The organism is Methylorubrum sp. B1-46 (genome assembly GCF_021117295.1).
Lineage (GTDB): Bacteria > Pseudomonadota > Alphaproteobacteria > Rhizobiales > Beijerinckiaceae > Methylobacterium.
This window is the reverse complement of sequence record NZ_CP088247.1, coordinates 1-55,497: the sequence shown is the minus strand read 5'-3', so window position 1 is coordinate 55,497 and position 55,497 is coordinate 1. Positions and strand designations below refer to the sequence as shown.

Below are 55,497 nucleotides of genomic sequence, written 5' to 3'. Positions count from 1 at the left end.
CCACCAACGGCGTGATGAAGATGCCGGCTTTTGAGGGCGTGCTGTCGCAGGAGGCCCTGTGGGCGATCCGCACCTACATCGAAGCCAAGCACGAAGAGTAGGGAGCCCGTCGCCGATGCGCCCCTCGCGCCGCCACGGCCCCGCCGCCCTCGCATGCCTGATCGCCGCCGGGGCGATCACTGGGATGGCCGCCGCCGCGCGTCCGCTCGACGAGGTGACGGCCTCCGGCGTGCTGCGCGTGGCGATCTACGACGACAACCGGCCCTTCTCGGAAGCGGGGAAGGCCTCGCCCCGCGGCATCGACGCCGACATCGCACAGGCCATCGCCGAGCGGCTCAAGCTGAAGCTCGACCTGCGGGTGGTGGATGCGGGCGAGAACGTCGACGGCGATTTCCGGCTGAACCTGTGGCGGGGTGACCTCGCCGGCACGCCGCTCGCCGACCTGATGCTGCACGTGCCCCATGACCGCATCCTGGCCACCCGCAACGAGCAGATCTTCCTGACCAATCCCTATTTCGAGCAGCGGCTGGCCTTCGCCTATCACCGCGGCCGGATCGAGGGGTTCGAGGGCGTGCGCGACCTGGAGGGCCACAGCGTCGCGGTCGAGGGCACGAGCGCCTCCGACAGCCTGCTGATGAACGCCGAGGGCGGCCGTTTCCGCGGCCAGATCCGGCATTTCCGCAGCTTCGATGAGGCGGCCAAGGCCTACCTCGCCGGCGAGACGCCGATTCTGGCCGGCACCCGCGCGGGAATCGAGGCGGCGCTCGAAGCGGCCAGCGTTGCGGGGGAGGACAATCCCGTGGTCGAGATGCCGATCCCCGGCCTCGTGCGGACGCGGTGGGATCTCGGCGGCGCGGTGCGCAGCGATTCCCGCGACCTCGCCTACGCGGTCGGCGATGCTCTCGCCGCCTTGGCGCAGGAGGGGCGCCTCAAGGCGATCTGCGCGACCTACGGCGTCACCTACACCGCGCCGCAAGGGTACTGATATCTCCTCCAGCATCGACAGCGCCAGCGGCCTCGCTCTGCAAGTCGCGAAGGCTGTTGGCGTCTCCGTTCGACTGCGTATTCGTCGTGCCTTGAAGGGCGTGGAAGGCGTTGCTCGCACATACTGCGAGCGGATCAGGACAAAGTTCGACCAAAGGCCAATAAGAGTTTGCTGAGAAGCGCTCTAGGCTTTGTCTCCAAGGGGCAGCTGGCCGAGTCGGTCAGAACAGAGAAGCCCCGTGGTCCCTGAAGAACAGGGGCGCTGACGATCTATGGAGGATACGCCAGATGAGAGTGCGGAACCAGTTCCTGACGGCGGTGGGGCTCGCCGCCCTCAGCGTCGGCCTTGCCCTTCCCGCGATCGCCGAGGTGACTGAGCAGGACATCCTCAACGACGCCAAGACGCCCGAGGACGTTGTCACCTACGGCCTCGGCCCACAGGCGCAGCGCTTCAGCTCAATCAAGACGCTCAACCGCGACAACATCAAGGGCCTCGTCCCGGCCTGGTCGTTCTCCTTCGGCGGCGAGAAGCAGCGCGGCCAGGAGAGCCAGGCGCTGGTCAAGGACGGCGTGCTCTACGTCACCGGCTCCTATTCGCGCCTCTACGCCGTCGATGCGCGCACCGGCGAGAAGAAGTGGGAGTACAACGCCCGCCTGCCCGAGGGCATCCTGCCCTGCTGCGACGTGGTGAACCGCGGCGCCGCTCTCTACAAGGACAAGGTCTATTTCGGCACGCTCGACGCCAAGCTCGTCGCGCTCGACCAGAAGACCGGCAAGGTCGTCTGGCGCAAGGACATCGACGACTTCAAGTCCGGCTACAGCTACACCGCTGCGCCGATGATCGTGAAGGGCAAGATCATCACCGGCGTGTCGGGCGGCGAATTCGGCGTGGTCGGCCGCGTCGAGGCGCGCGATGCCGAGACCGGCGAGATCGTGTGGAAGCGCCCCGTCATCGAGGGCCATATGGGCGAGCTGAACGGCAAGCCCTCGACCATGACCGGCAAGACCAACGAGACTTGGCCCGGCGACACGTGGAAGTTCGGCGGCGGCGCCACCTGGCTCGGCGGCACCTACGATCCCGAGCTGAATCTGATCTATTTCGGCACCGGCAACCCGGGCCCGTGGAACTCGGCGCTCCGCCCGGGCGACAACAAGTGGTCGGCCTCGCGGCTCGCCATCAACCCCGACAACGGCGAGATCGTCTGGGGCTTCCAGACCACGCCGCATGACGGCTGGGACTACGACGGCGTCAACGAGTTCGTGCCCTTCGACATGCAGAAGGATGGCAAGACCGTGAAGGCCGGCGCCACCGCCGACCGTAACGGCTTCTTCTACGTCCTCGACCGCACCAACGGGAAGTTCATGTCGGCCACGCCGTTCGTGTCTAACATCAACTGGGCCAAGGGCATCGACGAGAACGGGCGCCCGATCTACGACGACGCCAACCGCCCCGGCGACCCGGCCAAGTCCGAGGACGGCAAGAAGGGCAAGTCCGTCTACGCGACGCCGGGCTTCCTCGGCGGCAAGAACTGGAACCCGATCGCCTACAGCCCCGACACCAAGCTGTTCTACGTCCCGTCCAACGAGTGGGGCATGGACATCTGGAACGAGCCGGTGAATTACAAGAAGGGCGCCGCCTATCTCGGCGCGGGCTTCACCATCAAGCCGACCTTCGAGGATCATATCGGCTCGCTGAAGGCCATCGATCCGGCGACCAAGAAGGTCGTGTGGGAGTACAAGAACAAGGCTCCGCTCTGGGCCGGCGTGCTCACCACTGCGGGCAACCTCGTCTTCACCGGAACGCCCGAGGGTTTCCTGAAGGCGTTTGATGCCAAGACCGGTGAGGAAGTCTGGAAATTCCAGGTCGGCACCGGCGTCGTCGCCTCGCCGATCACCTGGGAGCAGGATGGCGAGCAGTGGATCGGCGTCGCGGCTGGCTGGGGCGGCGCGGTGCCGCTCTGGGGCGGCGAAGTCGCCAAGACGACGGCTGGCATCAACCAGGGCGGCAGCTTCTGGGCGTTCCGTCTGCCGAAGGCACTCGCTTCCCGATAAGCGGGTTTCTGAGGGGATCATCCCTTTGACGGGGAGCCGGGGCAGTGCCCCGGCTTTCTTCTATCCGGGGCTCTGCTCTGGACCCGCGAAAGGACTCGTCCTTTCGAAATCTGAGGCCTCGGTCGCGTTCAGATGCGCGGCCACGTCGCCAGCAGGGCGAGGAGTGCGAGCGCGAGCCCCAGCGAGACGAGCTTCCAGAACAGGAGCGGATTGCGCTCCAGCAGAGCCGCCCGGCGTACCCCGGCGAGCGAAGGGTTCGGGTGGCGCAGGTCGTAGGCGAAGGCCGAGAGCGCCTCGTAGCGCATCGCTGGGTTCGGATGAACGGCCTTGCGCAGGGCGCCGTCGACCCAGACCGGCAGGCCCGGCCGCACGGCCGAGAGCGGGATGTAGCGCAGGCGCCGCGCCCGTGCCTCGGTCAATGCCCGCGCGGCCGCCGCGCCGTAGGGTAGCTGCCCGGTCAGCATCTGGTAGGCGATGATCCCGAGGGAGAACACGTCCGCTGCGGGCGTTCCGGGATGGCCGGCGAGGTATTCGGGCGCGCTGTATTGCTGGGTGCCGAGCACCGGCTCCTCGGGGGCGAGCTCGGCCACGCCCGCCACGCGCGTCGCGCCGAAATCGATGATCCGCACGGTGCCGGCAGCATCGATCAGGACGTTCTGCGGCCGCAGGTCCTGATGCACCATCTCGCGCCGGTGAAAGGTCTGCAGGCCCCGCGCGATCTGCTCGACGAGGCCGCGCACGGTCTCGAGGTCCGGCACGGGATTGTCGCGCATCCACTGCGCCAGCGTGCGTCCCTCGACATACTCCATCGCCGTGTAGAGGTGGCTGCGCCGCCGCGCCTGCGGCTGGGCCTTCAACACGTGGGGGCTGTCGATGCGCCGGGCGATCCACTCCTCCATGACGAGCCGGCGCAGCTGCGCGGGGTCGTCGCGCGCTTCCGTCGAGGGCACCTTGAGGGCAACGGTCGCACCAGTCTCGGAATCGAGCGCGAGATAGACGTGGCTGCGATGGCTCGCGTGGAGCGTGCGCAGCACCCGGTAGCCGTCGAAATCGGCCGGTGGATCGAGCAGGGGCGCGGGCGCCAGATCCGCGACGCGACCCGCCAGATCGGCCGGCCCGTCCTCAGGTGCTGCCTCAATGCGCACGATCTGCGCGGTGAGGTTGTCGGTGCTGCCGGCTTCGTAGGCATGTCTGACGATTTCGCGGGCAGCCATGTCCAGATCGGCAGCATGGCGCGCGATCAGGCCGGCAATCGTCTCCGGATCGACGTGCTCGTGGACGCCGTCGGTGGTCAGGACGAAGACGTCGCCGGGCTCGGTCCGCACGCTGGCATGGTCGATCTCCACGCGTCCGCCCGCGCCGAGTGCCCGGCCGAGATAGGATTCTTCCGCCGACAGGACGAGGCGGTGATCCTCGGTCAGCTGCTCCAAGGAGCGGCCCGCAACCCGACAGATCCGCCCGTCGCCGACGTGGAAGAGGTGGGCGGTGCGGCCCTTGAGGACGAGGGCGCTGAAGGTGGTGACGTAGCCGCGGTCGGGCTCGTGCCGGCTGCGGCGCGTCTCGGCGTGGAGCCAGGAATTGGACGCCGCGATCACGCGCTGCGCCGCGCTCTTCACCGACCACGTGTCGGGGGTGTCATAGTAGTCGGAAAGGAAGCTCTTGACCGCAGTCTCGCTGGCGACGTGGCTGACCGCGCTGCTGCCGATCCCGTCCGCGATGGCGATGGCCGCGCCCTTGAGCTCAAGAGCCGGCTGCGGGGGGATGAGCGCCCCGTAAAAATCCTGGTTGTGGGGCTTGCGACCCGCCGCGCTGTGCTGGCCGAGCGTGAGCCTGAGGTCGTTCGGCATCGGGGAGGACTTGAGGGATGGGGACCCGTGCCCTTGCGGTGCGGGTCCCCGTCCGGTCAAGCACGGATCAGGCAGCGAGGCGGCGCGCCTCGCCCTGCACGGCCGTGCGCTTCGGCGCGGTGCGGACGTGGGTGGTGTAGAGGGTGAGCCCCGTGAAGGCGAGGCCGCCGACGAGGTTGCCCAGCACAGTCGGGATCTCGTTCCAGAAGAAGTAATCCCCGATCGAGAAGTTGCCGCCCATCATCAGGCCGAAGGGGAAGAGGAACATGTTCACCACCGAGTGCTCGAAGGTCATGTAGAAGAACACCATGATGGGCATCCACATGGCGATGACCTTGCCGCTCACCGTCGTCGAGATCATCGCGCCGACGACGCCGGTCGAGACCATCCAGTTGCACAGCATGCCGCGCATGAAGATCGTGAACCAGCCGCCGGCACCGTGAGCCGCATAGCCGAGGGTGCGGCGCTCGCCGACATGGGCGATGAACTCGCCGACCTTGTCGGCCGGTGCGGTGAAGCCGAAGGTGAAGACGAAGGCCATCATGAAGGCCACCGTGAGCGCCCCCAAGAAATTGCCGAGGAAGACGAGGCCCCAGTTGCGCAGCACCCCGCTCCAGGTCACGCCCGGGCGTCTATCGAGGAGCGCCAGCGGGGCCAGCACGAAGACGCCGGTCAGAAGGTCGAAGCCCAGCAGGTAGAGCATGCAGAAGCCGACCGGAAACAGGGCGGCGCCGAGGATCGGGATCCCGGTCTGCTGGGTGATGGTGACGGCGAAGACCGCAGCGAGCGCCAGGATCGCGCCCGCCATGTAGGCGCGGATCACGGTGTCGCGGGTCGCCATGAAGATCTTGGATTCTCCGGCATCGACCATCTTGGTCACGAATTCGGAGGGCGCGAGGTAAGCCATACCGGTTTCCTTGTGGCGGCCGGAAGATGCCGGGGTTCGACGAGTGATCCCGTCCGGATCTGCGGGTGCTTCCGGTCCGACGTGGTGTCTGACCCGCCCGTGCGAGCCTTGCTCGCACCGGTCGGTCGCGCCTCAGCAAGATCCGCGCCCGTTGGAGCAGCACGCCCGCACCGCGCCGCGCCCTGGCCGACAACACGGTCCGGGCGGCTCTCCGCCGATGGCCGCGTTTTCCACCGCTCGACACCGGGCGTCCTGCTCCTCGGCGCCGGTCCGCCGAGCCGAGTCTCACCCGTCCGCCATCGCTTCCCCATGTAGGAGCGGGCCCGCTCAATCGCCGAGCAATGTCCGGCCGGTCGGCGACGACGGCGCTCAGAACGCGAACAAACCCCAGCGCGCCCTAGATGCAACGGATGAGCAAACCTCTCGTCAAACGTCGCGTCGTCATCGCACTGCTGAGTGGCGTATGCTGTGGGCTCGTCGCCCTCGGCACTCTTTGGCTGCTGTGGCCGCAGCAGCTTGCGCGAATTCCTCCCGTTGCCGTCGCGCTAGCAGGCGTTCTCGGATCGGCGGGCGGCGCGTTCGGTGCGCTCTTCGCGCTGAGTCAGACCAGGTCGGAGCAAAGCCGGCAGGACTGAAGCGCACTGGTGAGGCACGTTACGGCGAGCCCCGCTCCACACACAGCGCCCGCATCACCTCCATTGGCGTCTCACGCGCGAACGTCGTGATCGGTTCGATGGTGATCTCCGACCGTGCGTGCGGCCGCTCCCCCGGCGCACTGACCACCGGGCTGATGCGCGTGCTCGGCCCAATGAACAGGTAGGCGCGGGCGGCCTTGGCCGGCTTCCCACTTTCGAGCGTGCCTGACTGAAGGCGTTGCGTATCCCTGTCTCAGCCCTCGGCCGCAGCGCTCACGACCGGATCCCGAAAGCGGACGCCAGCGCCGCCGCCGTTTGCCGGAATGAACTCCAAGCCGGCGCGCTCAAAGGCTTCAACGATTGCACGATGGTTCATCGTCGAGAGCTTCCCCGTTTGATGCGACGCGCCCATCTCGCCGTGCCTTACGGTCCGCCAGTATCAGAAACGTGATCTCGCGATACCAGGAGCCGACCGGAACCGTTTTGTGCGCAACTCGTTTGTGCACCGCTGCCGCCTTGGCAGTTACAAGTGCGACGGAGCGGCGGGCGCGTGACGGCGGAGATCGACAGGCATGAGCTCAGGCAGATCATCGCCGGCCTGAGCGAAGGCGTGATCCTGGTCGAGCCCGATCAGACCATCGCCTATGCCAACGACGCCGCCCTGGCGATGCATGGGGTCGCCCGCATCGACGAGCTCGGCGGCGATGTTGACGCCTACCGCGATCGCTTCGCCCTGCGCTACCGCAACAACCGGACACCGGAGCATTATCCGATCGAGCGCGTCGTGGCCGGCGAGCAGTTCCACGACGTCGTCGTCGAGGTCCGGCGTGCCGATCAGCCGGAACTCGACTTCGTCCACTCCCTGCGCAGTCTCGTCGCCACGGATCGCGAGGGTCGTCCAAGCTGCCTTGCCCTGATCCTGAAGGACGTCTCGGACCAGTTCGAGGCCGAGAAGCGCTTCGAGGCCACGTTCAACGCGAACCCGGCACCCGCGATCATCACCCGGCTGTCGGATCTGCGCCACGTCAAGGTCAATGCCGGCTTCCTCGAGATGACCGGCCACACCCGCGATGCCGTCATCGGCCGCAGCGTCTACGAGGTCGATGTCCTGGCCGGCGCGCGCAACCGCGAACTGGCGATCAACCGTCTGAACGAGGGCGCCACCATCCCGCAGATGGAGGCCTGCCTCACGCTGCCGGACGGCGACAGCCGCTTCGTCATCGTCGCCGGCCAGCCCATCGAAATGGGCGACGAGCCCTGCATGCTCTTCACTTTCGCCGATCTCGAGCTGCGCCGGAAGGCCGAGACGGCCCTGCGGCAGAGCGAGGAGCGCTTCGCCAAAGCCTTCCGTCTGACGCCCGTGCCGACCCTGCTGTCGCGCCTCGATACCTTCACGGTGACCGCCATCAACGAGGCGTTCACGCGGGTCTTCGGCCACGGCGAGGACGGCGTCGTCGGGCGCTCGTTCGGCGAAATTGGGCTGTGGGTGGCGGATGCGACCCGCGAGCGATTCGAGGACATGGTGAGGCGGACCGGCTTCGTCGCGGGGCAGGAGGTCTGCCTGCGCCATGAGGACGGAACGGAGCTCGACTGCCTTGCCTCCGGCGAGCGCATCGAGATCGGGGAGGCGACGTTCGCGCTCGTGGTCCTTCAGGACATCACCGAGCGCAAGCGCGGCGAGCGGGAATTGTTCGAGGCCATCGAGGCGGTCATGGCCGATACCTCTTGGTTCAGCCGCGGGCTGATCGAGAAGCTGGCCAATCTGCGCCAGCCCGGGCCGCAGGATGGCAATGGTGCAAGCCCGACACTGACGGTGCGCGAGCGCCAGATCCTGAACCTGATCTGCACGGGGCTTGCCGACGACGCCATCGCCAAACGCCTCAACCTCTCGCGCAACACCGTGCGCAACCACGGTGCCACCCTCTACCGCAAGCTCGGCGTCCACAAGCGCGCGGAAGCGGTGATCTGGGGACGCGAGAACGGCTTTCCGCTCCCATCACCCAGTACTTAAAAACCGTCTTACTGGTATTTTCGTACTATTGAATTGCGCAATCGACCGAACATCTGAAGTGGGCCTGAGACTTTCCGGACACTGAGAGATGCAGGTGAACGAGCGCGCGAAGACGACCTCCGCCGAGCACGCCAGGGGCTCGCTGAAGGAGGCCATCGGCAAACTCACCGGGGATGCCCGGCTCGAGGCCGAGGGCCGAACGGAGAAGCGCCGGACGCGACCGCCCCCACCGGTCTCGCCCCGCGACTGAACCGGAACTCACCGGCGCCGTCCCAGGGCGCCGCCACTCACCACGAACACCGAACAGGAGATCGTCATGGTCGATACGGACAGAATCACGGGTGCCGCCAAGGAGATCGGCGGCAAGGTGCAGGGCGCGGTCGGCGACCTGACCGGCTCGCGCAGCGACGCGGTCGAAGGCCGCTTCCGCGAAGCCCAGGGCAGCGCCGAGAATCTCTACGGCCAAGCCAAGGACGCCGTCCGACACGCCGCCGACGATGCCTACGAGGTTGCCGAGGACGCCTACGAGCAGGGGCGCCGCTACCTGCGCGGAAGCTCGCGCGAGGTCGGCGAATACGTGTCCGACGCACCCGTCGCCTCGCTCCTCGTGGCGGGCGCCATCGGCTTCGGCCTCGGCCTGCTCGTCAGCAAGCTCTGACCCTCTCGCATCCCGACTTCCACGACCATCGGAGTACACGCGTGACCACGATCACAAACCCTTCCGCCGTCGCAGCCGCCGACACGCGGGCCGTCCTTCTCAGCGAGGTGTCCTGGGGTGCCATCCTCGCCGGCGCCGTCATCGCCATCGTGACGCAGGTCGTCCTGAACCTCGTCGGCGTGGGGGTCGGTCTGGCCGCAATCGGCACCAATGCCGCCGACAACCCGGCCGCCTCGACCTTCTCGCTCGGCGCGGGTTTGTGGTTCGTGGCCTCGGGCGTCGTCGCCTCTCTGGCCGGCGGCCTCGTCGCGGGTCGCCTCTCCGGCAAGTCGCTGCCGGGCGCCGCGGCCCTGCACGGACTCGTCTCTTGGGCAGTCACCACGCTCGTGGTTCTGTATCTGCTGACCTCGGCGGCGAGCGGGCTCGTCGGCGGGACGCTGAGCACCGTCTCGGGCGCGCTCGGCGGCGCGGGCAACCTCGTCGGCGGAACGGTGCAGACGGCCGCCCAGGCGGCGGCGCCGTCCCTGTCCAAGATCTCCAACCCGCTCGACGGGATCGAGCAGAAGGTCCGCGAACAGTCTGCCGGTCAGGACCCGCAGGCGGCGCGTGATGCGGCGGTCGCCGCGGTCCGGGCTATGCTGACCGGCGATGCCGCGCAGAAGGAGCAGGCCAAGAGCCGCGCGGCCGATGCGCTCGCCAAGGCGCAGGGCATTTCCCCCGATCAGGCCAAGACGCAGATCGACGAGTACCAGAAGCAGTACGAGCAGGCCGTGGCGACGGCCAAGCAGAAGGCTGAGGCCGCTGCCGTCAGTGCCAAGTCCGCGGCCACGCAAGGCGCCTTCTACGCCGCCCTGGCGCTGGTCCTCGGTGCGCTCGCCGCCTTCTTCGGCGGCCGCCTCGGCGCCCCGGCCCCCGTCTCTGCTCTCAGTGCCTACGACGCGCGCCGCGCCTGACCGCTTCCCCCTTCGGCTCCCGTCGTCACGGCGGGGGCCGTCCCGACCGGCTTTGCCGGTAATGACCAACCCAGACAGGAGTCCATCCGATGAGCAGCACCACCGATAAGATCAAGGGCCTCGCCAACGAGGCGGTCGGCAACATCAAGCAGGGCGTCGGCAATGTGACCGGTAACGACAAGCTCGTTGCCGAGGGCAAGGCGCAGGAGCTCAAGGGCGAGGCGCAGAAGACGGTCGGCGACGTCAAGGACGGCGCCAAGAACCTCGCCGACAAGGTCACCGGCAAGCACTGACACCAACACTGCTCCCCGTACCGCGGGGCCGGCCTTCCCGGCCCCGTTCGCCCGACTCCCATTTCGACGAAAGGAGAGCACCATGAACCGCGATCAGTTCCGCGGCGCGTCCCGTCACATCAAGGGCCGCGCCCAGACCACCCTCGGCGGCGTCACGGGTGACCCCGTCCGCCAAGTGCGCGGGGCCGTCAATCAGATCGCCGGGGGCGCACAATACGCCTACGGCAGCGCCCGCGACCGCGCGGAGGATCTCGCCCGCGACGGACGTCACATCGCGCACGCTGCCCGCGAGCGGGCCGACCACTGGATCGAGGACGGCCGTCATGTCATCGGCGACGCCCGGCGCCACGGCCGAGAATACGGTCGCCGCGCCGCGCGCTACGCCGAGACCCACCGCACCTCCACCCTGCTCGGCCTCGTGGCCACCGCCTTCGCGCTCGGCTGGCTCGCGCGTCCCACGCGCTGAACGATTCAGACCCGGAGCATCGCCATGATCCGAAAGCTTCTCACCGCCCTCGTGCTGCCGAGGGTCATCGCCTTCGTCAGCCGCCGGCTCACCGGCCGCACAGCGGCTCCGCCCCGTCATCGGCGCTGAGCCGAACCGGCGACCTCACGAAACGGAGCGAACACGCCATGAGCAAAGGTTATCCGTCGATGACGGCCCTGCTGGGCTTGCTGGCCATTGCCGGCTACCAGAACCGGGACAAAATCGCAGAGCTGCTGAAGGGCCATCAGGACCGGACAGGGCATCCGCCGGTCCCGCCCGTCCAGACTTCCGCTTCGAACCAGGGCGGCTCCGGTGCGCTTGACAATCTCGCGGGGCTGTTCGGCGGCATCGGCTCGGCCGGCGTCGGCGGCCTGATCGCCTCCGGGCTGAACGAACTCGTCGAGCATTTCACCAAGGGCGGCCATGGCGAGGCCGCGCAATCCTGGGTCCGGCAGGGACCGAACCGTGAACTCGCCGAGGCGGATTTGGAGCGCGCGATCGGGGCCGAGACGCTTGACCACCTCACGCAGCAGACCGGCCTGAGCCGCGCCGCGCTGCTGTCGCGGCTTTCACGCGAACTTCCTTCCGCGGTCGATCGGTACTCGCCAGACGGGCGCTTGCCAGTCTGACCGTCCCGGACCGGGCGCGATCCGCCCGGTTCGCCCATCTCTTCCGATCTCTTTCGCCTTTTCCACTGGAGACCCCGACCCGATGACGTTCCGCCCGATCGCGTGTGCCCTTCTGCTCCTGACGAGCGGACCCGCTCTGGCCCAGGAGCCCACGCCCGTCGCCGCGCAGCCGGCGACGCTGAACGACGACCTTCGGGCAAAGTTCGTGGCCCAGGCGCCCGAGGACGTGGTCGCGTCGAAGCTCATCGGCCTGAGCATCCGCAACGGCGCGAACCAGACCATCGGCTCTGTCGCCGACGTGGTCTTCGACGACCGGCGCGCGGTGAAGTCCTACGTCGTCAGCGTCGGCGGTTTCCTCGGCCTGAACGCCAAATACGTCGCCGTGGCACCCGAGACCCTGAAGCTGTCGCGCAAGGACGGCGGGACCCTCGATGCGGTGATCGAGACTGACAAGGACCAACTTCGCGCCGCCCCGGAATATGTCTATCTCGGCTCCGAGCCGAAGAAGTAAGGGGAGCGTCTGTCGGCTGCTCACCGCGGCGAGATCGGTCAAGGGAGCACCGCCACGCAGGTGGCCGAACGAGGAGGAGCCGGCCGGTGGCGGAACGGCTTCCGGCCAACGGCCATTGTTGGTGGACCCTGCTCTCCGCCCCCCCCGCTCGCGATGGACAAATTCCTCTACTATCTCGTGACCGTCCTCGAATCCGCCCTGTCGGTCGTCGGCATCCGCGCGACCTACGAGGAGCCCCGCTACGCTGTGGTCGAGCGGCTCGACCGCGGGGTGGAGATCCGCGCCTATGACGGCCGGGTGGCGGTGGAGACCGACGCCCGAGGCCAGCAGGACGGCGAGGCGTTCGGGCGTTTGTTCCGATACATCACCGGGGCGAATGCGGGTGGGGCGCGCATCGCGATGACCGCACCAGTCGAGACCAGAGGCCGGCTGATCGCGATGACCGTTCCGGTCGAACAGGGCGCGGGCGGCACGATGCGGTTCTACCTGCCTCGGACGGTGGCCGAGACCGGAGCGCCCGAACCGACCGAGCCCGGCGTCCGGCTGGCACGAATCCCGCCCGAACGGCTTGCGGTCCTGCGCTTCTCCGGCAGTGCCACCGCCGAGGCGCGCGAGGCCCAAGCCCGCATCCTCGCCGAGGTTCTGGACAAAGCAGGACGAAAGCCGGCGGAGCCGCCCTTCTTCATGGGTTACGATCCGCCCTTCTCCATCCCCTTCCTGCGACGGAACGAAGTCGCCGTGCGGTTGCCGCCCGCGAAGGCGTGAGCCGCGGCAATCGTCAGCGACCGTTTATCCAGCCTAGAGCTCCGGAGGCGGATCGAAATTCTTCGAGGGCGTGGATGCGGGCCTCCGGGATCGCCTCGCGGGCCATGGTCGCGAGCGCGTGGCCGGGGCCGAGTTCGAGTACGGTGTTGCAGCCGTATTCCCGGCAGGCCACGAGACAGGCGGCCCAATCGATCGTCTCCGAGATCTGTCGTGCCAGCTTCGACAAACTGGCCTGACCATCAAAAACGGGGGCGCCGTCGAGGCCGCTGATCAGGCGCGGCGCACCCGGCGGCGGACATCGCAGCCGCTCGGCGGCGAGCGTCGCCTCGAAGCGAGCGCTCGCCGCGCGCAGTAGCGGCGTGTGCGAGGGCGTGCGCACCGGCAGCACCACGGCCCGTTGCGCCCCGGCCGCGAGGGCGGCCGAACACACCGCGTCGAGCGCCACGCGCGGACCGCCGATGACGGCGCTGTCGGCGGCGTTGCGGATGGCGAGGTGGCAGTCCTGGCGTTCGGCGATCGTCTCGATCTCGGCAAGGCGCAGCCCGCGAAGACCGGCCAGCGCAAAGCCCTCGCCGCTGGCCGCATCCATTGCCTCGGCGCGGGCGGCGGCCAGGCGCAGGACAGACTCCGCGTCGAAGCGGCCGGCGCAGCCCCAGGCTGCGAGGTCGCCGATGCTGTATCCGGCAACGATCGCGCGGGCCGGGCCCGCCGCCTCCACGATGGTCCAGCCCGCCAGCGCCGCGACACAGCAGAGGATCTGCCCGATGCGGTTGCCGTGAAGGTCCGCGCCCGGCGCGCGGACGAAGTCCCGTGGATCCTGCCCGAGGACGCGCTCTGCCGCCACGAACACGGGGGCTGCGGCGGGCCAGTCGGCGGTGAGGTCGAACATGCCCGGATGCTGGCCGCCCTGGCCGGAGAGAAGGATCGCGAGCGTCATGGTTGCGCCTCGACGGCATCCACGAACAGCGTCATGGCCAGAAGGTCGGCCGCGCCGCCGGGGCTGAGATTGCGGGCGACGAAGGCGCGGTGCAGCGCCTGCGCATGCGAGCGCCAGCCTGCCCGCACCACGCCGCCCTCGGCAATGAACCGCGCGGCCTCGGCCCGCGCAAAGGCGAAGCCTTCGGGGCCGCCCCGGTGCAACAGGTTCGTGTCCTCGAGATGCGCGATCAGGGCGAAGCAGGCCTCCACCCGCGCGGCTTCGCCGTCGCCGGAATGGAACTGCCGGCCGCGCCGGAGCGCCGGAAGGCCGACCCGATAGAGGCTGGGAAAGCCGGCGGCGGCCTCGGCCGGCGCGCCGCCGACGCCGTGGCGTCGGCGCACCCGCGCGCCGGGCGCGTGGAGCAGGACCGGGCCGTCGAGGATCGCCGCACCGTAGCGGTCTCGCACCAGGGCGCCGAGCGCTCCCGCGGCCGGGCGCGGCACGGCACCGGCCGCGGCGCAGAGGAGGCCGAGCCCGAAGATCGCACCGCGATGGGTGTTCACTCCGCCCGTGGCCGCCCGCATCGCCGCCTCCGCGTGGAGGCCGATGCGGCGCAGGATCGGCATCGGCGCACCCGCTGCCCCTGCGAGCGCGAGGTCCCGGAAGAACGGCGCGATCGCCAGGGTGCTCGCCCGGAACGTCTCCGCGTCCATGTCGGCGTGACTGCCGGAATCGATGGGGCTAACGAGGCCCGGCTTCGGATAGGTTTCGAGTTCGAGACGGAGAGCCTGAGTAGCCGCCCGCGCGATCAGGTCGGCTGGCGAGGACCGGTCGATCTCCTCGCTCGGGGAAGGCCGGCGCGCCGAAAGCTGGCTCATGCCGCACCGCCCGCCAGAATGTCAGCGGCCTCGCGCTGGGCGAGGCGATCGCGGTGCTTGACCAGAACGGCGTCGCCCGGCGCGGCGTCGGATAGCTCGCGCCAGTTCACGCCGCCCCCATCGGGAAGCAGGATCTCGCCGTCGAGGCGCATCGGCGCCTGCGCCTCGATTTCCGCGAGACCGTCGAGGAGGGCGGGCGGTACCGAATCGTCGATCGGCCAGAGCAGATCGAGGTCCGAGTGCTCCGAGAGGTAGGGCAGGCCGGTCAGGCTCTGCCAGAGCAGGCTGCCGAAGGGGCGCGGCGCGAGACCGTGGCGCTCACCGAGAGCGATGACCGCCTCCAGCGTCGCGGCCCAGGCGGGCGGGCAGGCGCTCCGTGCCTCGGCGAGGCGCATCGGTGGGCGCGAGCGCACCGCGCCTGGGGGGAGGGTGAGACCGATGCGGCGCTTTCCATCCCGCGGCGGCAGCGGGAGGCCGACTGGGACGAGGCCGGTGTCTTCGCCGGGATGCGAGCGGCGCAGAATGACCGGCCGCCCGTCCGCCACCCAACCCGCCACATGCGGCACACCCGCAAGGTCGGCTCGCTCTGCGATGACCGCAGCCCAGGCACGCGGCTCGACGTCGAGCAGATCGTGGCGCCGGTAGGCTTCAGCCAAAGGTCGTATCCCGGACCACCTGCGCGGCGATCTCTTCCGCCAAGGGGCGCCCGCCGCGCTCCCGCCCGAGCCGGTCGCGAACGTCCTCGGCGGGCATGGCATCGATCACGGCGGCGATCTGATCCGCCAGGGGCCGGTCGGGGTCGAGCACCGCCTGCACGGCGCCCGTGCGCACCATGTTGTCGAGGCCCGGCGCGAAGACCGGCGTGTCCTTGGCCATCGCTTCCAGCCGGTCGAGGGGCAGCTTCGTCACGCGCGCGACGGAGGGCAGGTCCATCACGCTGGGATTCGCCCCCGGCAAACCGACGAGCACGCGGGTCGCGAGCGCGGTGGCGATGAAGGCGCCCGCCGCCGAGTGGCCGTAGATCAGCCCGACGGTCGGATGGCCGTTCGCATCGGCGAGCAGCAGCGTCTTGGCGAGGTGGGCGAGGTACTCGTTGAGGCCGAGCAGTTCGTCGCGCCGGCTCATGCGCTGGCTGTCGGAATCGATCGCGACGAGGATCGGCGTGCCGCCGCCCCGGCGCACCACGTCGAGGACATCACCCGCGAGTCGACAGGCGCCATCGACCCCGAGCGCGGTGTCGCCGTCGATGCCGATCACCGCGAGCCGGCCGCCCCGGAACGGACCCTCGCCGCTCACGAGCCCGTCCTCGATCGCGACGGAATGGCCTTCGGGAAACAGCGAGGCCAGGATCTCAGCGAGCGTCATGGGTCGTCTCCCCGAGATGGGCGAGAAGGGCCTCGAAATCGGCCGTGGTCAGCGCCGGCACCGCTCCTGGATCGTTGACGCCGAGGCGTGCCCAGATCTCGGTCGCATCGCGGCAATCGCCGAAACGGGCGAGGCGCTCCTCCAACCGCGTCTGCTCGGCCTCCAGCGTGGCGAAGTCGAAGGCCGGGGCGCGGCCGATCGCGTGGAGCGCCGCCCGCCGGAAGGCTTCCACCGTGTCGTCGGCATAGGCGTCGGCGCCGCCGGTGAGGCGGCGGTGCTTGCCGCCCATGGTGCGCCAGACCAGGGCACGGTCGCGGGAATCGAATTCCTCAGCGCCCTTGTTGGTCTCAATCACCTCCGGCCCCGAGACGGAGATGCGCCCACTCTCGGACACGACGAGCCGCGAGCAGGTGCCGGCAATCAGTCCGCCGCCGCCATAGGCGCCGGCCCGGCCGCCGATCAGGCCGATGACCGGCACCCCGGCCGCGCGGACCTGCGTGATCGCTCGCATTACCTCCGCGATGGCCGTCTCGCCGGCATTTGCCTCCTGCAAACGCACGCCGCCGGTGTCGAACAGGATCAGCACAGCGGCGGGCTTCAGCGTCAGGGCAGCGCGCAGCAGGCCGACGAGCTTGGCGCCATGGACCTCGCCGAAGGCGCCGCCCATGAAGCGGCCCTCCTGTGCGGCGACGAGGACGGCTTGGCCATCGAGATGGCCCGAGCCGACGATCATGCCGTCGTCGAAGGCGCGCGGCAGATCGAACAGTGGCAGGTGCGGGCTCGTCCGGCGCTGCTCGGGGCCGATGACCTCGCGAAAACTGCCGGCATCGAGGAGGCCGTCGAGACGTGCGCGGGCGCTGGCCTCGTACCAGCTCGTGGCCCAGCCCTTGGTAGCGGTGTCGATGATCCGTTCGCTCATCGTCAGACCTCCATCAGCCGGGCGCCCTGGAGCAGGCGCAGGGACACGGTGTCGGGGCGGGCGCCCCCGTCGTTGACCGTGATGCGCAGGCCCCCGGGCTGGGCGCGGGCAACGAAGTCGGCGACCACCGCCGCCCAGACTTCGCCGTAGCCTCGGATCGGCGTCTCGATCTCGACCGTGCATTCGGTCGGAGCGAGCGCGCGCTCCAGGAGCACTTCGAGGTTGCCGGAGGCGACGACGCCGGTGATGGCCTGCGCCTTCGCGCCGGACAAAGCTTTCTGCGTCGTGTGTCGGAAGCTGAGCTTTTCCATCGCGGCCTCACCAGTTCCGGAACTTGGCCGGCGGCTCGTAAAGCCCGCCCGACCAGTGCACGAGATCCTTGATCGATCGCGCCGCGAGCAAGGAGCGATCGGCGTCGAGGGGTTCGATGCCGAGATCCTCCGGGCGGCGCACGATGCCGCGCTGACGCAGCCGCTCGACCATGGCCCGGTCGCGCCCGCGGCCGATCTCAGTGTAGCCGGCGACCCCTCGGATCGCCTGCTCGCGCTCGTCCGCAGTGCGGCACAGGAGGAGGTTGGCGATGCCTTCCTCGGTGACGATGTGGGTGACGTCGTCGGCGTAGACCATCACCGGAGCCAGTTCGAGGCCGATCTTCTTCGCGAGTTCGAGCGCGTCGAGCTGCTCGACGAAAGCCGGCACCAGCCCTTCTCCGAAGGTCTCGACGATCTGAACCACGAGCTTGCGCCCGCGCATCAGGGCGGGATCGCCCGCAGCTTGCGCCTCGCGGCCCGCCTTCATCCAGGTGTCGGAGGGGTGGCGCCGCCCGTGCGGGTCCGAACCCATATTGGGCGCCCCGCCGAACCCGGCGACCCGGTTCTGCGTCACCGTCGAGGAATGTCCGGCGAGATCGATCTGCAGGGTCGAGCCGATGAACAGGTCGCAGGCGTAGAGCCCCGCCGTCTGGCAGAAGGCGCGGTTGGAGCGGAGCGAACCGTCGGCGCCAGTGAAGAAGATGTCGGAGCGCTCGCGGATGTAGCGGTCCATGCCGACTTCCGAGCCGAAGCAGTGAACCTGTTTCACCCAGCCCGATTCGATTGCCGGGATCAGGGTCGGGTGCGGGTTGAGCGCCCAATGGGTGGCGATCTGACCCTTCAACCCGAGGCGTTCGGCATAGGTCGGCAGAAGCAACTCGATCGCCGCCGTGCCGAAGCCGATACCGTGGTTGAGCCGGCGGATGCCGTACTCGGCGTAGATCCCCTTGATCGCCATCATCGCCATCAGGATCTGCGTCTCGGTTATCGCCGCCGGATCGCGGGTGAACAGCGGCTCGACGTAGAACGGCCGGTCGGCCTCGACCACGAAGTCGATCCGGTCGCCGGGGATGTCGACGCGGGGCACCCGCTCGACAATCTCGTTGACCTGCGCCACCACGACCCCGTTCTTGAAGGCGGTCGCCTCCACCACGGTCGGCGTGTCCTCGGTGTTCGGCCCGGTATAGAGGTTGCCGTCCCGGTCGGCCGAGACGCCGGCGATCAGCGCCACGATTGGGGTGAGATCGACGAAGTATCGGGCGAAGAGTTCGAGGTAGGTGTGGACTGCCCCGAGCTCGATTTGCCCTCCGTAGAGCATGCGGGCGATGCGCCCGCCCTGTGGGCCCGAATAGGAATAGTCGAGCCGCCGCGCGATTCCCTGCTCGAAGATGTCGAGATGTTCGGGGAGCACGATGCCGGACTGGACCATGTGCAGGTCGTGCACGCGGGCCGGGTCGCACTGGCTGAGGGCGCGTGCGAGGCAATCGGCCTGCTTCTGGTTGTCGCCTTCCAGGCAGACCCGGTCGCCGGGGCGAATGATCGCCTCCAGCAGGTCGACCACGTTGGCGGCCGCTACAGTCTTGCCCGCGGCATGAGCCCGGCCCGCCTCGATCCGCGCATCGCGGGCTTCCCGCTGCCGACGCCAACCGCTCATCCGGACCCCTTCCTGTGATGGCCTCAGGCGGCATACGCCCGCGGATCCGAAGACCGGCAGCGTATGCCCCGGCGCGTTCAGACCCGACTTTCGTATGCATATTTACGCGATAGTCAATTTCTTGCATACGACAACAGCAGCGATATCAGCATTGAGATACGCGATTTCAAAATCGGAAAGCCGCTGCATGCAGATGCCTGCACGGAGCTGTCGTGCCAGACGGACCCACTTGGCTGATGGCGCATTGACCGCGACCGCCCGCACCGGCATCGGCTGCCTCGTCGGCCGGTCGCCGCCATTCGGCGTCGTGCGGGCGCTGATAGGATGATGCGGATGGGCGAGGGCGGCGCGATGGACGGCATGGCCGAGGGGCGTGGCCTGCTTTCCGACCAGATCCGCAACGCCTTGACGGACGAGATCGCCTCCGGCGTTCTCGCGGCAGGCATCGCGCTGGACGAGCAGGATCTCGCCGACCGCTTCGGCGCCTCGCGCACGCCTGTCCGCGAGGCCCTGCGCCAACTCGCCTCAAGCGGCCTGGTCGAGATGCGGCCGCGGCGCGGCGTCGTCGTCACCCGCATGACGCCCGAGCGAATCATGGAGATGTTCGAGACGACCGCCGAGTTCGAGGCGCTCTGCGTACGCCTCGCGACCTACCGGATGACGCCACTTGAACTCAGTGCGCTGATGGACCTGCACGAACAATCGGCCGAGCCGGTGGCGGCGCAGGATTACGACACCTACGACGCCCTCAACCGCGCCTTCCACGAGGCGCTCTACCGCGCGACCCATAACGGCTTCATGGCCGAACAGGCCTTGTCGATCCGTTCGCGCCTGTCGGCCTTTCGCCGGACGCAGTTGCGGCAGGGCGAACGCATCCTGCGCTCCCGCGCCGAGCACGGAGAGATCCTCCAGGCGATCGCCGAGGGCGACGGCGACGCCGCGGCGCGGCGCATGCGCGCCCACATGCTCAACGCGGCGAGTGCGCTGGGCCGCTACGTCGCCGAACACGCGAGCGACTAAGCCCACCGATCAGCCTGCGCGGTTTGCGCGCGGGCCGAAACAGTTGGGCCCGTCGCGCGTACCCCCCTCGCGATCGCATCGAAGCGACAGGACAGGAGCGAGCCGGGATGGGACACAAGCCGCTGCGCGAGCAGGTCATCGTCATTACCGGAGCATCCAGCGGAATCGGTCTCGCGACCGCTCGCATGGCCGCGCAACGCGGCGCCCGTGTCGTCCTCGCGGCTCGAAGCGGGGCGATCCTGGCCGAGGTCGCCGCCGAACTCGGGCCGCGCGCCACCCACGTCGTCGCGGATGTCGGCCGGCGCGAGGATGTCCAGGCGATCGCCGACCATGCGCTTGCCACCTTCGGCGGCTTCGACACCTGGGTGAACGTGGCCGGCCTCACCGTCTACGGGCCACTGCGCGAGATTGCGGCCGAGGATCACGAGCGGCTGATCCGCACCAATTTCTGGGGCACGGTCTACGGTTCGCTCATCGCCGCGGAGCACTTACGCGAGCGCGGCGGCGCCATCATCAATGTCGGCAGCATCGCCTCCGATCTCGCCTTCCCGTTCCAGGGGCTCTACGCCGCCTCGAAACACGCAGTGAAAGGCTTCACCGACACGCTGCGGATGGAATTGCGGGCGGAGGGCGCTCCGGTCTCGGTGACGCTGGTGAAACCCGCCTCGATTGACACGCCGCTCCCGAACCGGGCGCGCAACTACATGGATCGCGAGCCGACGCTGCCCCCGCCGATCTATCCGCCGCAGGAAGTCGCCAACGCGATCCTGCACGCCGCCGTTCACCCGCAGCGGGACATCATCGTGGGCGGCGGCGGCAAGCTCTTCGTCATGGGCAAGGAATTCGCGCCGGGAGCCTACGACGAACTCGCCCCGGCGATCATCGCCCTGCAGAAACGGTCGGAGCCGCCGCGCAACCCGGAGGGCGCGCTTCACAGGCCCGAGGGCGCCGGTCGGGAGCGGGGCGACCCGCCGGTCTACGTCATGCGCACAAGCGCCTACACCCGCGCGACCCTGCACCCGCTCGCCACCGCCGGACTGGCGGCCGGACTGGCGGCCACGGCAGCCCTGGTCCTCGGCGGACGCCATACGGGCCGCCGGTCCTGAGGGGCGCACTCGGGTCTCAGGCGGCTTGCCGGCCGGCGTAGCGAAGGCAGTGCTGAAGGTAGCCGACCTCGTGGCGGCCAGCGAGTTCGACCACGCTGGACCAGAGCCAGGACGGCGCCCCCTCATCCGTGGCGCCCTTCTTCGTGACCTCGGCGCGCCAAGCCGACCGCGCTCCGGCCTCCATCTGACGACCATGCGCTTTGCCGACCACGTAGGCGAGGTAATGCGCGGCGCGCACCGCCTCCTCGCGGCCGAACTGATCGACATCGAGCTTCAGATCCTGCGGCGCGAGTTCGCGCATCACGACCGGCTTTCCGAGCAGATGAACCGGCAGCATGCGCTCCCCGAGATTCGGTGACAGCGCCCGCGCCCCGGTCACCACCCGCTCGGCCGGGTCGGGTGGCATCTGCGCACCGGGCGCGGGCGGGGCGGCGGTCTCGACCGCTTCCTTCAGGTCCACCAGCGCGAGGCGTCGCTTTTCATTCGGCTCGGTGATGCCGACGAGGACGGCGTAGCGCAGGAAGCCGAGCGAGCTGCAGCCCTTCATCCAATAGGCCGCGTCGATCAGGCGGGCTTCGGCGCCCTCGCTTCGCCCGTTCAGCGCCAGCACGAGGTGGCGTACCGCCTCTTCCTGAAACAACTCGTCGAGCGCCCGGCGCTCGCCCGCATCGAGAGCCCAGAACTTGCGCCCCAGCGGAATGGCCGGCTCCACGCGCTTCAGACGCTCCCGGGCGAGGTGCTTCCAGTGCCGGCCGAGCGCCCGGCGTCGCACCGAGCGCACCACATCCGGCTCGGGCGGGTGGCTGTCATCCTCGTCCGCGTGCAGGCCCACCGCGTAGCCCGCGATCATCTCCTCCAGCATCCGGGCCGTGACGACGCCAGGAAGATCCGAGCCGCGGGCGGCGCTCGCGAGCGACAGCCCGAGGCGAACGAGATCGTGCGTCGGGTTTCCGATCACCGTCTGGTCGAGGTCGCGGATCTGAATATCGACGCGACCGTCGGCGTCGGCGAGGGGGCCGAGATTGCCGAGATGGCAGTCACCGCAGATCCAGACCGGCGGACCCTCCGGCAGGGTGCCGCGCGAAAGACCGTCGAGCCACTCGTAGAATTTCAAGGTGTTGCCGCGAACGTAGGCGTGGGCCGACTGTGCCATCTTGAGCGTGCGCTGCCGCTCGAGCACAATCGCACGTTCCTCAGGACCATACGTGCCGTTCATACGCATCAAAGGGACCTTCGACCCGAACGCCGCGCCACTCGCGCGGTCCGCAGCGTCAACGCGCGCAAAAGGGTCTGTATCGCGCGGCCGATCGTCCTCCTACGGGATTAGAGTGAACCGGCAAACGTGCTGGGAGGGCACCAACCGCTTCCGCTGCTGCCAGCTACAACGGTTCGGTTGTATTTTGCAGCTCGTTGCTACGATTGCTCAGCGTTTATCGAAGAAATGCGAGTATCAAACGCTAAAATTCGAATAGTCCTCAATCGCATTCGATCTAAGATCTTGACTTGGAATGTTTATTTTCGATTGACATCTTCGTTGCGACCGTGTGACGAAGGTGCATGCCACCGATCGGTTCTCTCAGATTTTTATCCTATATTCGTTCGAGCGGTCTCCTTGATCATCCAGCCGACTCCCATCCGGCAAGCGGCATGAAAGCGCTCATGCGACGCTGTACGCCAATCGCGGGCGGATTCGTCGGGGTGCCCGCACCCATTCGTTGCGCAAGCAGGGATCTCGTAGCGTGACCGACGCTGAGGCCGACGAACTGCGGCAGCGGGTGGCTGCGCTGGAAGCCGAGAACGCCCGTCTGCGAGAAGCGCTCGAGGAGCAGAACCGCGGCCCCGACATCGATCCGCACGCCTTGCCGGCCGCCACCCTGGCGGCCAGCCGGGCCCGTTTGCGGGAAGCGCTCACCATCGCGACAGTGGGCGGCATCTACTTCGACTTGGACGGCCAGCTTCTCGATGCCAACGACGCCTTCCTGGCGATGTGCGGCTACAGCCGCGAGGATCTCAACGCCGGGCGCCTCAGTTGGCAGGTGCTGACACCGCCGGAATGGCTCGACGTATCCTGGCGCGCTTTCAAAGATCTGAAGGCCACCGGACGCACGACCCCTTATGAGAAACAGTATTTTCGTAAGGACGGCTCCCGGTTCTGGGCCATGTTCGGTGCCACGTTGCTGGAGGATGGCCGCGGCTTCGAGTTCGTCATCGACATCACGGACCGAAAACGGGTGGAAGCCGATCTCGCGGCCCGCGAGGCGGAACTCCGCCTGATCGCGGACGCGATGCCGGCGCTGATCGCGTTCATCGACCGCACCTTCACCTATCGCTTCGCCAATGCTGCCTACGAGGCATGGATCGGCCGAAGGCCCGAGCATGTCGTGGGTCGCACGATCGAGGAACTCCTCGGGACAGCCGAGTTCGAGGCCCGCCGCCCGCTCATCGAACAGGCCATGGCCGGTGCGGACGTCCAGTTCGAGCGGTCTTGGCCGCACCCGGACGGACGGCCGCGCGACGCGGCGATCCGCTACATCCCGAACCGGAGCCAGACCGGCGAGGTCGTCGGCATCTACGTGTTCGTGCAGGACATCACCGATCGCAAGCAGACCGAGGAACTGCTCGCCCTGCGGGCTCAGCAGCTCGAAGCGCAGGTTGCCGAACAGGAGAAGGCACGGGATCGGATCTGGAACCTGTCGCCGGTCCTCAAATTCGTGGCGCGGCACGACGGCGAGATCCGCTCGGTCAACCCGTCCTGGACGCGCTCGCTCGGCTGGTCGGAAGAGGAGACCATCGGGCGCAACGTGCTCGACTTCGTTGCGCCCGACGGACGGGAGCAGGCTGCCTCCGACCTGATGCGGCGGGCCGCGACGCCCGCGTCCGGCGACATCGAACTCATGCTCCTCACGAAGGAGAACGGCCCGCGCCACGTCTCATGGACCGTCGTGCCGGGTGACGACCTCCTCTTCGGATTCGGCCGGGACATCACCGAGCAGCGCTTTGCCGAAGAGGCGCTTCGCCAATCGCAGAAACTGGAAGCCGTGGGCCAGCTCACCGGCGGCGTGGCGCACGACTTCAATAACCTCCTGACGATCATCCGCTCCTCGGTCGACTTCCTGCGCCGCCCGGAACTGCCGGAGGTCCGCAAGGTGCGCTATCTCGACGCCGTCTCCGAGACGGTCGACCGGGCTGCCAAGCTCACGGGGCAGCTCCTGGCCTTCGCCCGCCGCCAGACGCTCAAGCCTGAAGTGTTCGATGTGGGCGCGCGGCTGCACGCGGTTGCCGACATGCTCGATACCGTGACGGGCGCCCGCATACGGGTCGTGACGGAGGGATTGGACACGGCCTGTTACGTCCGCGCGGATCTCAGCCAGTTCGAGACCGCACTCATCAACATGGCGGTCAACGCCCGCGACGCCATGGAGGGGGAGGGCACCCTGACGCTGCGGCTAACCTGCTCCGTGTCGATGCCGCCGATCCGCGGGCATGCCGGTGCTCCGGGCCCCTTCGCGGCGATTTCCCTGTCCGATACGGGGTCGGGCATCACCGCCGAGCGGATCGGCCGCATCTTCGAGCCCTTCTTCACGACCAAGGAGGTCGGGCGCGGGACCGGTCTCGGCCTCAGCCAGGTCTTCGGCTTCGCCAAGCAGTCCGGCGGCGACGTCTCGGTCGAGAGCGTCGTCGGCGACGGCACGACGTTCACGCTCTTTCTGCCCGAGACGGAGGCCGTACAGGAAGCAGAGGTACCTGGGAGGCAAGGCGACGAGCCGCCGATCGGCGCCGGTCAGCGGATCTTGGTGGTCGAGGACAATGTCGAGGTCGGGCGGTTCGCGACTCAGATTCTGCAGGATCTGGGCTTCGAGACGCGGTGGGCTGCCAATGCCGAGGAGGCCTTGAGCGCGCTGGTGTCGGAGCCCGCAGCGTTCGAAGCGGTGTTTTCCGATGTGGTGATGCCGGGCATGGGCGGAATCGAGTTGGCCAAGCGGCTGCGCCGCACCCACCCGGACCTCCCGGTGATCCTGACCTCGGGATACAGCCATGTGCTGGCTCAGGAAGGTGCGCACGGTTTCGAGCTGGTGCAGAAGCCCTATTCCGCCGATCAGGTCTCGAAAGCCCTCTGCAAGGCGATCGCCCCGCGGCCCCGGTCGGAACGGACCGGATCGGCGGAGGCCTTCGACAAGCCAATTCGTCCCGCACGGGGATGAGGCCAACCGCCGCGTCCGTGTGTTATCGCCAGTGCAGACGCTAGCCGTCGCGACGTCTACACAACCCTTGGCGAGAGCCGTGCCACGGTATGGACCTTCGTCGAATCCGATGAGCGAGGCGAGAACAGTAATGAGTGGTCGGCCGGGTTCCGATATCAGAATTTCGACCGGTATCCCCGGCTTGAACGAGATACTCGGCGGCGGCCTGACGCCGGACCGGCTCTATCTGCTTGAAGGCACTCCCGGCACCGGAAAGACGACACTGGCGCTGCAGTTCCTCCTCGAAGGCGCGGCGCGAGGCGAGCGAAGCCTGTACGTGACGCTGTCGGAGACCGCGGACGAACTCCGCGCTGCGGCGGCGAGCCATGGCTGGTCTCTCGACGGGATCGACCTCTACGAATTGGTCAACGAGATGGGCCTCGATCCCGACAGCGAGCAGTCTATTCTGCATCCCTCCGAGATCGAACTCGGCGAGACCGTCCGGGAGGTCATCGCCCGCGTCGAGAGCGTGAAGCCCGAGCGCGTGGTGTTCGACAGCCTGTCGGAGCTGCGCCTGCTCGCCCAGAACCCCCTGCGCTACCGCCGGCAGATCCTGGCCCTGAAGCAGTTCTTCTCCAAGCGGTCCTGCACCGTGCTGATGCTGGACGACCGCACCTCCGAGGCCGGCGACCTTCAGCTCCACAGCATCGCGCACGGCGTGATCTCCCTCGAACAGACCCCGCGCGAATTCGGCTCCGAGCGTCGGCGCCTGCGCATCGTCAAGATGCGCGGCATCAAGTTCCGGGGCGGCTATCACGACTTCGTCGTGGAGACCGGCAGCATCGCAGTCTTCCCGCGCCTCGTCGCGGCCGACCACCACGCAGCCTTCGACGCGACGACTCGGCCGACCGGCTCGGCCGAGTTGGACCTGCTCCTCGGCGGCGGCCTCGTGCCCGGCACCAACACACTGCTGCTCGGCCCGTCCGGCGTGGGCAAGACGACGACGGCGGTGCGCTGCATGCTGGCCGCGCTCGAACGTGGCGAGACGGCGACCTACTACCTTTTCGACGAGGGACTCGGCACCCTGATCACCCGGGCCGCCCTGCTCGGCATGGACCTGAGGCCGCATGTCGAGGCCGGGCGCCTCACCCTCACGCAGATCGACCCGGCGGAGCTGTCACCGGGGGAATTCGCCTCCATCGTGCGACAGGCCGTCGAGGAGCACGAATCGACCTTCGTCGCCATCGACAGCCTCAACGCGTATCTGCACGCGATGCCGGGCGAGGAGTACCTCGTCCTGCAGATGCACGAACTTCTGAGCTACCTGAACCAGAAGGGCGTGACGACGCTCCTCGTGCTCGGTCAGCACGGCGTCATCGGGGAGGTCCGCAACGACATCGATTTGAGCTACCTCAGCGACTGCATCGTTCTGTTCCGCTTCTTCGAAGCGAGAGCCGAGATCCGAACCGCCCTCTCGGTGGTAAAGAGCCGCGTGAATGCGCACGAGCGCACAATCCGCGAGTTGCGGCTCTCGACCGAAGGGCTGCGTGTCGGTGAGGCTCTGACCGACTTCGAGGGTGTGCTCACGGGTCTGCCGGCCTATCGTGGCCAGGTGGGAATGCTGCAGGATCCCGAGGCACCGGGGAAAAAGGCGTGAGGAACCCCACGGAGGAGCGGGCCCTCATCCTGGCTCCGCGCGGGCGGGATGCCGCCGTCATCGAGCAGGTGCTGGACCGCTCGGGCATCGACAACCTCGTCTGCCTCGACGTGGCGGAGTGGGTGGGATGCCTGCGTTCGGGCGCGGGCACCGCGGTCGTGACCGAGGAGGCCTTGGCAGAGGGTGACATCGCCGACCTGTCGCGCTGGCTCGATGCGCAGGCACCGTGGTCGGACTTTCCGCTCGTCGTGCTGGCCACGCGTCAGGCCGGGCCGCGAACCCGGCGCGCGGCCGAACTGTTGAGGCAGCTCGGCAACGTGGTCTTGTTGGAGCGCCCGATCAACGCCGAGACGCTGACCAGCGCCGTCGTCTCGTCCCTGCGTGCGCGGCGGCGCCAATATCAGGCACGGGAGCATCTCCTCGAACGGGAGCGGGCCCAGCACCAGCTCAGACTGGCGAACGAGGAGCTGGAGCGGCGCGTGGCCGAGCGGACCCGCGAGGTCGCGGCGGCCCACGAAACCCTGGCCTTCGCCCTCGACGCGGCCGGGATGAGTTCGTGGGACATCGACGTTGCGACCGGGATCCATCGCCGCTCGCCGCGCTTCGATGCCGTGTTCGGCTACGAGGGCACGGGACGGGACTGGGACCGCGAGACGTTTCTGAATCACGTGCTCGACGAGGACCGGAGCATCGCCGAGGAGGCTTTCGCCGGCATCGTCGAGAGCGGCCGGCTCGATCTCGAATGCCGCATTCGGCGCACGGACGGGGCGGTGCGCTGGATCGCCATGCGCGGGCAGGTCAAGCGCGACGAGGTCGGTCGGGCGGTGCGCGTCGCCGGCATCCTCATGGATCGCACCGATCAGCACATCACCGAGGAAGCCCTGCGGCAGGCGCAGAAGATGGAGGCCATCGGCCAGCTCACCGGCGGCGTGGCGCACGACTTCAACAACCTTTTGACCGTGATCGTCGGCGGCCTCGACATGATGCTGCGCCGCCCGGAGCAGACCGACCGCGTCAAGCGCTTGGCCGAGGCGGCCATGGGCGCGGCGCGGCGCGGCGAGCAGTTGACCCAGCAGCTCCTCGCCTTCTCCCGCCGCCAGATGCTGCGGCCGCAGACGTTGAACCCGAACCGGCTGCTGCTGGATTTCCGGCCGCTCGCCGAACGCGCGGCCACCGGTGCCGTGACGCTGACCTTCGATCTCGATCCGGCGCTGGACCCGATCCGCATCGATCCGGCCCAGTTCGAGGCGGCGGTGCTGAACCTGATCGTCAACGCGCGCGATGCCCTGGAGGGTCAGGACGGACCGGCGCGCATCGCGGTCACGAGCCGCAACGTCCGCCTCGGTACGGCGGCGGTCGCCGACAAGGACGTTCCGCCGGGCCCTTACGTCGTGATTTCCGTGACAGACACCGGCAGCGGCATCCCGGCCGACAAGCTCCAGCGCGTGTTCGAGCCGTTCTTCACCACCAAGGAGGTCGGCAAGGGTACCGGACTCGGGCTCAGCCAGGTCTACGGCTTCACCCGCAGCGCCAAGGGCTTCGCGCAGATCGAGTCCGAGATGGGCCGGGGCACGACGGTCAGCCTGTTCTTTCCGCGCTCGACCGACCCGGCCGGCGAGGAAGTCGGGACCGGCCCGGTCGGTGCCATCCCGCTGCGTCGCGCCGGCGAGGGCGAAACGGTGCTGCTGGTCGAGGACGACGAGCAGGTGCTCGGCATGGCGGTCGAGAGCCTGGAAGAGCTGAGCTACCGGGTCATCGTCACCCGCAACGCCAGCGAGGCTCTGGCGTATCTGCACGGCGTCGAGCGCATCGACATTCTGTTCTCGGATGTCGTCATGCCGGGTGGGATGAACGGCTCGCAACTCGCGGTCGAGGCGCGGCGCGTGCGGCCCGACATCAAGATCCTGCTGACGTCGGGCTACGTGGCGAATCTCGACGAAGGACAGGTCATCGGTCAGGGCGAGCTTGCCGTGCTCAACAAACCCTACCGCCGCGACGAACTCGCCCGCTCGCTGCGATTGGTGCTCGGCGGCGAGAGGGCCTGATTCCGTTTCCAATTTATTACTTTGGTTTTCGCCCGACGCCGTCATCGCGAGGCGAAGCCGAAGTGATCCAGTGCGCGACATCGCCGGCATGGGCGCGCGGTACGGCCGTCTTCCACACATCGATGCTGGGGCGAACGTCCCGCACACTCGGCGGACCGGCGACCGCTTCGTCGGGATGCACTACTTCATTGTTTTTGCATCGTCTTTCTCCGCAAGCCGGAGGTCACTTTTGTGGACGATGTTCTATTTGTTGAGATCGATCACCCCGCGTTTCAGCGGGAATCGATTCGGCGCCTTGTCAGCACTGCCAAGCCACTCGGGCGAATCCTTGTAATTCGCGGCCGGCGGCGTCTTGCTGTTGAGCTGGTCGCGCTCAGCCTGAGCAGGGCTCTCGACGGGCGGGATGGGGGCGGATTGCGGGTACTGCGCCGCGGGGCCGCGAAGCTGAAACCCGTCGATGCAGCGTCGGAGCGCGATCGGATCGGTGATGAACGTGCATTCGTTCACGTTGGTGATGGCCTGAGCCATGCTCGGCATCGGCGACCCCAAAAACAGGATGGCAAAAGCGGTCAAGATCCGTCGCATCGGCAGCCTCCCAAGTCTTGAGCCCTCCCCTCACCGACGGAGCTGCCTTCAGCGGCCCGCCGACGGGGCGACCTGGCGGATCTCGACCTCGCTCGGCTCGCTTGGTCGTGGCCGCTTCACCTGCACCTGAGGCGGCGCCGGAGCAGCCTGGCCGCGTCCCGCAGCACTACCCGAGCCGGCGGGAAGCGCGGCCGCGCTCGTGTTCGCCCCCTTGCCGTCGATCCGTCCGACGCGCACTTTTACGCCACGAACCGATCGGCCGGCCGTATCGTAGTCGCACTCGTAGGTGATGCGCACCCACTGGCCCTGCGGATTGAGGAACCGGACGGAGTCACCGCGGAACTTCACCACGGTATCGGCTCCAGCCGGAGGCTCGGCTTCCTGGAAAATGCTTCCCGTCGGCCGGTTCATCCACTCGAAGTCGGACGGTGCCTGACGCTCGATTGCCGGCACACAGGCCTGGACGGCCGCAGGGATTGCCTGGCGCGCGCAGGATGCATCACACCCGGCCTTGGCGCTTTCGGCCGGACCCGGCTTGGGATCGGGCTTCGCATCCTGAGCCGAGGCTGCGGACAGGCCCAATCCGATCCAACCGATGCAGGCCAGGGTGCGCGTCCATCCAGACGAGGACAAGGCCCGACTTGTCTCCCGCCCAGCCACGATCCGTGTCATCCGTCGAACTCTCCCTTACCCGCGCGAGCACGCCGGCGCCCGGCCGCACCGATCGGCAGCAGACCTGCCGACCCATAAACGCCTTTTTCGGCCTCAACCACTATCGATCGCTCGCGCACCGCGACTTTCTCGGTGCCGGACTGATCATTGCCCGTGGCTGTTGCCGAAATGTAAATCGAGGACGCGCACTCATGAAATTCTGAGCGGCGCACCGTCAGGTCAGGTGGCGGGTTGTCGATCGCGGACACATTCCGCCAATCATACGCCCCCGGCCTGACCGACCGATCCAGGACAAGAAAACGAGCTGCACCGCGCAATCGACAATCGAAGAGCGCCCGTCCGTCAATATGCCGGATCTGAGATTGGCGAGAACTGGCAGACTCGGGCAAGTAGCGCGACCAATTCAGGCTGACGCGACGTTCCCGTCTTGGCGAAGATCGAGGCAAGCTGTGTGCGGAGCGTAGCGATGCTGACTTTGCGGCTCTGTGCGATCGTGGCCAGCGGCACACCCCGGCTGATCTCCGCCGCAAGGCGTCCCTCGGCGGCCGTGAGGCCGAAAATCTTTTCCAGCACCGGGGCGCAGACCTGGGCGCGAACGGCGAGATCGATCAGGATCAGCAGGCGGTGCGCTTCTCCCATCGCTGTGATGTCCATCGCCTGGAAAACCAGCCGCTGATCGTTGCGTGGCCGCTCGAGCTCGACGGTTCCGAACGGCTCCGTCAGCGCACTGTTGATCATCCGGCCCGTAAACGGCTCAGCGTCCGGCAACGTTGTATCGGCAGCATCGTTCGAAAGAATCCGCTTCGCAAGCTGGTTGCAATCCGTTGTCCTTGCGCGGCAATTGATCAATACCGCTGCTGAACCGACCTTGTCGAGCACGTTAAGCAGGGCATATTTGTCCGGCATATTCAGAAATCTTCAAATTGATTACCATCATACGGGTCGCCTTGCGGCTGACTCTTCCGAGTAAACGGGCACTTCATGAATCTACAAGTGGCGTCTCGGATGACATTAACGATATAAAATCAGTGATGCTTTCGGGTCACTGCCCGCGAGTACCGACGTGGTGGCGTTTCGCACAACGTCAAACTACGCACGCCCCAGCATGACCGACTTCTGTTTTGGCATAGGGCTGCGATGTCGCCGCCAAACCACCGTATTATTCGATGCCCCTCGCGTGATCCGCGATAGACCGGCTCCAGATCAATAAAGCCGCGCGCGACTGCCACAAAACATTTCAGAATATTTCGGGCAAGGCTTTAATTAACCCAAGGCCGGACTATCCATCACCTCAAATGGCGAATGTCAAAAATTCGAGAATTGGTATTTTTATCAGTCCTTTCCGGAGGCCGTAATCACTTCCGAAACACTTCAACGAAATCTTCGCAGAATTTGCCAACGAGTTAACCTAAACAGACCCTTTCCATCCAAAACGGCATCTTATCATTCGAATGGATGATGCGGGTTTCGGCGGCCCCTCGTATTTAAGACCTCGTTAACGACTGCACGAAGCCGCCGCCTCACCCGCCAGACTGGTCAACAGTCGGTAAAATTCGGCGAGGCGACTGCCGAATGACAGAAATCAACTTACAGGGGACCAGTCATGAAGCTCTTCACCGTCGCCACGATCAGCACGCTTGCGCTCCTCGTTGGCGCGCCTGCCCTCGCCGCCAGCTTCAATGAGGCCATCACCGAGCAGCGGGGCAACAGCAACAAGCTCGACCTGACGCAGTCCGGCAAAGCCAATTCCATCAATGCTCTTCAGGACGGTCGCAGGAACACGTTCGAGGCCGATCAGACCGCAGGCCGCAGCAACGTGATCGAATTGACGCAGGAGGGTCGCTACAACTACGCCTCCAGCGGACAAGCCGACAGCACCAACTCCGTCACGACGGTGGACCAGGAGAGCGCACGCAACGCTGCGAGAGATGCTGGCCACGTCGCTGTCACGGGGCAGGACCACACCCATAACTCGCAGATCGAGGTCAAGCAGACCGGTGAGAGCCAGATCGCTGTCGCGACGCAGGCCGCTAACACCCGCAACAACTCCAAGATTGTCATCGATCAGTCTCTGACCACCAACGAAGCATACGCCTCGCAGTCGAATGTTTCCGGTTCGACTCTGTATGTCGGCCAGGCCGGCGAGTTCAACACGGCGCATGCGGTGCAGGAAAAGTCGACGGGCACGCACGCCAACGTCATTCAGTGGGGATCCGCCAACTACGCGGAGGTCGGGCAGACCGGCAACACGAATTCCTCGACGAATATCGCGCAGGCCGGCATTTTCAACGTGGCCGCTACTCTGCAGAGCGGTTCGAAAAACAGTGACATCTTCGTGGAACAGTACGGCCTCGACAACTTCTTGATCGCGGCGCAGACCAACTCGAATAATTCCCGGATTGCCACGGTGCAGTACGGATGGTCCAACAGCGCCGACATCTCTCAGAACAACTCGAATGGCTCAGCCATCTACCTGCTCCAGTCTGGCGCTCAGAACTACGCCAATCTCTCGCAGGATAACTCGTCTGCGAGCACGATCACGGGCTTCCAGTTCGGCGGCTCCAACACGCTCGTGGCCTCGCAGGCCAACAACACCAACAGCACCATCGTGAGCGCCCAGTACGGCAACAACAACAGCGCGACGATCGTTCAGCACGGCAAGTAATCCACCGAAAACGAGTGCGAGCGTGACTTCCGAATAGAAATGGTGTCACGTTCGTCGATTGAAAAAAGCCATCGACCTGCCGCGTCAGGCCGGTGGCTCTTCCCTTTTGATCATGACCTTCGGTCGATCACGGGAATTCGGTCTGCTGGAAAAGACGCATCCAACAGCTCTCCCAACGAATGCCTTCGACCGCCGCGCGCTGGAGCCGGCTGGTTCGAACTTTTTCCGGGCACGCAGCACCCTCCGAGATCGGGCCTTGGTTCCAGCGTCCTAGCGAAGTGCGGAACAACCATGCACGGCGACCTTCCACCTCCGCCTATCACCTGCACCCTGTCCGAGCAGCGCCAGGGCTCACAGATTCGGATCGAAGCGGAGATCCGCTCGGCCACGGCGCAATCGGGGAGCTACCGCCTGCTGGTTTCGAAGCGGGGATCGTCCGGCAACGCTCAGGTGAGCCAGCAATCCGACCTTGCCCTCGCTCCGGGGTCCCCCTCGCGAATTCCGGGACCACGCCTGTCGATCGAACCTGAAGGCCACTACCAGGCTCGCCTAGTCATCCATGCCGGTGGCGCCGAATATAGCTGTGAGCATGAGGGACCGAATGCCTCGGATCCTCTCTGACCGGACTCCCGGGCACCGACCGAGGCGGAGCCATTGAGAGGCGCGGCGCCGTCCAGGCTGCCTGGGCCGCTGTGGCGCCCGGGTCACGCCCGTTCGCCGGAACGGTCAGGGCGGCCTCGGCAAGACCGGTTCCGCGTTGACTCCACTCTATCCGTGGCACAATACAAATGTAACAAAGAGACGGCAATGCTCGCGGTAATTTGTTCTTATTCAAGCAAGTTATCAAAAAATTAAGCGGCGATACAACTCAGTATCACTGAATGGACACTGGGACAGCGCAGAGCAGAATTGGGCGAAGCATCGACATGACGAAGATCATCCATAGAATGCCGCTCCGTCATTCGGCCGCTTGTCTTATGGCGTTTGGACTCCTCATCTCGTTTTCGGCGGTTGCATCAGCTCAGCAGTCGAACGGACAACCTCTTCCGACCGACGTGGCTTTCGAATACGCGACCATCGGGTCGGTCTCCCTTCCGATCCGGATCCTCGGTCTCAACGGCAGTGCCGGCGGCGCCGGCGGTCTGGTCGCGTCAAACCTGCAGGTCGGTAGTGCGAACCGGACCGACATCACCCAAGTCGGGAAGGGCAACGCGGCCGCGATCCAGATCTTCGGTGACGGCAACACCGCGGCGATCACCCAGCAGGGCTCGAACAATGTCGGGCAGGGTGTGCTGGTCGGGTCCAGCATCCGCTTCGATCTGCAGCAGACCGGAATCAGCAATCAGGCGGACCTGAGCGTGAACTCGCCTGGGGGCGCGAACCTCCAACTGCGGCAGGATGGCAACGGCAACAGCTTGACCGGTTCCGTTCCGGGCGCAGCCAACGTCGTCGTGAACCAGTTCGGCAACGGCCTTTCCGCCGACGTGACCCAAGTCGGTGTTCCCAAGAACATCAGCGTCCAGCAAGTCCGCGCCCGCTGAGGCGCGGTCCAGGACGCTCCAGAAAGTGAGACTGCATCCATGAAGACGCGTTTCCTGGCGGCGGTTGCTCTGCTGGCCCTCTCGGCTGGTCCGGTCCTTGCCGGCAACCTCATCTACCAGCCGGTGAACCCGGCTTTCGGTGGAAGCCCGCTCAACGGCGGCTGGCTACAGAGCGAGGCGACCGCTCAGAATATCCCGCAGGCCCGTGAGCAGCGTCTCAATCAGCTGTTCAGCACCCAGGGCGGCCGTAACGGCCTATCACTGACGCAGGGTCAGATCTTTGCCCAACAGTTGCAATCGCAGCTGTTCAGCTCGCTTGCAAACCAGATCACACGAGCGATCTTCGGCGAAAACGCTCAGCCGAATGGCACGTTCGAGTTTCAGGGTACGACGATCAACTTCGCTCGCGAAGGGGCAAACATCCGTATCCAGATCTTCGATGGTCAAACGACTAACACCGTGGTGGTTCCTGCCGGTCCCTGAGACTCGGCAAGCCTTCCATCATCGGGTTCATGACTGCGCCGAGGCCAGCTCGGACGGAATGGATGCGGTGGTCGTGTCACGATAATCCGAAGGCTGTGCCAAGCAGCCCGGTCATGGTCGGGATTGTAGATCCTTATGTGGGCTGAAAATCTCTCGATCCGGCGCCTTGTCGTCGGTGGTCTCATCTGCGCGGCGCTCGGCTTGGGCGGGTGCGTCGCCATCGGCGAGCGTGAACCGCTCAACGAGGCGCCGACTGTGACCGAGACATCGCCGACCGGCCTGAATCTCGAACTGCTTCCCCCACCGGCGAAGGCTGTGGACCTCGCCGTCTACAGCTTCCCCGATCTCACCGGCCAGAACAAACCGAGCGACAACTTCGCCGAGTTCTCGCGGGCCGTGACGCAGGGCGGCGCCGCCTTCCTCGTGGATGCCCTGCGTCGCACGGGTGGTGGCCGCTGGTTCCGGGTGGTCGAGCGGGGCAGCCTCGCCAACATCCTGCAGGAGCGACAGCTCATCCGCGCCACGCGCCAGGAGTTCGACCAGGACCAGGCCAAGCCCCTGCCGCCGATCCGCTTCGCCGGCCTGCTGGTCGAAGGCGGCATCCTCGCCTACGACGCCAACTTCGTGACCGGGGGCATCGGCGCCCGCTATCTCGGCATCGGCGGCGACATCCGCTACCGGCGCGACGTCGTGACAGTCGGCATGCGCATCGTGTCCGTCCAGTCGGGCGAGGTGCTCACCAGCGTCACGACGACGAAAACGATCTACTCGATCGGTCTCGCCACGAACACGTTCCGCTACGTCGCGGTGAACAAGCTGTTCGAGTTCGATGCGGGTGTGACGCGCAACGAGCCGACCCAGTTCGCCGTGCGCGAGTCGATCGAACTCGCCGTCTACTCGACGCTCATGGAAGGGGCTCGCAAGGGGCTTTGGAAGTTCCGCGATCCGGCGATCGGGCAGCGCCTGCTTCAGGAATATATCGAGCGGGACAAGCCGCTCCCACCGGTGAGTCCGACCACCGAGGTGGTCCAAGAAGCCGTCGTGGTCGCGAAGAACTAAGTCGATGCGCGGCCTGCTCCCTCGGATGGCGCCGGCTCTGGTAGCGGCCGCTTTGGTCGCCTTCCCCTCGCAGGCCGATGTTCGCGCGCGCGTCGCCGTGCTGGATCTGACCGCACCAGCGCAGACCGATGCGTCGAGTGAACCGCAGAGCGCGGGCATGATCGCCATCGTCGAGAAGATCGCGCCGGGAGCGCCGGTCTCCGCGATCGCGGCGCTGATCGCTCAGGCGGCCGCCAGCACCGGTGTGCCGTCCGATTTTCTCCTGAAATTGTTGAAGCGCGAAAGCGGTTTGAACCCGATGGCGGTGAGCCCGAAGGGCGCCCTCGGCATTGCGCAATTCATGCCGGCGACGGCGGCCGAGCGCGGTCTGGCCGATCCGTTCGATCCCGTGCAAGCCATTCCGAAGGCGGCCGAACTTCTGCGCGATCTGCGCCAGCGCTACGGAAACTGGGCTCTGGCCGCTGCCGCCTACAATGCAGGGCCCGGCCGGGTCGATGCCTGGCTGGTCGGGCGCTTGGAGCTGCCGAAGGAAACGGTAGATTACGTCGCCAACATCACCGGCGTGAATACGCCGAGCTGGACATCGGCCTATCGTCCGACTGGTCCAGTCTGGCCACTTCAACTCGCATCCCTCGCGCCGCCGATGCCCTTGTTCAGCGTCGCGTCTGACGCCACCCGTATCCGGGTATCGGATCGTCGTGAGACGGGGGCTGACGCGAAGCGGATGACGAAGCCGGCGGACGGCACCGCCGCACCGCTGACGACCGCGCAACTTCGTGCCGCGGCCGGAGGCCTTCTGCGGTCGGCGGGTGCGAGCAGTCCCTGTGCGGCCCTACTGAACTCGGCCGCACAATGTCTCAACTTCAGCCGATATTGATCACGAGCGCGATCGGCCCGAGAGCGTCATCGTGAAGGGATGTTGCGGGCGCGGTCGCGTCAGATGCGACCGCGCGACCGCACCCGCCTCAGCGGCCCTGTCGCAGGGTGATCTGGTTGTACGACCCGGATTGCGTGATGACGGCGTTGTTGGACATCCCGCTTTGCGAGATGCGGATAACGTTGCCGATGCCGGTCTGCGTCGCGTCGATCCGGTTATACATGCCATCCTGCACTCCGTAGAAGACGTTTCCTTGGCCTGAGTTCGGCGCGGCATCGGCGCTCGAGGCGACGCGGTTCATCGTGTTTCGCAGGGCGCTGTTCTCGATGTCCTGCATTGTCGCCTCAGCCTGTGTCAGCAGGCTGGGAAGTTCCTGTGCCTGAGCAAGCCCGGACATCTGTGCCAGAGCGGTGCAGCCGATAATGATCGAAACAATTTTACGCATCGGGGGCGATCCTCTTCGTCGCCCGAGAATTCCGTGCCCCCGTTAAGAAAGCTTGTATAGCCAGGAGGCCATCAACAACCGCTTGTTTTTTCCACTTTCACTGCACAGCAATCGCGTGATTGAGACGCGACCTATCCGCCTGGCTTTGACCGGGATGATTGGGCGGATCAGACGAGATCGACGCCGTTGGTGATGAAGCGAGGTCTGACGGTGAGAGCAGCGCAGGTGATGCTCAAGTTGCGGCGGATCGCAGTACAGACAGCGCCAAGGATGAGCTTGGCTCTGAATTGAAAGAACGCTGAGTGCACCAAAACTCCAACCTTCGGAACGAGTCGGCGCAGGTCTTGCGGCCCGAGACTCGGGAGCGGGTCCGCCTTCGGCTGGTAACCTTTCAGTAAACAAACATCCTTAACAAAATGCTTGAACGCCCGGTGCCATGTCTTTCGGCTGACTTCCGCCGCAACGAACACGATCGGGCGCGACGTCGAATTGAGGCCGGCAGCGTCCGAACGACGCGTCGCGTCGTTCATCGTTCGAGGTCTGCCGACCTCGTCAGCAGGAAGCCTGTGCCATGTCGGAGACGGTCCAAGCGGGCAAGAGCGAGGCAAAAGTGCCGACCGGCAGGATCTCGCCCGAAGAGTTGCTGAAGCAGGCGGTGGCCGGCGCGAAGGCGGCGCCTGCCGCGCTGCCCGCGCGCAAGAGCTTCCGCCTCGGTGCCCATGGTCGCCTCGCTGCAGCGAGCACGGCGGCCCTGATCGGCGGCCTTGCCCTCGGCCTTGTCGCCGCACCGCAAGGGCAGTCCCACGATGGAATCGCGCAAATCCGGAGCGAGCTGGCCGCGGGACGCGTCGAATCGGCTCGGCTCGCGCAGGAGGTGGACCGGCTGGCTCGCATCGCCACGGCCTTGCGCGAGGCTGGCGAGGCCGCTCGCGGTGAGACCAAGGCGCTAGCCGCCAGCCTCGGCGAGCGGGTGGCCCGCAGCGAGCAGGCGCTCGACAAGCGGTTGGTAAGCCTGTCTGAGACAATGAGCCGTGGCGAACGCGAGCAGACCGAGCGCCTCTCCGGAATGATCGCGGGGCTTGAGAAGAAGTCTCAGGCTGCGGCAATCCCCATTTCGCCCAAGCCCGAGGTGAAATCCGAGGCGAAGGCCGAGTCGCGCACCCCGGAGCCGACGCAGACCGGCAGCCTCCCGGACAAGCTGAAGACCGAGACCTTGGAAAGTTGGGCCCTGCGCGACGTCTACGATGGCGTCGCGATCCTCGAAGATCGGCGGCGACGGCTCGTCGAAGTCGGGCGAGGCGACGCCGTGCCGGGCATCGGCCGGGTCGAGGCGATCGAACGTCGTGGCCGGCAATGGGTCGTGGTCACACGCCAAGGCATCATCACGCCCCAGGCTTGGTAGGATCCTGCCCGCAGCGGAAAGGTAATACGTCAGGTCACTGGCGCGACTTCGGTGGGCCGAAGTGCAGCGAGGGGCGCACCCGGCAGGTCCGGAGCCGCTTCGGCCAGCATCGTCCCCCGCTCCAAGCGCATCCGGCCACGTTCGCGGGCCTCCTCGCGCGCCTTCGGCGTCGCGTGGAGCATCATTGCGAGAAGCGCCTCGCCTTTACAATGCTCCGTCAGATTCCTCGCATCGAAGACTGGCATGATCCGCTCTCGCCCTCGATGAGGGAATGCGGTTTACGAGCGAAAGCTCGACCGTTCACGAAAAACTGACGAATTGGGGATAAGTTCCGCCAGTTCTTACGCTTTAACCGCGCTTTCATATTTGCGCCGCAACGGATGCTATTGCGGTGCGAAGCCGCACGCGAGCGTCGCAAGAGTTGTACAGCTCATGTCTGCGGCAGTTCCAGAAGGTTTGGCCGGAGCCCGCGGAATTCCGTCTCGACTCGATAGAGATGGCCGGCCATTGGATCGAGCTTCGGATCGCGGCCGCGTAGACAGGTCGTCACGTAGAGTGTCGAGAGGTCGTCTCCTCCGAATGTACACTTCGTCACGAGCGGCGTGGGCAGCGGCACGACGTAGGCAACCCGTCCGTCCGGCGTGAAGCGGGTGATGCGTCCGGCGCCGTAATGGCAGATCCAAAGGTGGCCGTCGGCGTCGAGCGTCAGGCCGTCCGGCTTGCCCCAGCCGTCCTCAAATCGGAGGAGGGGGCGGCCTTCGCCGATCCGATCCTCTTCGAGGTCGTGAACCCGCACGATGCCGTGGGCCGTGTCGATCGTGTAGAGGCGGCGGCCATCCGGACTGACGATGGGTCCGTTGGTCACGGCCGCAGCCTCGCCGAAGGTCTCGAGGCGAGTCCCGTTCCAGCGATGGAAGCGGCCGGTCTCCGCCTCCTCTCCGTCATCCATGCTTCCGAAATAGAGCCGCCCCTCCGGCCCGACCTGTCCGCTGTTCAGCCGGTTGTTCTCCGGATAGTCGTCCGGGCGCACGAGCGGCGTGCGGGATCCGTCCGAAAGGCGCAAGGCGGCCACCCCGGACTTGAAGCCGGCGACGACGCGGCCCGGATCCCGAGTGAGGAGGGCGAAGCCGATCTTCTCATCCAGCGGCAGGCGGATGGTTTCGTTCGTCGCGGGCCAGTGCCGCCAGACCGCCGGGTTCTCGATATCGACCCAGAGCAGCGACCCGTCGCGGGCATCCCACACGACCTCCTCACCGAGAGCGCAGCCGCAGGCAACGGCGACGCGCGGCGTGTGGAGATGGACGGGTGGGGTCATCATGGCTCCGAAGCAGAAAAGGGAAGGGCACGAGGCTGCGCTTGAAACAACGCGCCGTCGTGCCGCTCTTTCCTTCGCCTTTGCGGCTGGATGACCGATTCTTTCCCTTTTACCGGGTCGCCTCCGCCACGAACTCGGCATTGATGGCGAAGGCCGCCATCGCGCCCTCCGCAGCGGCCACCACCGCGAACTGCACCCGGCGCGAGGCATCGCCCGCGACGTAGAGGCCGGGCACGTTGGTCTTCTCGTATTCGCGGGTCGGCACGACGCTGCGGGTCTCGTCGAGTTCGCAGCCGAGTTGAGAAATCAGAGGGGAGGGGCTGCAGGCGAACGGCATCAGAAAGAGCGCCGCGCAAGGCGTCGAACTGCCATCGCGAAAGCGCAGACAAGTGGGCCGCGACCCATCCCCCTCAAGGCGCGCGATCTCCGTCTCGATCACCCGCACGCCATTGCGGTTCAGCCGGGCGCGGTCCTTGTCCGAGAGATCGGCGTCCCCGCCATTCGTGCTGAGCGTGACGTCTCGGCTCCAACCGGTCAGTTCGAGGGCGAGTCCGCAGCCGCCATGCCCGCGGCCGAAGACGACGAGCGGACGATCCCGAACCTCGAACCCATCGCAATAGGGGCAGGAATGGACACCGGTGCCCCAGTAGGTGTCGAAACCCTCGATCTCGGGGATGTCCTGCGCAAGGCCCGTCGCGAGGATGAGGCGGCGTGCCCGCTCGCGGCGTCCGTCGGCCAGGAGGATAGTGAAGCCGTCCTCGTCGCGCGAGGCTTCGCGAACGGCGATCTCGCGACACTCAACGGTCTCGTAGCGCTCAAGATCGGCCCGACCCTGCGCCCTCAGATCGAAGGGCGGGGTGCCATCGCGGGTGAACAGGCCCCAGGTGCGTGGCGTCGCGGCATTGCGCGGCTCACCGGCATCACAGAGCAGAACCCTGCGGCGCGCGCGACCGAGGATCAGGGCGGCGTTGAGCCCTGCCGGGCCGCCGCCCACGATGATGACGTCGTGCATGTTGATCTCCCGGCGTAGCCGCCGAGAGACAAGCCCGGTGAAGGCGAAGTGTTTCCCGAACGAGACGCCGCTCAGGCGGCGCTCTTCACCGGCACGCCCTTCTCAGACAGGAACTGCTGCAGTTCCCCCGACTGGAACATCTCGCGGGCGATGTCACAGCCGCCGACGAACTCGCCCTTCACGTAGATCTGCGGGATCGTCGGCCAGTTGGAATAGGCTTTGATGCCCTCACGCACCGCCATGTCGTCGAGCACGTTCACACCCTTGAACGGCACGCCGAGGTAGTTGAGGATCTGGACGACCTGTCCGGAAAAGCCGCACATCGGGAATTGCGGCGTGCCCTTCATGAACACGACCACGTCCTGGGAGTCGATCTCGGTCTTGATGGCGGTGTTGACGTCGGTCATCGCACGGTCCTCGTTGTGTCGTCGTCTCGGTCAGGAGTGAAATCAGACCTGTCCGCCCGATTTCAAGATCGGCTCAATCCTGCGGAACCCCGGTGGTCAGCGCAAGGGCGTGGAGCACGCCCCCCATCCGTCCCTGGAGCGCGCCGTAGACCATCTGGTGCTGCGCCACGCGGGTCTTGCCCTTGAAGGCGGAGGAGATGACGGTCGCGGCGTAGTGGTCGCCGTCGCCCGCCAGATCCTTGATCTCGATTTGGGCGTCGGGCAGCGCCTCGCGGATCATCGACTCGATCTCGCGCGCATCCATGGGCATCGGGGCTCTCCGCTCGCTCTCGTCTCGTTACGCCGCCGGAGCGGCCGGCTGGCTCGCCATGTAGGCCGGGAACCAGCCCTCGTGCGCGGCCTTCAACTCGGCCACGGATATCGTCTCCTCGCCCGGCAGCACCAAGCTGTCGCCGCCGACGATACCGACAGTCGCCGCGTCGATCCCCTGCGCCGAGGCGCTGTAGAGGAGGTCGGCCGCCGCTTCGGCCGGCACCGCGATCAGGTAGCGGGCCTGGTCTTCGCCGAAGAGGTAGGCATGGGCCGGAACGCCATCCGGCGCAGCGGGCAACGCCGCGCCGATCCCGCCGGCCATCGCCATCTCGGCGAGCGCCAAGGCGAGGCCGCCGTCGGAAAGGTCGTGGACCGTGTCGGCGATGCCGGAGGTGATCAGGCTGCGCACGAAATCGCCGTTGCGACGCTCGACCGCCAGATCGACCGGGGGCGGCGCACCTTCCTCGCGGCCGGCGATTTCCGAGAGATAGAGCGACTGGCCGAGCCAGCCCTCGGTCCGGCCGATCAGCACCAGCACGTCCCCCTCACGCTTGAGTGCGACCGTCGCGTGCTGCTCCACGTCGTCCAGGACGCCAACGCCGCCGATGGTCGGGGTCGGCAGGATGCCGACGCCGTTGGTCTCGTTGTAGAGCGAGACGTTGCCGGACACGACGGGGAAGTCGAGGGCAAGGCAGGCCTCGCCGATGCCCTTCAGGCAGCCGACGAGTTGGCCCATCACCTCGGGCTTCTCCGGATTGCCGAAGTTGAGGTTGTCGGTGATGGCGAGCGGACGTCCGCCGACGGCGGTGATGTTGCGCCACGCTTCCGCGACCGCCTGCCGGCCGCCCTCGACCGGATCGGCCTCGCAGTAGCGCGGCGTCACGTCGGTGGTGAGCGCGAGGCCCTTCGGGCCGTCCTCGACCCGGACGATGGCCGCGTCGCCGCCGGGCTTCTGCACGGTGTTGCCGAGGATGAAGTGGTCGTACTGCTCGTAGACCCAGCGCTTCGAAGCCAGTTCCGGCGAACCGATCAGGCGCTTGAGCGCGTCCGCGTTCGGCAGCCTCGCCTCGACGCTCGCGGCGGCGATCACCGGCTGATGCGTGTTGGCAATGTGCGGCCGGTCGTAGAGCGGCGCCTCGTCGCCGAGCTCCTTGATCGGCAGGTCGGCGACGGTCTCGCCGTTATGCTTGATGACGAAACGCAGCGTGTCGGTGGTGTGGCCGATGACGGCGAAGTCGAGCCCCCACTTCACGAAGATCGCTTCCGCCTCGGCTTCCATGCCGGGCTTGAGCACCATGAGCATGCGCTCCTGGCTCTCCGAGAGCATCATCTCATACGGGGTCATGCCCTCCTCGCGGGTCGGCACCTTCTCCAGATGCAGCTCCACACCGAGATCGCCCTTGGCGCCCATCTCCACCGCCGAGCAGGTCAGGCCGGCCGCGCCCATGTCCTGGATCGCGATGACGGCGCCCGACGCCATCAGTTCGAGGCAGGCTTCGAGCAGGAGCTTCTCGGCGAAGGGGTCGCCGACCTGCACGGTCGGCCGCTTCGACTCGCTCGACTCGTCGAACTCGGCCGAGGCCATGGTCGCGCCGTGGATGCCGTCGCGGCCCGTCTTCGAGCCGAGATAGACGATCGGGTTCCCGACGCCCGTGGCCGCCGCGTAGAAGATCGCGTCGGTGCGGGCGAGGCCGACCGCCATGGCGTTGACGAGGATGTTGCCATCGTAGCGCTTATGGAAGCCGACGAGGCCGCCCACCGTCGGCACGCCGAAGGAATTGCCGTAGCCGCCGACGCCCGCGACGACGCCGGAGACGAGGTGGCGGGTGCGCGAATGGTCCGGCGAACCGAAGCGCAGGGCGTTGAGCGCCGCGATCGGCCGCGCGCCCATGGTGAACACGTCGCGCAGGATGCCGCCGACGCCGGTCGCCGCACCCTGGTAGGGCTCGATGAAGCTCGGGTGGTTGTGGCTCTCCATCTTGAAGACGCAGGCGAGGCCGTCGCCGATATCGATGACGCCGGCATTCTCGCCCGGCCCCTGGATCACGTGGGGACCTGAGGTCGGCAGGCCGCGCAGGTGCTTGCGCGAGGATTTGTAGGAGCAGTGCTCGTTCCACATCGCCGAAACGATGCCGAGTTCGGTCAGCGTCGGCTCGCGACCGACGAGCGCGCGGAAGCGCTCGTACTCATCGGGTGTCAGGCCGTGCTGCCGCACCAGCTCGGGCGTGATCGGAACATCGTTGCGAAACATCCGAAGGCTCTATCCCAAACCTCCGTCGCAGGTCGATCCGGCGCTGGCCGGAAACGGTCCATGGCGGACCGGATAGGTTCGCTGCGACGCGAATTGACTTTGCGCTTCGCTCTAGAGCGGATCAGCACCGGCTGCCAAGGGCAGGTGCCAATCCGGTCGGGTTGCGCACAAGCTGGTTCGACCTTTTCTTTTAGGTCAATTCCGGGCTCGTCGCTTCGACACGCCGCTTCCGACAGCGTTCGACCGCCTCATGAACCGGCTCCGCCCCGGCCACGAAGGCGATGTAGTCGAAGACATTCCGGGATCGGCTCGACATCAGGAGCTGGAAATGCATGCGGAACAGGTTCCAGCGCCGCCGCGCCACGAGCGCCGGCTCGATAAGATCCTCGATCTCGACGCGCATCACCGCGAAGCGGTCGCGGGGTGGTGGCGGCAGGCCCGAGGCGCTGACCGGGTCGCGCAGGTGGATCGAGAGCCAATCCCACTGGGCCCGGACGTCGAGCCAGCCGATCGCCGTCTCGCGGCCGATCCGGTCGAGGGCGGCCCGCGTCGCCTTCGCCTGCGGATCGAGGGTGATCCAAGGAATGACGCTGCCGATGGTCACGAGCGTCACCGGCGTGCCGCGCCGGCCGAAATCGGGATCGGCTTTCAGGATGCGGTCGAGGCATTCGAAGGCGAGAAAGCTCGATGAGGAATGACCGATCACCACGATCTCGGAGGCTCGGCCCTCCGTGGCGCGGATGCGCTCCGCCCACGGCCCCAGACGCTCGCGCATCGCGGTCTCGCGGCCGGAGGCATGGTCGTGGGTGAAGGCGGCATCGTCGACGAGATGGGCGACGTAGAGCGGCTTCCCGCGGGTCAGATGCGTCACGAGCGATAGGATCGCGTAGGCGAGGACCGGGACGAGTGCGATGCGGACCGGCAGCGTCCCCTGCGCCAGAGGCGTCAACGTCACCGCCGCGGTGGCGAGCGCGAGGCTCGCCAGGACGAAGACCCCGTAGAACTGATGGACGCTGACGATGACCCGGTAGAAGCGGCGCGCCTCGCGCTTGAATTTCCGCAGGTAGCCGGAGCGCCACAGCCGCCACCACAATCCCGGCAGGCTCGTCAGACGGCGGAGGTTGGAGCGGGGAAAGCGCTCACGGACGATGTCGTCCCAGCGCAGGAGGCTGTAGCGGACCCGCGTCGCGGCGCCGTCGGCCTCGCTCTCGACATCCCAATCGAGGCTGATGCCGTCCGGCGAGCGAACCGGCTCGCCGACGGTGATCGCCATGCCGCGACGTTCCGCCGTGAAGCGGCTCTCGCGGCGGAACAGCCCCCAATAGGTCTCGGGCTCGCGGGGATCGAAACCCGGCAGATAGAAGACCTGCCGCACCGGCTGCGTGTCGTCGGGATCAGGAATGGCGGGTCGCTCGCCTCGTGAAAGGGCCGGGCACGCCGACCGCGCCGCCCGTTCACCCGCTGCCTACACGATGAGCAAGGCCTGGGGCGAGGGCAAAACGGTTACAACGTTGCGCTTCGAGCATCGTGTTTTCACATCGTCCCGCAAGCCGGTGACCACCTTTCGGGACGATGTTCAGCCCGCTTCGAGCCATTCCCGCAGCTTGGTCCAGCGCCGCCGCGAGGCCGCCTCGCGGATCGCCATGCCGATCGCCCGGCGCTGGCCGACCAGCACCACGAGGCGGCGCCCGCGGGTGACGCCGGTATAGAGCAGGTTACGCGCGAGCATGGTGCGGTGCTGCGTGACCACCGGGATCACCACCGCCGGGTATTCTGAGCCTTGCGCCTTGTGGATCGTGGTGGCGAAGGCCGGCACGAGCGTGTCGAGTTCACCGAAGGGATAGATCACCGGGCGCCCGTCGAAATCGACCACGAGCGCCTCCTCCTCGGAATCGATGGCGCTGACCGTGCCGAGATCGCCATTGAACACGTCGCGGTCGTAGTCGTTGCGCGTTTCCATCACCCGGTCACCGGGAGCGAAGCGCCAGCCGAAGCGCTCAACCTGTGTCGGGGGCGAGGGATTCAGCACCCGCTGCAGGGCGTGGTTGAGGTTGCGGCTTCCGAGCGAACCGCGGATCATCGGCGTCAGCACCTGGATGTCGCGGGCCGGATCGAGGCCAAAGCGCTGCGGGATGCGCCGGGTCACGAGCTCGACGAGTGTCTCGACGCCCTGGTCCGCATCCTCGATTTCGACGAGGTAGAAGTCGCTCGCCTCGCCTTTGGGCGCCGTGACCGGGATCCGGCCGGTGTTGATGCTGTGGGCGTTGACGACGATCCGGCTCTCCGCCGCTTGGCGAAAGATCTCGGTGAGGCGGGCCACCGGCACCCGGCCCGACGCGATCACGTCGGCGAGAATCTGACCGGGGCCAACGGAGGGCAACTGATCGACGTCGCCGACGAGGATCAGGCCGGCATGGTCCGGCACCGCCTTGAGAACGGCGTTCATCAGCGGCACGTCGACCATCGAGGCTTCGTCGATGACGAGGAGGTCGCAATCGAGGGGATTGTCCTCAGTGCGCTGAAAGCCGCCGTTGCGCGGGTCGATCTCCAGCAGGCGGTGAAGGGTGCGGGCCTCCAGCCCGGTCTGCTCGGCCATGCGCTTGGCCGCGCGGCCGGTCGAGGCGGCGAGCAGCACCCGCACGCCCTTGGCCGTAAGGATGCGCAGGATTGCGTCGAGGGTGCTGGTCTTGCCGACACCGGGGCCACCGGTGAGCACGCAGAGCTTGGAGCGCAGCACCAGCCCGACCGCCTCGGCCTGCGAGGCGGAGAGCGTCTTGGCGGTCTTCGCCTCGACCCAGGGGCGAGCCATCGCGAGGTCGATCGGCGGCCAGGGCGGGATGCCGGCGGCGCGCTCGGCGAGCCGCATCGCGATGGCGCGCTCGGCGCCGTGCAGGCCCTTGAGAAACAGGCAGGGCTCGCCGCGCAGCGTATCGGCCACAACCTCGCGACCCTCGCGCAGCGCCAACGCCGCGGCAACGCGGACGAGATCGGGCGCGACGTCGAGGAGATCGGCGGCGAGGCCCACCAGCCGCTCGACGGGCAGGCCGCAATGGCCTTCGTCCATCGCCGTCTGAAGCGCGTAGGACACCCCGGCGGCGAGACGCTGGGGCGCCTCGCGGGCGAGGCCGAGGCGCAGCGCGATCGCGTCCGCTGTCCGGAAGCCGATGCCGCGTATGTCGCGGGCGAGGCGATAGGGGTCCTCGGCCATCACCTTCAGCGCGTCGCCGCCATAGGTGCGGAAGATCCGGGTCGCCCGCGCCGTGCCGACGCCGTGGGCGTGCAGGAAGATCATAATCTCCCGCACCGCCTTCTGCTCGGCCCAGCCCTTGACGATGCGCGCGGCGCGCTTGTGGCCGATGCCCTCGACCTCGGTCAGGCGGGCGGGCTCCGCCTCGATGATCTCGAACACCGCTTCGCCGAAGGCGGCGACGATGCGCTTGGCCATCATCGGGCCGATGCCGCGCATCTGGCCGGAGGCGAGATAGCGCTCGATGCCCTCGATCCCGGTGGGCGGCGTGACCTGGAGCGTGTCAGCACGGAACTGGAGTCCGTGTTCCCGGTCGGTGATCCATCGTCCCGAGGCCGTCAGCCATTCGCCCGCGGCGATGGCGGGGGCGTGGCCCACCACCGGCACGAGATCGCGCTTGCCCCGCGCATGGACCTTGAGGACGCAGAAGCCCGTCTCGGCGCTATGAAATGTCACGCGCTCGACCGAGCCGGCGAGCAGGTCGAGATCGGGCGTCCGGACCGGCGCGTTCATGCTCACACCCTGCCATGGTTTTGAAAGGTCGAGACCTTTCGCGGGTCCAGGGCCAAGCCCTGGGACACGCCGGGACTCCGCCCCGGCACCCCACCGAACGGCGTAGTCCTTCGAGAACCCGTTACGCGGCGCGGCTGCCGCGCCCGGCCTTCTTCGCCGGCGGCCAGCCAAGCGCCCGCAGGCGCGCCTTGGCGTAGTCGCGCACCTCCTCGCGGGTGCCGTGCGGCATGGCGTTGAGGGTGGCCTGAGTGCGCTCGTCGAGCATCAAGTCAGTCACCGCGTTGATCGATTCCGCCTCGTCGATCAGGCGCTTGAGGTCGGCTTCCTGCTCAGTCACCTCGTCGAAGGCCGGGGAGGCGTCGAAATCCTCGTCCACGGCGCGGATCGCCATCGGCTGGTTCTGGCGGAATTCGTCCGCCTCCTCCTCGGAATAGACGAGGCCGTGCAGCTCGATCAGCTTGAGGATGACCCGGTCCTTCGCCCGCTTCTCGGCCATGGCGTAGACATAGGCCGCCTGCCGGCCGGAGACGCGGTAGTTGACGTTGACCAGCGCTTCCCCGATCGACCACTCGACCCGCTCCTCGCCCGCCTTCTCGCCGGGCATGCGGCCGGTGACGAGAATCACCGCCTCGTCGCGCTCGCTGCGCAGGAGGGTTGGCGGGTCGAAGCGGATCTTGGTGTGGGCGGCAATCCGCTCCAAGGTCTTGTGGTAGATGACGGCCGTGCCCTGCACGCGCCAGACATTGCCCGCGAAGGGCTCACCGTAGCGCACGAGGATGTCGGCGATCTGCTTGTCGGCTGTTCTCATGGTTGTCCCCAGGCTGTGGACCGGGTCCGTGGATGGAAGCGCGCCGCCTCGACCGGCGACAGATGTTCGCGTTATGTTCTTTCTGTGGACAATATGTGGATAACCCTTGCATGGCAAGTCCGCCTGCCTGCGACGAGCAGTCCGGCCGAGTCGCGCATCGATCGCGGAGAAGACGAGCGAGCCGAGAACAGGCTGAATCCGACGGTTACCCGGTGGGCGCTCAGGCGTTGCCACACGCCGTCATCGCGAGCGGCAGCGAAGCGATCCAAAGCACGGCATCTCCGGATCGGACGAGCCCCGGATCGCGTCGACACTGCCTCGCGATGACGAAACCGCGCTCAAGGCGAGCGGATAAGGCCCAGGTCCGTCAGCCGGCCTTCTTGGCGTCGTCCAGGAATTCGCGAATCGCATCGGTGAACCGCTCGCCGTAGGCCTCGCGCTTGCGCTCGCCGACGCCGTGGACCGTGCGCAGCGCCCAGAGATCGATGGGCTTCGCGCGCGCCATCTCGATCAGGGTGCGATCGGGAAACACCATGAAGGCGGCGATGCCTTCCGCCCTGGCGATGGTCGCGCGCAGGCCCCGCAGATGCTGGAACAGCGCTTCGTCCGCCTCGCTCAGCGCATTGGCGTCGTCGTCGCGGGCTGCCGGACGGCGGTTCTTCGGCTCGGCCTTCTTCGGCTCGGGATCGGGCCTGACCTCGATCGTCTCGCGTCCGAACAGGATCGTTTCGCCCTTGTCGGTCATGACGAGGCCGCCATAGCCGTCGGTGTTTTCGGCGACCGCCCCGGCCGCGAAGAGCTGGCGCAAGAGCGCGCGCCACGCGGCCACCGGTTTATCGGCGCCGACACCGAAGGTCTTCAGCGCGGCGTGGCCGTTGCGGCGGATTGGCTCGCTCTCCTTGCCATGCACGACGTCGCAGACATAGGCCGCTCCGAAGCGCTGGCCGGTGCGCACGATCGCCGAGAGAAGCTTCTGCGCCGCCACGGTGCCGTCGATGAGCGAGACGCCGCTGCGGCAGAGATCGCAGCGGCCGCAGCGCTCGCTCGCCTCGCCGAAATAGCCGAGCAGCGATTGACGGCGGCAGGCGGCGCCCTCGCACAGCGCGATCATCGCCTCGAGCTTGCGCCGCTCGACCCGGCGGCGCTCCTCCGAGATCTCCTTCTCATCGATCTGGCGGCGGCGCAGCGCCATGTCGTCGAGGCCGTAAAGGGTCAGGGTGTCGGAGGGCAGCCCGTCGCGGCCGGCGCGGCCGATCTCCTGATAGTAGCCCTCGATGTTGGTTGGCATGTCGGCGTGGCAGACGTAGCGCACGTCTGGCTTGTTGATGCCCATGCCGAAGGCGATCGTGGCGGTCATCACCACGCCGTCCTCCTGCAGAAAGGTATCCTGATTGCGCGCCCGCGTGCCCTGGTCGAGCCCGGCATGGTAGGGCAGGGCGTTGAATCCGTCCGCCTTCAGGGTATCGGCGAGTTGCTCCACGCGCTTGCGCGACGAGCAGTAGATGATGCCGCTCTCCGCCCGCCGGTCGCGCAGGAAGCGCTCCAACTGGCGGGTCGGGTTATCCTTCGGCTGGAAGGTCAGCCGGATGTTCGGCCGATCGAAGGAGTGGACGAAGGTCTTGGGGGAACGGCCGGCGGGAAAGAGCCGCTCGGCGATCTCGGCGCGGGTCGCCGCGTCGGCGGTAGCGGTCAGCGCCAGGGTTTGGACGTTGCCGAGTGCTTCGCGGGCGCGGGCGATCTCGCGATATTCGGGACGGAAATCGTGGCCCCATTGCGAGACGCAGTGCGCCTCGTCCACCGCGAGCCGCCGCACGCCGGCCCCGCGCAGGGCCTCCATGCAACCGTCCATCAGCAGGCGTTCGGGCGAGACGAACAGCAGCCGCAGATCGCCTGAGCGGATCTTGCGCCACGTCTCCCGCGACGTCACCTCAGCCACCGTCGAGTTCAGGGTCGCGGCCTCGATTCCGAAGGCATGCATCTGCTGCACCTGATCGTGCATCAGCGCGATCAGCGGCGAGACCACCACCGTCAGGCCCGCATCGACCAGCGCGGGCAGCTGGTAGGTCATCGACTTGCCCGAGCCCGTCGGCATCACCGCGAACACGTCCGCGCCGTCGAGCACGGCGCCAATCACCTCGTCCTGACCGGGACGGAAGTCGTCGTAGCCGAAGGTTTTTTTGAGAGCGGCACGAGCCTCGTCGAGGCGAGCTGTCATCGGGTCACTTGCGAAGGTGGGAACGAACGAAAGACCCGGTCCGGCTTGCGGGCGGATCGTGTAGGCAATAGCTTACGGTTGTCTACACATCGAGGCCAGCATGCCCCTGAACATCCGCAGCGAGGAAGTGAACCGCCTCGCCGAGAAGCTGGCATCGCGGGCGCGCGTGAGCAAGACCGAGGCGGTGCGTATCGCACTCGTCAACGAGCTGGAACGGCAAGAGCGCCGCCTCCCGCTGGAAGAGCGATTGCGGCCTCTGCTCGATCGTCTGGATGCCGTACCCGACACCGGTATCCCCGCCAATAAGGAATTCTTCGACGAGCTGAACGGAGAGCCGTGATGTTCGTCGATGCTTCGGCGATGGTCGCAATTCTGATCGGAGAGCCGCAACGCAGCCTCTTGCTCCAATGTCTGGATCGTGTGTCGGCTCCGATCACCTCCGCCGTGGCCGTGTTCGAAACTGTGGCAGCGGTGACGAGGAGGCGAGTTCAGTCCGCAGAGGCGTCGGAAGCGCAGGTTCATGAATTTCTGAGAGTTGCCGGCATCACGATCGTGCCAATCGGCGAGGCAGAGGGACAAGTGGCTCTCGCCGCCTTCGCCCGCTTCGGCAAGGGCCAGGGCCACCCGGCGCAACTGAACATGGGTGACTGCTTCGCCTATGCCTGCGCCAGGACGCGCAACGTCCCGCTCCTCTTCATCGGCAACGATTTTTCCCAAACCGATATCCCGGCGGCGATGGCCTGACCTCACGTCCCCGCCGCCACGAGGCGCCCATCGGCGACGCCGATCAAATCCGCCCGGCCTTCCAATTCGGCGAACAGGGCCGGGTCGGCGCCCGTCATCCAGACCTGCCCTTCAAGCGCTTCGAGCGCGTCGAACAGCCCGGCGCGCCGCCGCGGGTCAAGATGGGCGGCGACCTCGTCGAGGAGGATGAGCGGCGTGAGCCCGCTCATCGCCCGCACCAGGCGGGCGTGCGCCAGAACGAGGCCGATCAGCAACGCCTTCTGCTCGCCGGTGGAGGCGGTGGCGGCAGGCACATCCTTCGGGCCGTGGCGCACGACGAGGTCGGTCGTCTGCGGTCCGATCAGGGTGCGACCGGCGGCACGGTCGCGGTGGCGGCCCTGCATCAGCGCGCGGCGGAAACGATCCTCCGCCTCCAGCGCCGGCCAGACCGCGACGAGGTCGTCGAGGTCGCCCTCCAGCCGCAGGGAGGCCCAGGGGAAGGGCGCGGCATCGTCCCGTGTCTCGGCGATGAGCCGGTCGAGGCGCTCGACCGTCTCGCGCCGGGCGAGCGCCACGGCGACACCGAGCTCAGCCACCTCGCGCTCGACCGCGTCGAGCCAGCGACCGTCGTCGGGGCGCTCGTCGAGCAGGCGGTTGCGCGAGCGCAGGGCTCGCTCCATCGCGGAAACGCGGGCGCCGTGGCCGGCATCGACGGCGAGCACCAGCCGGTCGAGGAAGCGGCGCCGGTCACCGGCGGCACCGCGGAACAGGCCGTCGAAATCCGGCGTCAGCCAGACGATCCGCAGGAATTCAGAGAAGGCGACGGGGGAGGGAGCAGGCGCCCCGTCGATCCGGCAGACGCGGGTGCCGCGGCTGTCGTAGCCCGGCGGCTCGTAGCCGGAGCCGAGCCGGTGCTCGGCCTCGGCCGTCTCCAGGGTCGCCGAAACCGCGAAGCCGCCCGGCCCGTCGACCCGCGCCATAGTCGCGAGATCTGCCCGGCGCAGGCCGCGGCCGGGACAGAACAGCGAGACCGCCTCGAGGATGTTGGTCTTGCCCGCACCGTTCTCGCCGACCAGAGCCACGAAGCGGCGCGTCGTGGCCAGATCCAGATCGATGTGGTTGCGAAAATCGCGGGCGATCAGTCGGGTGAGGCGCGTGCCTCCCGGCAGGGTGTCCATCGTAAGCGATATATCCGATCCGGCCGGAGCCGGAAGCGGACTCACACGCGCATCGGCATCAGAACGTAGAGCGCCGGCGCCCCGTCGCGGTCCTGGATCAGAGTCGGCGAGCCGGGATCGGCGAGCTTGAACAGAGCGGTATCACCCTGCAACTGCGCGGTGATGTCGAGGAGGTAGCGGGCGTTGAAGCCGATATCGAGGGCGGAGGCCTCGTAATCGACATCGAGCTCCTCGGTCGCAGAACCGGCATCCGGGTTGGTCACCGAGAGGGCGAGCCGTCCGTCGCCCATGGCGAGCTTCACCGCGCGGCCGCGCTCGGACGAGATGGTCGAGACGCGGTCCACCGCCTTGGCGAAGGCGTCGCGCTCCACCGTCAGGCGCTTGTCGTTGCCGGTCGGGATCACTCGCTGGTAATCGGGGAAGGTGCCGTCGATCAGCTTCGAGATCAGGGTCACGCCGCCAGCGAAGGTCAGGCGGATCTTGGCCGGCGACAGCTCGACCTGCACGCTCTCGCCGCCATCGTCCACGAGCTTCTGGATCTCGGCCACCGCCTTGCGCGGCACGATGATGCCCGGCATGCCGCGGCTGCCCTCGGGCGCCTCGGTCTCGACCCGGGCCAGCCGGTGCCCGTCGGTCGCCACCGCCCGCAGCTTGAGCGCGCCCTCGACCTCGACGGTGTGGAAGTAGATGCCGTTGAGGTAGTAGCGCGTCTCCTCGGTCGAGATCGCGAACTGCGTCTTCTCGATGAGTTGCTTCAGTTCGGCCGCAGGGATCGCAAAGGAATGCGGCAGTTCGCCCGCAGCCAAATCAGGAAAATCGCCCTCGGGGAGGGCACCGAGCGCGAAGCGCGAGCGGCCGGAGCGGATCGTCATCTGACCGGTTTCGCCGGAGGTTTCCAGCGAGACCTGCGCGCCGTCGGGCAGCTTGCGCACGATGTCGTAGATGACGTGGGCCGGCACGGTGGTGGCGCCGGCGTCGAGAACGTCCGCGGCGACGGTCTCGGTCACCTCGATGTCGAGATCGGTCGCTTTCAGTTGCAGGCCGTTCTCGCCGGTGCGCAGCAGGACGTTGGAGAGGATCGGAATCGTGTTGCGCCGTTCCACCACCCGGTGGACATGGCCGAGCGATCTCAGGAGGGCCGCGCGCTCGACTGTGACTCTCATCGGAAAACCCGTCGTCTCTTGAACAATCGGCCCGTCCGCCGTCGGTCAGGCCCGAAAACCGCGCGACTCTCTCGAAACGCCCCTCCCGCCATCGCGGCCGGAGGGCTGGTCGGTGACGGAGTGTTTCGCGAGGCGCGCCAGTGCGGAGCGGGTCCGGCAGCTTGGCGAAGCGCTCCCGCGAAGGCAAGGGCGACCTCCGCGCTGTCCCGCCCCTCGAAGGGTCGATCCCCGAGCGTGTCCATCCACGCCGGACCGCTCCCCACTTGGGAGGACACGACCGACGGCTATTGGGAACGGAGCCGGACCGAACCCGGCTCCGCCCCGATCGCCGTCAATCTTGGAGCATCCGCTTCAGCAGTTCGACCTCGTCGCCGAGCACCGCATCCTCGCCGATCTGCTTCTCGATCTTGCGCACCGCGTGCAGCACGGTGGTGTGATCACGCCCGCCGAAGCGGCGGCCGATCTCGGGCAGGGAACGCAGGGTCAGCACCTTCGACAGATACATCGCGATCTGGCGCGGCTTGACCACGGCGGCGGTGCGGCGCTCGGACAGGATGTCGGACCGCGAGACGTTGTAGCGCGAGGCCACCAGCTTCTGGATGTCCTCGATCTTCACCCGCTTCGGCTCGCGGTTCTTCACGAGGTCGCGGATCGCGGTCTCGGCGGTCTCGACGGTGACCGGCGCGCCGGTCAGCGTGGCGTGGGCCAGGAGCCGGTTCACCGCGCCTTCGAGGTCGCGGCCATTGGCCGTGATCGCGCGGGCGACGTAGGCGGAGACGGCCGGTGAGACCTCGAAGTTCGGGTGGCTCTGCCGCACGGCGTCGAGCCGGGCGGAGAGGATCGAGGCGCGCAAGCCCTCATCCAGCCCGCCGATCTCGACGACGAGACCGCCGGCCAGGCGCGAGCGCACCCGCTCGTCGAGCGCCTCCAGCTCCGTCGGCGGACGGTCCGAGGCAACCACCACCTGGCGTCCGGAATCGATCAGGGCGTTGAGGGTGTGGCCGAACTCGGTCTGGATCGACTTGCCCTGGATGAACTGCACGTCGTCGAGGATCAGCAGGTCGATCGCCCGCAGACGCTCCTTGAAGGCGAGCGCGCTCTGTGTCTTCAGGGCATTGACGAAACCGTACATGAAGCGGTCGGCAGTGAGATAGATCACCCGGCGTCCCGCCTCGCGGGCGGCATGGCCGGCAGCGTGGAGCAGGTGCGTCTTGCCGAGACCCACGCCGGCATGGACGTAGAGCGGGTTGTAGAGCGCGCCGTCACCGTCGCTGCGGGCGATCCGCTCCGCCGCCGCGTGGGCCAGGGCGTTGGAGCGGCCCACGACGAAATTGGCGAAGGTGAGCCGTACATCGAGCGGTGCGCCGTTGAGATCGACCGAACCCGACTCGCCGCGGGGCGAGGTGATCTCGGTCTCGACCAGCGGACCCGGTCCCTGGAGAGCGGCGGCCGTCGCAGTAGCATGGAGCCGGTTTAGCGGCCCGCTCGTCGGGTTCGATTTCGCCTGGCTGCCGGCACTCGGGCGGGCCGGCGCGGAGGCCCCCCGCACGCCGACCTCGATGCGGCTGATATCGTCGGCCTCGGCCCGGAAGGTCGTCAGCACCCGATCGAGATAATGCGACTCGATCCAGCTCTTGAGAAACCGGGTCGGCACCGTGAGACGGGCAACGCCGCCCTGAACGTCTTCCAGCTCAAGACGGGCAAACCAGCTCGCGAACACGTCCTCGCCAAGCTCCGCCCGCAGCCGCCGCTTCACCCGCGTCCAGGCCGCGGGGATATCGATGGTCCCCCTGCCGTTTCCGCCATCGCCGTCCGACATGCTGCCGTCGAGGTGCAT

The 55,497-nt window shown here is 67.3% G+C and carries 56 protein-coding genes (1 of these 56 only partly in view); 26 read left to right on the top strand and 30 right to left on the bottom strand.

Annotated elements, in window-relative coordinates; all coding sequences use genetic code 11:
* The 3 genes from pedF to LPC10_RS00265 all read left to right on the top strand — a co-directional run.
* Positions 1–101, top strand: partial view of a cytochrome c-550 PedF gene (pedF, locus tag LPC10_RS00275; protein ID WP_003602763.1) — the 3' end only. The gene continues 322 nt to the left of window position 1, outside the view; only the last 101 of its 423 coding nucleotides appear in the window; its start codon lies off the left edge, out of view; its stop codon occupies positions 99–101.
* 14 nt (positions 102–115) lie between these two features.
* On the top strand, positions 116–985 hold the full coding sequence (locus tag LPC10_RS00270) for an ABC transporter substrate-binding protein (protein ID WP_231345007.1): 870 nt from the start codon (positions 116–118) through the stop codon (positions 983–985).
* Between the two features lie 287 nt (positions 986–1,272).
* Positions 1,273–3,036, top strand: coding sequence for a PQQ-dependent methanol/ethanol family dehydrogenase (locus LPC10_RS00265; RefSeq protein WP_231345006.1), 1,764 nt, complete (start codon positions 1,273–1,275; stop codon positions 3,034–3,036).
* Positions 3,037–3,164: 128 nt separating this feature from the next.
* On the opposite strand, the gene LPC10_RS00260 is transcribed toward LPC10_RS00265, so the two are convergent.
* Positions 3,165–4,883, bottom strand: coding sequence for a bifunctional protein-serine/threonine kinase/phosphatase (locus LPC10_RS00260; protein WP_231345005.1), 1,719 nt, complete (start codon positions 4,881–4,883; stop codon positions 3,165–3,167).
* Between the two features lie 67 nt (positions 4,884–4,950).
* The gene (locus tag LPC10_RS00255) at positions 4,951–5,790 is read right to left on the bottom strand and encodes a formate/nitrite transporter family protein (protein WP_231345004.1); all 840 of its coding nucleotides are present in this window, start codon (positions 5,788–5,790) and stop codon (positions 4,951–4,953) included.
* 1,185 nt (positions 5,791–6,975) lie between these two features.
* Between LPC10_RS00255 and LPC10_RS00250 the strand changes: the two genes are divergently transcribed.
* The 9 genes from LPC10_RS00250 to LPC10_RS00210 all read left to right on the top strand — a co-directional run bounded on the left by LPC10_RS00250 (position 6,976) and on the right by LPC10_RS00210 (position 12,732).
* Positions 6,976–8,436, top strand: coding sequence for a helix-turn-helix transcriptional regulator (locus tag LPC10_RS00250; RefSeq protein ID WP_231345003.1), 1,461 nt, complete (start codon positions 6,976–6,978; stop codon positions 8,434–8,436).
* Between the two features lie 94 nt (positions 8,437–8,530).
* Entirely contained in the window at positions 8,531–8,686 is a 156-nt protein-coding gene (locus LPC10_RS00245; protein WP_231345002.1) for a CsbD family protein, read from the top strand.
* A 66-nt stretch (positions 8,687–8,752) separates the two neighbouring features.
* The gene (locus tag LPC10_RS00240) at positions 8,753–9,094 is read left to right on the top strand and encodes a CsbD family protein (RefSeq protein ID WP_231345001.1); all 342 of its coding nucleotides are present in this window, start codon (positions 8,753–8,755) and stop codon (positions 9,092–9,094) included.
* A 41-nt stretch (positions 9,095–9,135) separates the two neighbouring features.
* Positions 9,136–10,047: a PhnA-like protein gene (locus LPC10_RS00235; RefSeq protein ID WP_231345000.1), complete on the top strand. Its 912-nt coding sequence runs from the start codon at positions 9,136–9,138 to the stop codon at positions 10,045–10,047.
* Positions 10,048–10,136: 89 nt separating this feature from the next.
* A complete protein-coding gene (locus LPC10_RS00230) occupies positions 10,137–10,340 on the top strand; it encodes a CsbD family protein (protein ID WP_231344998.1) in 204 nt (67 codons plus the stop codon).
* Between the two features lie 82 nt (positions 10,341–10,422).
* On the top strand, positions 10,423–10,806 hold the full coding sequence (locus LPC10_RS00225) for a CsbD family protein (protein ID WP_231344995.1): 384 nt from the start codon (positions 10,423–10,425) through the stop codon (positions 10,804–10,806).
* 167 nt (positions 10,807–10,973) lie between these two features.
* The gene (locus tag LPC10_RS00220; RefSeq protein WP_231344994.1) at positions 10,974–11,456 is read left to right on the top strand and encodes a YidB family protein; all 483 of its coding nucleotides are present in this window, start codon (positions 10,974–10,976) and stop codon (positions 11,454–11,456) included.
* Positions 11,457–11,538: 82 nt separating this feature from the next.
* Entirely contained in the window at positions 11,539–11,967 is a 429-nt protein-coding gene (locus LPC10_RS00215) for a PRC-barrel domain-containing protein (protein ID WP_231344991.1), read from the top strand.
* 153 nt (positions 11,968–12,120) lie between these two features.
* On the top strand, positions 12,121–12,732 hold the full coding sequence (locus tag LPC10_RS00210) for a heme-binding protein (RefSeq protein WP_231344989.1): 612 nt from the start codon (positions 12,121–12,123) through the stop codon (positions 12,730–12,732).
* 13 nt (positions 12,733–12,745) lie between these two features.
* Here the strand turns inward: LPC10_RS00210 and LPC10_RS00205 are convergent, their stop codons facing one another.
* From LPC10_RS00205 to LPC10_RS00170, 8 genes are all read right to left on the bottom strand, one after another.
* On the bottom strand, positions 12,746–13,669 hold the full coding sequence (locus LPC10_RS00205) for an acyltransferase domain-containing protein (RefSeq protein ID WP_231344988.1): 924 nt from the start codon (positions 13,667–13,669) through the stop codon (positions 12,746–12,748).
* Positions 13,666–14,529, bottom strand: coding sequence for a triphosphoribosyl-dephospho-CoA synthase MdcB (gene mdcB, locus LPC10_RS00200; protein WP_231344987.1), 864 nt, complete (start codon positions 14,527–14,529; stop codon positions 13,666–13,668). Before mdcB ends, LPC10_RS00205 begins: the two co-directional genes overlap by 4 nt.
* Positions 14,526–15,185: a malonate decarboxylase holo-[acyl-carrier-protein] synthase gene (gene mdcG / locus LPC10_RS00195; RefSeq protein ID WP_231344986.1), complete on the bottom strand. Its 660-nt coding sequence runs from the start codon at positions 15,183–15,185 to the stop codon at positions 14,526–14,528. The genes mdcB and mdcG overlap by 4 nt, the downstream gene beginning before the upstream one ends.
* Entirely contained in the window at positions 15,178–15,894 is a 717-nt protein-coding gene (gene mdcE, locus LPC10_RS00190) for a biotin-independent malonate decarboxylase subunit gamma (RefSeq protein WP_231344985.1), read from the bottom strand. The genes mdcG and mdcE overlap by 8 nt, the downstream gene beginning before the upstream one ends.
* On the bottom strand, positions 15,881–16,813 hold the full coding sequence (locus LPC10_RS00185; RefSeq protein ID WP_231344984.1) for a biotin-independent malonate decarboxylase subunit beta: 933 nt from the start codon (positions 16,811–16,813) through the stop codon (positions 15,881–15,883). Before LPC10_RS00185 ends, mdcE begins: the two co-directional genes overlap by 14 nt.
* A gap of 2 nt (positions 16,814–16,815) precedes the next feature.
* Positions 16,816–17,124, bottom strand: a complete 309-nt coding sequence (gene mdcC / locus LPC10_RS00180; protein WP_231344983.1) for a malonate decarboxylase acyl carrier protein — start codon at positions 17,122–17,124, stop codon at positions 16,816–16,818.
* 7 nt (positions 17,125–17,131) lie between these two features.
* The gene (mdcA, locus tag LPC10_RS00175) at positions 17,132–18,778 is read right to left on the bottom strand and encodes a malonate decarboxylase subunit alpha (protein WP_231344981.1); all 1,647 of its coding nucleotides are present in this window, start codon (positions 18,776–18,778) and stop codon (positions 17,132–17,134) included.
* Between the two features lie 102 nt (positions 18,779–18,880).
* Positions 18,881–19,048, bottom strand: a complete 168-nt coding sequence (locus LPC10_RS00170; protein WP_231344979.1) for a hypothetical protein — start codon at positions 19,046–19,048, stop codon at positions 18,881–18,883.
* Positions 19,049–19,111: 63 nt separating this feature from the next.
* Between LPC10_RS00170 and LPC10_RS00165 the strand changes: the two genes are divergently transcribed.
* Positions 19,112–19,798, top strand: coding sequence for a GntR family transcriptional regulator (locus LPC10_RS00165; protein WP_108938273.1), 687 nt, complete (start codon positions 19,112–19,114; stop codon positions 19,796–19,798).
* A gap of 107 nt (positions 19,799–19,905) precedes the next feature.
* Positions 19,906–20,904 carry an SDR family oxidoreductase gene (locus LPC10_RS00160; RefSeq protein WP_231344976.1) on the top strand — a complete coding sequence of 333 codons (999 nt, stop codon included), beginning with the start codon at positions 19,906–19,908 and terminating at the stop codon, positions 20,902–20,904.
* A 16-nt stretch (positions 20,905–20,920) separates the two neighbouring features.
* Here the strand turns inward: LPC10_RS00160 and LPC10_RS00155 are convergent, their stop codons facing one another.
* A complete protein-coding gene (locus LPC10_RS00155; RefSeq protein ID WP_231344974.1) occupies positions 20,921–22,126 on the bottom strand; it encodes a DUF2252 family protein in 1,206 nt (401 codons plus the stop codon).
* Between the two features lie 517 nt (positions 22,127–22,643).
* Between LPC10_RS00155 and LPC10_RS00150 the strand changes: the two genes are divergently transcribed.
* From LPC10_RS00150 to LPC10_RS00140, 3 genes are all read left to right on the top strand, one after another.
* Entirely contained in the window at positions 22,644–25,106 is a 2,463-nt protein-coding gene (locus LPC10_RS00150; protein WP_231344973.1) for a PAS domain-containing sensor histidine kinase, read from the top strand.
* 109 nt (positions 25,107–25,215) lie between these two features.
* Positions 25,216–26,742, top strand: coding sequence for an ATPase domain-containing protein (locus LPC10_RS00145; RefSeq protein ID WP_231344972.1), 1,527 nt, complete (start codon positions 25,216–25,218; stop codon positions 26,740–26,742).
* Positions 26,739–28,787, top strand: coding sequence for an ATP-binding protein (locus LPC10_RS00140; RefSeq protein WP_231344971.1), 2,049 nt, complete (start codon positions 26,739–26,741; stop codon positions 28,785–28,787). The genes LPC10_RS00145 and LPC10_RS00140 overlap by 4 nt, the downstream gene beginning before the upstream one ends.
* Positions 28,788–29,030: 243 nt before the next feature.
* On the opposite strand, the gene LPC10_RS00135 is transcribed toward LPC10_RS00140, so the two are convergent.
* From LPC10_RS00135 to LPC10_RS00120, 4 genes are all read right to left on the bottom strand, one after another.
* Complete coding sequence (locus LPC10_RS00135) at positions 29,031–29,360, bottom strand: hypothetical protein (protein ID WP_231344970.1); 330 nt, start codon at positions 29,358–29,360, stop codon at positions 29,031–29,033.
* Positions 29,361–29,420: 60 nt separating this feature from the next.
* Entirely contained in the window at positions 29,421–30,044 is a 624-nt protein-coding gene (locus tag LPC10_RS00130) for a hypothetical protein (RefSeq protein ID WP_231344969.1), read from the bottom strand.
* Entirely contained in the window at positions 30,041–30,292 is a 252-nt protein-coding gene (locus LPC10_RS00125) for a hypothetical protein (protein ID WP_231344968.1), read from the bottom strand. The genes LPC10_RS00130 and LPC10_RS00125 overlap by 4 nt, the downstream gene beginning before the upstream one ends.
* A gap of 94 nt (positions 30,293–30,386) precedes the next feature.
* Entirely contained in the window at positions 30,387–30,950 is a 564-nt protein-coding gene (locus LPC10_RS00120; protein WP_231344967.1) for a helix-turn-helix transcriptional regulator, read from the bottom strand.
* 697 nt (positions 30,951–31,647) lie between these two features.
* Here LPC10_RS00120 and LPC10_RS00115 point away from each other — a divergent pair.
* The 6 genes from LPC10_RS00115 to LPC10_RS00095 all read left to right on the top strand — a co-directional run bounded on the left by LPC10_RS00115 (position 31,648) and on the right by LPC10_RS00095 (position 36,669).
* Positions 31,648–32,709, top strand: a complete 1,062-nt coding sequence (locus LPC10_RS00115; RefSeq protein WP_231344965.1) for a hypothetical protein — start codon at positions 31,648–31,650, stop codon at positions 32,707–32,709.
* 39 nt (positions 32,710–32,748) lie between these two features.
* The gene (gene csgH / locus LPC10_RS25605; protein WP_370644615.1) at positions 32,749–33,330 is read left to right on the top strand and encodes a curli-like amyloid fiber formation chaperone CsgH; all 582 of its coding nucleotides are present in this window, start codon (positions 32,749–32,751) and stop codon (positions 33,328–33,330) included.
* A 305-nt stretch (positions 33,331–33,635) separates the two neighbouring features.
* Positions 33,636–34,250 carry a hypothetical protein gene (locus LPC10_RS00110; protein ID WP_231344964.1) on the top strand — a complete coding sequence of 205 codons (615 nt, stop codon included), beginning with the start codon at positions 33,636–33,638 and terminating at the stop codon, positions 34,248–34,250.
* 39 nt (positions 34,251–34,289) lie between these two features.
* The gene (locus tag LPC10_RS00105) at positions 34,290–34,733 is read left to right on the top strand and encodes a curli assembly protein CsgF (RefSeq protein WP_231344963.1); all 444 of its coding nucleotides are present in this window, start codon (positions 34,290–34,292) and stop codon (positions 34,731–34,733) included.
* 135 nt (positions 34,734–34,868) lie between these two features.
* The gene (locus tag LPC10_RS00100; RefSeq protein ID WP_231344962.1) at positions 34,869–35,792 is read left to right on the top strand and encodes a CsgG/HfaB family protein; all 924 of its coding nucleotides are present in this window, start codon (positions 34,869–34,871) and stop codon (positions 35,790–35,792) included.
* A gap of 4 nt (positions 35,793–35,796) precedes the next feature.
* Positions 35,797–36,669: a lytic transglycosylase domain-containing protein gene (locus LPC10_RS00095; RefSeq protein WP_231344961.1), complete on the top strand. Its 873-nt coding sequence runs from the start codon at positions 35,797–35,799 to the stop codon at positions 36,667–36,669.
* An 88-nt stretch (positions 36,670–36,757) separates the two neighbouring features.
* Here LPC10_RS00095 and LPC10_RS00090 read toward each other — a convergent pair whose 3' ends face one another.
* Entirely contained in the window at positions 36,758–37,114 is a 357-nt protein-coding gene (locus LPC10_RS00090) for a curlin repeat-containing protein (RefSeq protein ID WP_231344960.1), read from the bottom strand.
* Between the two features lie 167 nt (positions 37,115–37,281).
* Positions 37,282–37,644: a hypothetical protein gene (locus LPC10_RS00085; RefSeq protein WP_231344959.1), complete on the bottom strand. Its 363-nt coding sequence runs from the start codon at positions 37,642–37,644 to the stop codon at positions 37,282–37,284.
* Between the two features lie 41 nt (positions 37,645–37,685).
* Here LPC10_RS00085 and LPC10_RS00080 point away from each other — a divergent pair, with 41 nt between their 5' ends.
* Positions 37,686–38,516, top strand: a complete 831-nt coding sequence (locus tag LPC10_RS00080) for a hypothetical protein (RefSeq protein ID WP_231344958.1) — start codon at positions 37,686–37,688, stop codon at positions 38,514–38,516.
* Positions 38,517–38,545: 29 nt separating this feature from the next.
* On the opposite strand, the gene LPC10_RS00075 is transcribed toward LPC10_RS00080, so the two are convergent.
* The 10 genes from LPC10_RS00075 to recQ form a co-directional block, all read right to left on the bottom strand.
* Complete coding sequence (locus LPC10_RS00075) at positions 38,546–38,761, bottom strand: hypothetical protein (RefSeq protein WP_231344957.1); 216 nt, start codon at positions 38,759–38,761, stop codon at positions 38,546–38,548.
* Positions 38,762–38,946: 185 nt separating this feature from the next.
* On the bottom strand, positions 38,947–39,831 hold the full coding sequence (locus tag LPC10_RS00070; RefSeq protein ID WP_231344955.1) for an SMP-30/gluconolactonase/LRE family protein: 885 nt from the start codon (positions 39,829–39,831) through the stop codon (positions 38,947–38,949).
* A 109-nt stretch (positions 39,832–39,940) separates the two neighbouring features.
* On the bottom strand, positions 39,941–40,843 hold the full coding sequence (locus tag LPC10_RS00065; protein ID WP_231344953.1) for an NAD(P)/FAD-dependent oxidoreductase: 903 nt from the start codon (positions 40,841–40,843) through the stop codon (positions 39,941–39,943).
* A gap of 71 nt (positions 40,844–40,914) precedes the next feature.
* A complete protein-coding gene (gene grxD / locus LPC10_RS00060) occupies positions 40,915–41,250 on the bottom strand; it encodes a Grx4 family monothiol glutaredoxin (RefSeq protein WP_108938255.1) in 336 nt (111 codons plus the stop codon).
* Between the two features lie 73 nt (positions 41,251–41,323).
* On the bottom strand, positions 41,324–41,560 hold the full coding sequence (locus LPC10_RS00055) for a BolA family protein (protein ID WP_108938254.1): 237 nt from the start codon (positions 41,558–41,560) through the stop codon (positions 41,324–41,326).
* Between the two features lie 27 nt (positions 41,561–41,587).
* Positions 41,588–43,813, bottom strand: coding sequence for a phosphoribosylformylglycinamidine synthase subunit PurL (gene purL / locus LPC10_RS00050; protein WP_231344951.1), 2,226 nt, complete (start codon positions 43,811–43,813; stop codon positions 41,588–41,590).
* A gap of 190 nt (positions 43,814–44,003) precedes the next feature.
* Positions 44,004–45,188: a hydrolase gene (locus tag LPC10_RS00045; protein WP_231344949.1), complete on the bottom strand. Its 1,185-nt coding sequence runs from the start codon at positions 45,186–45,188 to the stop codon at positions 44,004–44,006.
* A gap of 201 nt (positions 45,189–45,389) precedes the next feature.
* The gene (locus tag LPC10_RS00040) at positions 45,390–47,573 is read right to left on the bottom strand and encodes an ATP-dependent RecD-like DNA helicase (RefSeq protein ID WP_231344947.1); all 2,184 of its coding nucleotides are present in this window, start codon (positions 47,571–47,573) and stop codon (positions 45,390–45,392) included.
* 121 nt (positions 47,574–47,694) lie between these two features.
* The gene (locus LPC10_RS00035) at positions 47,695–48,381 is read right to left on the bottom strand and encodes a trna delta -isopentenylpyrophosphate transferase (protein WP_231344945.1); all 687 of its coding nucleotides are present in this window, start codon (positions 48,379–48,381) and stop codon (positions 47,695–47,697) included.
* Between the two features lie 367 nt (positions 48,382–48,748).
* Positions 48,749–50,596: a DNA helicase RecQ gene (gene recQ, locus LPC10_RS00030; RefSeq protein ID WP_231344944.1), complete on the bottom strand. Its 1,848-nt coding sequence runs from the start codon at positions 50,594–50,596 to the stop codon at positions 48,749–48,751.
* A 100-nt stretch (positions 50,597–50,696) separates the two neighbouring features.
* Between recQ and LPC10_RS00025 the strand changes: the two genes are divergently transcribed.
* Together LPC10_RS00025 and LPC10_RS00020 are read left to right on the top strand one after the other, a co-directional pair.
* A complete protein-coding gene (locus tag LPC10_RS00025) occupies positions 50,697–50,936 on the top strand; it encodes a type II toxin-antitoxin system VapB family antitoxin (RefSeq protein ID WP_231344943.1) in 240 nt (79 codons plus the stop codon).
* Positions 50,936–51,340: a type II toxin-antitoxin system VapC family toxin gene (locus tag LPC10_RS00020; protein ID WP_231344942.1), complete on the top strand. Its 405-nt coding sequence runs from the start codon at positions 50,936–50,938 to the stop codon at positions 51,338–51,340. Before LPC10_RS00025 ends, LPC10_RS00020 begins: the two co-directional genes overlap by 1 nt.
* Positions 51,341–51,342: 2 nt before the next feature.
* Here the strand turns inward: LPC10_RS00020 and recF are convergent, their stop codons facing one another.
* The 3 genes from recF to dnaA all read right to left on the bottom strand — a co-directional run bounded on the left by recF (position 51,343) and on the right by dnaA (position 55,497).
* On the bottom strand, positions 51,343–52,497 hold the full coding sequence (recF, locus tag LPC10_RS00015) for a DNA replication/repair protein RecF (RefSeq protein ID WP_231344941.1): 1,155 nt from the start codon (positions 52,495–52,497) through the stop codon (positions 51,343–51,345).
* 41 nt (positions 52,498–52,538) lie between these two features.
* Positions 52,539–53,660 (bottom strand): DNA polymerase III subunit beta, encoded by a 1,122-nt coding sequence (gene dnaN, locus LPC10_RS00010; protein ID WP_231344940.1) that lies wholly within the window; start codon positions 53,658–53,660, stop codon positions 52,539–52,541.
* Between the two features lie 331 nt (positions 53,661–53,991).
* On the bottom strand, positions 53,992–55,497 hold the full coding sequence (gene dnaA / locus LPC10_RS00005) for a chromosomal replication initiator protein DnaA (RefSeq protein ID WP_231344939.1): 1,506 nt from the start codon (positions 55,495–55,497) through the stop codon (positions 53,992–53,994).

Coding starts and splice junctions, on each gene's coding strand:
- LPC10_RS00270 (WP_231345007.1), top strand. CDS start 116: ATGCGCCCCTCGCGCCGCCACGGCCCCGCCGCCCTCGCATGCCTGATC.
- LPC10_RS00265 (WP_231345006.1), top strand. CDS start 1,273: ATGAGAGTGCGGAACCAGTTCCTGACGGCGGTGGGGCTCGCCGCCCTC.
- LPC10_RS00260 (WP_231345005.1), bottom strand. CDS start 4,883: ATGCCGAACGACCTCAGGCTCACGCTCGGCCAGCACAGCGCGGCGGGT.
- LPC10_RS00255 (WP_231345004.1), bottom strand. CDS start 5,790: ATGGCTTACCTCGCGCCCTCCGAATTCGTGACCAAGATGGTCGATGCC.
- LPC10_RS00240 (WP_231345001.1), top strand. CDS start 8,753: ATGGTCGATACGGACAGAATCACGGGTGCCGCCAAGGAGATCGGCGGC.
- LPC10_RS00230 (WP_231344998.1), top strand. CDS start 10,137: ATGAGCAGCACCACCGATAAGATCAAGGGCCTCGCCAACGAGGCGGTC.
- LPC10_RS00225 (WP_231344995.1), top strand. CDS start 10,423: ATGAACCGCGATCAGTTCCGCGGCGCGTCCCGTCACATCAAGGGCCGC.
- LPC10_RS00220 (WP_231344994.1), top strand. CDS start 10,974: ATGAGCAAAGGTTATCCGTCGATGACGGCCCTGCTGGGCTTGCTGGCC.
- LPC10_RS00215 (WP_231344991.1), top strand. CDS start 11,539: ATGACGTTCCGCCCGATCGCGTGTGCCCTTCTGCTCCTGACGAGCGGA.
- LPC10_RS00210 (WP_231344989.1), top strand. CDS start 12,121: ATGGACAAATTCCTCTACTATCTCGTGACCGTCCTCGAATCCGCCCTG.
- LPC10_RS00205 (WP_231344988.1), bottom strand. CDS start 13,669: ATGACGCTCGCGATCCTTCTCTCCGGCCAGGGCGGCCAGCATCCGGGC.
- mdcB (WP_231344987.1), bottom strand. CDS start 14,529: ATGAGCCAGCTTTCGGCGCGCCGGCCTTCCCCGAGCGAGGAGATCGAC.
- mdcE (WP_231344985.1), bottom strand. CDS start 15,894: ATGACGCTCGCTGAGATCCTGGCCTCGCTGTTTCCCGAAGGCCATTCC.
- LPC10_RS00185 (WP_231344984.1), bottom strand. CDS start 16,813: ATGAGCGAACGGATCATCGACACCGCTACCAAGGGCTGGGCCACGAGC.
- mdcC (WP_231344983.1), bottom strand. CDS start 17,124: ATGGAAAAGCTCAGCTTCCGACACACGACGCAGAAAGCTTTGTCCGGC.
- mdcA (WP_231344981.1), bottom strand. CDS start 18,778: ATGAGCGGTTGGCGTCGGCAGCGGGAAGCCCGCGATGCGCGGATCGAG.
- LPC10_RS00170 (WP_231344979.1), bottom strand. CDS start 19,048: ATGCCGGTGCGGGCGGTCGCGGTCAATGCGCCATCAGCCAAGTGGGTC.
- LPC10_RS00165 (WP_108938273.1), top strand. CDS start 19,112: ATGGGCGAGGGCGGCGCGATGGACGGCATGGCCGAGGGGCGTGGCCTG.
- LPC10_RS00160 (WP_231344976.1), top strand. CDS start 19,906: ATGGGACACAAGCCGCTGCGCGAGCAGGTCATCGTCATTACCGGAGCA.
- LPC10_RS00155 (WP_231344974.1), bottom strand. CDS start 22,126: ATGCGTATGAACGGCACGTATGGTCCTGAGGAACGTGCGATTGTGCTC.
- LPC10_RS00145 (WP_231344972.1), top strand. CDS start 25,216: ATGAGCGAGGCGAGAACAGTAATGAGTGGTCGGCCGGGTTCCGATATC.
- LPC10_RS00130 (WP_231344969.1), bottom strand. CDS start 30,044: ATGACACGGATCGTGGCTGGGCGGGAGACAAGTCGGGCCTTGTCCTCG.
- LPC10_RS00120 (WP_231344967.1), bottom strand. CDS start 30,950: ATGCCGGACAAATATGCCCTGCTTAACGTGCTCGACAAGGTCGGTTCA.
- LPC10_RS00115 (WP_231344965.1), top strand. CDS start 31,648: ATGAAGCTCTTCACCGTCGCCACGATCAGCACGCTTGCGCTCCTCGTT.
- csgH (WP_370644615.1), top strand. CDS start 32,749: ATGGTGTCACGTTCGTCGATTGAAAAAAGCCATCGACCTGCCGCGTCA.
- LPC10_RS00110 (WP_231344964.1), top strand. CDS start 33,636: ATGACGAAGATCATCCATAGAATGCCGCTCCGTCATTCGGCCGCTTGT.
- LPC10_RS00105 (WP_231344963.1), top strand. CDS start 34,290: ATGAAGACGCGTTTCCTGGCGGCGGTTGCTCTGCTGGCCCTCTCGGCT.
- LPC10_RS00100 (WP_231344962.1), top strand. CDS start 34,869: ATGTGGGCTGAAAATCTCTCGATCCGGCGCCTTGTCGTCGGTGGTCTC.
- LPC10_RS00095 (WP_231344961.1), top strand. CDS start 35,797: ATGCGCGGCCTGCTCCCTCGGATGGCGCCGGCTCTGGTAGCGGCCGCT.
- LPC10_RS00090 (WP_231344960.1), bottom strand. CDS start 37,114: ATGCGTAAAATTGTTTCGATCATTATCGGCTGCACCGCTCTGGCACAG.
- LPC10_RS00085 (WP_231344959.1), bottom strand. CDS start 37,644: ATGAACGACGCGACGCGTCGTTCGGACGCTGCCGGCCTCAATTCGACG.
- LPC10_RS00080 (WP_231344958.1), top strand. CDS start 37,686: ATGTCGGAGACGGTCCAAGCGGGCAAGAGCGAGGCAAAAGTGCCGACC.
- LPC10_RS00075 (WP_231344957.1), bottom strand. CDS start 38,761: ATGCCAGTCTTCGATGCGAGGAATCTGACGGAGCATTGTAAAGGCGAG.
- LPC10_RS00070 (WP_231344955.1), bottom strand. CDS start 39,831: ATGACCCCACCCGTCCATCTCCACACGCCGCGCGTCGCCGTTGCCTGC.
- LPC10_RS00065 (WP_231344953.1), bottom strand. CDS start 40,843: ATGCACGACGTCATCATCGTGGGCGGCGGCCCGGCAGGGCTCAACGCC.
- grxD (WP_108938255.1), bottom strand. CDS start 41,250: ATGACCGACGTCAACACCGCCATCAAGACCGAGATCGACTCCCAGGAC.
- LPC10_RS00055 (WP_108938254.1), bottom strand. CDS start 41,560: ATGCCCATGGATGCGCGCGAGATCGAGTCGATGATCCGCGAGGCGCTG.
- purL (WP_231344951.1), bottom strand. CDS start 43,813: ATGTTTCGCAACGATGTTCCGATCACGCCCGAGCTGGTGCGGCAGCAC.
- LPC10_RS00040 (WP_231344947.1), bottom strand. CDS start 47,573: ATGAACGCGCCGGTCCGGACGCCCGATCTCGACCTGCTCGCCGGCTCG.
- LPC10_RS00035 (WP_231344945.1), bottom strand. CDS start 48,381: ATGAGAACAGCCGACAAGCAGATCGCCGACATCCTCGTGCGCTACGGT.
- recQ (WP_231344944.1), bottom strand. CDS start 50,596: ATGACAGCTCGCCTCGACGAGGCTCGTGCCGCTCTCAAAAAAACCTTC.
- LPC10_RS00025 (WP_231344943.1), top strand. CDS start 50,697: ATGCCCCTGAACATCCGCAGCGAGGAAGTGAACCGCCTCGCCGAGAAG.
- LPC10_RS00020 (WP_231344942.1), top strand. CDS start 50,936: ATGTTCGTCGATGCTTCGGCGATGGTCGCAATTCTGATCGGAGAGCCG.
- recF (WP_231344941.1), bottom strand. CDS start 52,497: ATGGACACCCTGCCGGGAGGCACGCGCCTCACCCGACTGATCGCCCGC.
- dnaN (WP_231344940.1), bottom strand. CDS start 53,660: ATGAGAGTCACAGTCGAGCGCGCGGCCCTCCTGAGATCGCTCGGCCAT.
- dnaA (WP_231344939.1), bottom strand. CDS start 55,497: ATGCACCTCGACGGCAGCATGTCGGACGGCGATGGCGGAAACGGCAGG.